Annotated in this window: 48 protein-coding genes and 1 pseudogene (1 of these 49 running past the window's edge); 15 read left to right on the top strand and 34 right to left on the bottom strand. The window is 64.6% G+C overall.

Features of this window, described 5'->3' with window-relative positions:
* The 8 genes from ASD80_RS08680 to ASD80_RS08645 all read right to left on the bottom strand — a co-directional run.
* Positions 1-964 carry the 5' portion of an ABC transporter ATP-binding protein gene (locus tag ASD80_RS08680; protein WP_056231516.1) on the bottom strand. Its footprint begins 8 nt before the window's first position, so only the first 964 of its 972 coding nucleotides appear in the window; the start codon lies at positions 962-964; the stop codon falls past the left edge of the window.
* Complete coding sequence (locus ASD80_RS08675) at positions 954-1,898, bottom strand: ABC transporter permease (protein ID WP_082555156.1); 945 nt, start codon at positions 1,896-1,898, stop codon at positions 954-956. Before ASD80_RS08675 ends, ASD80_RS08680 begins: the two co-directional genes overlap by 11 nt.
* A 108-nt stretch (positions 1,899-2,006) precedes the next feature.
* Positions 2,007-2,978 carry an ABC transporter permease gene (locus tag ASD80_RS08670; RefSeq protein WP_056231513.1) on the bottom strand — a complete coding sequence of 324 codons (972 nt, stop codon included), beginning with the start codon at positions 2,976-2,978 and terminating at the stop codon, positions 2,007-2,009.
* Positions 2,979-3,209: 231 nt separating this feature from the next.
* Entirely contained in the window at positions 3,210-4,886 is a 1,677-nt protein-coding gene (locus ASD80_RS08665; RefSeq protein WP_162247335.1) for an ABC transporter substrate-binding protein, read from the bottom strand.
* A 168-nt stretch (positions 4,887-5,054) separates the two neighbouring features.
* Entirely contained in the window at positions 5,055-6,062 is a 1,008-nt protein-coding gene (locus ASD80_RS08660; RefSeq protein WP_056231509.1) for a LacI family DNA-binding transcriptional regulator, read from the bottom strand.
* Between the two features lie 289 nt (positions 6,063-6,351).
* The gene (locus ASD80_RS08655; RefSeq protein WP_056231506.1) at positions 6,352-7,413 is read right to left on the bottom strand and encodes a D-TA family PLP-dependent enzyme; all 1,062 of its coding nucleotides are present in this window, start codon (positions 7,411-7,413) and stop codon (positions 6,352-6,354) included.
* A complete protein-coding gene (locus tag ASD80_RS08650; protein WP_056231503.1) occupies positions 7,410-8,192 on the bottom strand; it encodes an SDR family oxidoreductase in 783 nt (260 codons plus the stop codon). Before ASD80_RS08650 ends, ASD80_RS08655 begins: the two co-directional genes overlap by 4 nt.
* Before the next feature lie 149 nt (positions 8,193-8,341).
* Positions 8,342-8,725 (bottom strand): RidA family protein, encoded by a 384-nt coding sequence (locus ASD80_RS08645; RefSeq protein ID WP_056231500.1) that lies wholly within the window; start codon positions 8,723-8,725, stop codon positions 8,342-8,344.
* A 199-nt stretch (positions 8,726-8,924) separates the two neighbouring features.
* Here ASD80_RS08645 and ASD80_RS08640 point away from each other — a divergent pair, with 199 nt between their 5' ends.
* Positions 8,925-10,385 carry a M81 family metallopeptidase gene (locus ASD80_RS08640; RefSeq protein ID WP_056231497.1) on the top strand — a complete coding sequence of 487 codons (1,461 nt, stop codon included), beginning with the start codon at positions 8,925-8,927 and terminating at the stop codon, positions 10,383-10,385.
* Between the two features lie 58 nt (positions 10,386-10,443).
* On the opposite strand, the gene ASD80_RS08635 is transcribed toward ASD80_RS08640, so the two are convergent.
* From ASD80_RS08635 to ASD80_RS08600, 8 genes are all read right to left on the bottom strand, one after another.
* Positions 10,444-11,253, bottom strand: coding sequence for an SDR family NAD(P)-dependent oxidoreductase (locus tag ASD80_RS08635; protein ID WP_056231485.1), 810 nt, complete (start codon positions 11,251-11,253; stop codon positions 10,444-10,446).
* Between the two features lie 234 nt (positions 11,254-11,487).
* A complete protein-coding gene (locus tag ASD80_RS08630; RefSeq protein ID WP_056231483.1) occupies positions 11,488-13,500 on the bottom strand; it encodes a beta-N-acetylhexosaminidase in 2,013 nt (670 codons plus the stop codon).
* A 143-nt stretch (positions 13,501-13,643) separates the two neighbouring features.
* Positions 13,644-14,510 (bottom strand): MurR/RpiR family transcriptional regulator, encoded by an 867-nt coding sequence (locus tag ASD80_RS08625; protein WP_056231481.1) that lies wholly within the window; start codon positions 14,508-14,510, stop codon positions 13,644-13,646.
* Positions 14,511-14,538: 28 nt separating this feature from the next.
* Positions 14,539-15,615 carry an ABC transporter ATP-binding protein gene (locus tag ASD80_RS08620; RefSeq protein WP_056231478.1) on the bottom strand — a complete coding sequence of 359 codons (1,077 nt, stop codon included), beginning with the start codon at positions 15,613-15,615 and terminating at the stop codon, positions 14,539-14,541.
* Positions 15,616-15,705: 90 nt separating this feature from the next.
* Positions 15,706-16,920 (bottom strand): ABC transporter substrate-binding protein, encoded by a 1,215-nt coding sequence (locus ASD80_RS08615; RefSeq protein ID WP_056231475.1) that lies wholly within the window; start codon positions 16,918-16,920, stop codon positions 15,706-15,708.
* Between the two features lie 118 nt (positions 16,921-17,038).
* The gene (locus ASD80_RS08610) at positions 17,039-17,881 is read right to left on the bottom strand and encodes a carbohydrate ABC transporter permease (RefSeq protein WP_056231526.1); all 843 of its coding nucleotides are present in this window, start codon (positions 17,879-17,881) and stop codon (positions 17,039-17,041) included.
* Positions 17,882-17,991: 110 nt separating this feature from the next.
* A complete protein-coding gene (locus ASD80_RS08605) occupies positions 17,992-18,876 on the bottom strand; it encodes a carbohydrate ABC transporter permease (RefSeq protein ID WP_056231473.1) in 885 nt (294 codons plus the stop codon).
* A gap of 11 nt (positions 18,877-18,887) precedes the next feature.
* Positions 18,888-20,042, bottom strand: a complete 1,155-nt coding sequence (locus ASD80_RS08600) for a Gfo/Idh/MocA family protein (protein ID WP_056231470.1) — start codon at positions 20,040-20,042, stop codon at positions 18,888-18,890.
* A 371-nt stretch (positions 20,043-20,413) separates the two neighbouring features.
* Here ASD80_RS08600 and ASD80_RS08595 point away from each other — a divergent pair, with 371 nt between their 5' ends.
* From ASD80_RS08595 to ASD80_RS08585, 3 genes are all read left to right on the top strand, one after another.
* Positions 20,414-20,893, top strand: a complete 480-nt coding sequence (locus ASD80_RS08595; protein ID WP_056231467.1) for a hypothetical protein — start codon at positions 20,414-20,416, stop codon at positions 20,891-20,893.
* Positions 20,894-21,116: 223 nt separating this feature from the next.
* On the top strand, positions 21,117-22,298 hold the full coding sequence (locus ASD80_RS08590) for an MFS transporter (RefSeq protein WP_082555154.1): 1,182 nt from the start codon (positions 21,117-21,119) through the stop codon (positions 22,296-22,298).
* Complete coding sequence (locus ASD80_RS08585; protein WP_056231462.1) at positions 22,298-23,731, top strand: M81 family metallopeptidase; 1,434 nt, start codon at positions 22,298-22,300, stop codon at positions 23,729-23,731. The genes ASD80_RS08590 and ASD80_RS08585 overlap by 1 nt, the downstream gene beginning before the upstream one ends.
* Before the next feature lie 5 nt (positions 23,732-23,736).
* Here ASD80_RS08585 and ASD80_RS08580 read toward each other — a convergent pair whose 3' ends face one another.
* From ASD80_RS08580 to ASD80_RS08570, 3 genes are all read right to left on the bottom strand, one after another.
* Entirely contained in the window at positions 23,737-24,939 is a 1,203-nt protein-coding gene (locus ASD80_RS08580; RefSeq protein ID WP_056231460.1) for a mandelate racemase/muconate lactonizing enzyme family protein, read from the bottom strand.
* 145 nt (positions 24,940-25,084) lie between these two features.
* Complete coding sequence (locus ASD80_RS08575; protein ID WP_056231458.1) at positions 25,085-26,440, bottom strand: mandelate racemase/muconate lactonizing enzyme family protein; 1,356 nt, start codon at positions 26,438-26,440, stop codon at positions 25,085-25,087.
* A 149-nt stretch (positions 26,441-26,589) separates the two neighbouring features.
* The gene (locus tag ASD80_RS08570; RefSeq protein WP_056231454.1) at positions 26,590-27,294 is read right to left on the bottom strand and encodes a GntR family transcriptional regulator; all 705 of its coding nucleotides are present in this window, start codon (positions 27,292-27,294) and stop codon (positions 26,590-26,592) included.
* Between the two features lie 369 nt (positions 27,295-27,663).
* Here ASD80_RS08570 and ASD80_RS08565 point away from each other — a divergent pair, with 369 nt between their 5' ends.
* The 6 genes from ASD80_RS08565 (at position 27,664) to ASD80_RS08540 (ending at position 34,443) form a co-directional block, all read left to right on the top strand.
* Positions 27,664-29,067, top strand: a complete 1,404-nt coding sequence (locus ASD80_RS08565; protein WP_156460382.1) for an extracellular solute-binding protein — start codon at positions 27,664-27,666, stop codon at positions 29,065-29,067.
* A 71-nt stretch (positions 29,068-29,138) separates the two neighbouring features.
* Positions 29,139-30,104: a carbohydrate ABC transporter permease gene (locus ASD80_RS08560; RefSeq protein ID WP_056231449.1), complete on the top strand. Its 966-nt coding sequence runs from the start codon at positions 29,139-29,141 to the stop codon at positions 30,102-30,104.
* Positions 30,105-30,267: 163 nt separating this feature from the next.
* A complete protein-coding gene (locus tag ASD80_RS08555; RefSeq protein WP_056231446.1) occupies positions 30,268-31,152 on the top strand; it encodes a carbohydrate ABC transporter permease in 885 nt (294 codons plus the stop codon).
* Between the two features lie 11 nt (positions 31,153-31,163).
* The gene (locus ASD80_RS08550; RefSeq protein ID WP_056231444.1) at positions 31,164-32,249 is read left to right on the top strand and encodes an ABC transporter ATP-binding protein; all 1,086 of its coding nucleotides are present in this window, start codon (positions 31,164-31,166) and stop codon (positions 32,247-32,249) included.
* Between the two features lie 180 nt (positions 32,250-32,429).
* Entirely contained in the window at positions 32,430-33,584 is a 1,155-nt protein-coding gene (locus ASD80_RS08545) for a mandelate racemase/muconate lactonizing enzyme family protein (protein WP_056231437.1), read from the top strand.
* Positions 33,585-33,696: 112 nt separating this feature from the next.
* A complete protein-coding gene (locus ASD80_RS08540; protein WP_056231435.1) occupies positions 33,697-34,443 on the top strand; it encodes a ribonuclease activity regulator RraA in 747 nt (248 codons plus the stop codon).
* Between the two features lie 200 nt (positions 34,444-34,643).
* Here the strand turns inward: ASD80_RS08540 and ASD80_RS08535 are convergent, their stop codons facing one another.
* The 9 genes from ASD80_RS08535 to ASD80_RS08495 all read right to left on the bottom strand — a co-directional run bounded on the left by ASD80_RS08535 (position 34,644) and on the right by ASD80_RS08495 (position 48,220).
* Positions 34,644-39,026 (bottom strand): VWA domain-containing protein, encoded by a 4,383-nt coding sequence (locus ASD80_RS08535; protein WP_056231432.1) that lies wholly within the window; start codon positions 39,024-39,026, stop codon positions 34,644-34,646.
* Positions 39,027-39,243: 217 nt separating this feature from the next.
* Positions 39,244-40,548 carry a TRAP transporter large permease gene (locus tag ASD80_RS08530; RefSeq protein ID WP_056231430.1) on the bottom strand — a complete coding sequence of 435 codons (1,305 nt, stop codon included), beginning with the start codon at positions 40,546-40,548 and terminating at the stop codon, positions 39,244-39,246.
* Positions 40,545-41,042 carry a TRAP transporter small permease gene (locus ASD80_RS08525; RefSeq protein ID WP_056231427.1) on the bottom strand — a complete coding sequence of 166 codons (498 nt, stop codon included), beginning with the start codon at positions 41,040-41,042 and terminating at the stop codon, positions 40,545-40,547. Before ASD80_RS08525 ends, ASD80_RS08530 begins: the two co-directional genes overlap by 4 nt.
* Before the next feature lie 67 nt (positions 41,043-41,109).
* On the bottom strand, positions 41,110-42,231 hold the full coding sequence (locus tag ASD80_RS08520; RefSeq protein ID WP_056231425.1) for a C4-dicarboxylate TRAP transporter substrate-binding protein: 1,122 nt from the start codon (positions 42,229-42,231) through the stop codon (positions 41,110-41,112).
* Between the two features lie 80 nt (positions 42,232-42,311).
* Positions 42,312-43,178: an amidohydrolase family protein gene (locus ASD80_RS08515; RefSeq protein ID WP_082555153.1), complete on the bottom strand. Its 867-nt coding sequence runs from the start codon at positions 43,176-43,178 to the stop codon at positions 42,312-42,314.
* Between the two features lie 11 nt (positions 43,179-43,189).
* Complete coding sequence (locus tag ASD80_RS08510; RefSeq protein WP_056231423.1) at positions 43,190-43,678, bottom strand: MarR family winged helix-turn-helix transcriptional regulator; 489 nt, start codon at positions 43,676-43,678, stop codon at positions 43,190-43,192.
* A 320-nt stretch (positions 43,679-43,998) separates the two neighbouring features.
* On the bottom strand, positions 43,999-45,609 hold the full coding sequence (locus tag ASD80_RS08505; RefSeq protein WP_056231421.1) for an acyl-CoA dehydrogenase family protein: 1,611 nt from the start codon (positions 45,607-45,609) through the stop codon (positions 43,999-44,001).
* A complete protein-coding gene (locus ASD80_RS08500; RefSeq protein ID WP_056231418.1) occupies positions 45,606-46,367 on the bottom strand; it encodes an SDR family NAD(P)-dependent oxidoreductase in 762 nt (253 codons plus the stop codon). The genes ASD80_RS08505 and ASD80_RS08500 overlap by 4 nt, the downstream gene beginning before the upstream one ends.
* Positions 46,364-48,220 carry a feruloyl-CoA synthase gene (locus ASD80_RS08495; protein ID WP_056231417.1) on the bottom strand — a complete coding sequence of 619 codons (1,857 nt, stop codon included), beginning with the start codon at positions 48,218-48,220 and terminating at the stop codon, positions 46,364-46,366. The genes ASD80_RS08500 and ASD80_RS08495 overlap by 4 nt, the downstream gene beginning before the upstream one ends.
* A 124-nt stretch (positions 48,221-48,344) precedes the next feature.
* Between ASD80_RS08495 and ASD80_RS08490 the strand changes: the two genes are divergently transcribed.
* Positions 48,345-49,136 carry a crotonase/enoyl-CoA hydratase family protein gene (locus ASD80_RS08490; RefSeq protein WP_056231414.1) on the top strand — a complete coding sequence of 264 codons (792 nt, stop codon included), beginning with the start codon at positions 48,345-48,347 and terminating at the stop codon, positions 49,134-49,136.
* Between the two features lie 331 nt (positions 49,137-49,467).
* On the opposite strand, the gene ligM is transcribed toward ASD80_RS08490, so the two are convergent.
* Together ligM and ASD80_RS08480 are read right to left on the bottom strand one after the other, a co-directional pair.
* Positions 49,468-50,880, bottom strand: coding sequence for a vanillate/3-O-methylgallate O-demethylase (ligM, locus tag ASD80_RS08485; protein ID WP_056231412.1), 1,413 nt, complete (start codon positions 50,878-50,880; stop codon positions 49,468-49,470).
* 295 nt (positions 50,881-51,175) lie between these two features.
* On the bottom strand, positions 51,176-51,910 hold the full coding sequence (locus tag ASD80_RS08480) for a GntR family transcriptional regulator (protein WP_056231409.1): 735 nt from the start codon (positions 51,908-51,910) through the stop codon (positions 51,176-51,178).
* Between the two features lie 219 nt (positions 51,911-52,129).
* On the opposite strand from ASD80_RS08480, the gene ASD80_RS08475 reads away from it, so the two are divergent.
* Genes ASD80_RS08475 through ASD80_RS08460 form a run of 4 tightly spaced genes read left to right on the top strand, consistent with a single transcriptional unit; the run spans position 52,130 to position 54,332 of the window.
* A complete protein-coding gene (locus ASD80_RS08475; protein WP_056231406.1) occupies positions 52,130-52,834 on the top strand; it encodes an alpha/beta fold hydrolase in 705 nt (234 codons plus the stop codon).
* Positions 52,827-53,177 (top strand): extradiol ring-cleavage dioxygenase, encoded by a 351-nt coding sequence (locus tag ASD80_RS08470; protein WP_056231403.1) that lies wholly within the window; start codon positions 52,827-52,829, stop codon positions 53,175-53,177. Before ASD80_RS08475 ends, ASD80_RS08470 begins: the two co-directional genes overlap by 8 nt.
* On the top strand, positions 53,170-54,012 hold the full coding sequence (locus tag ASD80_RS08465; RefSeq protein WP_056231399.1) for a class III extradiol dioxygenase family protein: 843 nt from the start codon (positions 53,170-53,172) through the stop codon (positions 54,010-54,012). Before ASD80_RS08470 ends, ASD80_RS08465 begins: the two co-directional genes overlap by 8 nt.
* A complete protein-coding gene (locus tag ASD80_RS08460) occupies positions 54,012-54,332 on the top strand; it encodes a YciI family protein (protein ID WP_056231398.1) in 321 nt (106 codons plus the stop codon). Before ASD80_RS08465 ends, ASD80_RS08460 begins: the two co-directional genes overlap by 1 nt.
* A 123-nt stretch (positions 54,333-54,455) precedes the next feature.
* Here ASD80_RS08460 and ASD80_RS08455 read toward each other — a convergent pair whose 3' ends face one another.
* The 4 genes and pseudogenes from ASD80_RS08455 to ASD80_RS18730 form a co-directional block, all read right to left on the bottom strand.
* On the bottom strand, positions 54,456-55,307 hold the full coding sequence (locus ASD80_RS08455) for an NAD(P)-dependent oxidoreductase (RefSeq protein ID WP_056231395.1): 852 nt from the start codon (positions 55,305-55,307) through the stop codon (positions 54,456-54,458).
* 143 nt (positions 55,308-55,450) lie between these two features.
* Complete coding sequence (purU, locus tag ASD80_RS08450) at positions 55,451-56,299, bottom strand: formyltetrahydrofolate deformylase (RefSeq protein WP_056231392.1); 849 nt, start codon at positions 56,297-56,299, stop codon at positions 55,451-55,453.
* A gap of 13 nt (positions 56,300-56,312) precedes the next feature.
* Complete coding sequence (locus tag ASD80_RS08445) at positions 56,313-57,368, bottom strand: 4-oxalomesaconate tautomerase (protein WP_200950265.1); 1,056 nt, start codon at positions 57,366-57,368, stop codon at positions 56,313-56,315.
* 202 nt (positions 57,369-57,570) lie between these two features.
* Positions 57,571-57,671: pseudogene (locus ASD80_RS18730) on the bottom strand (4-carboxy-4-hydroxy-2-oxoadipate aldolase/oxaloacetate decarboxylase); the annotation flags it as partial.

Genomic DNA, 57,671 nt, shown 5'->3' with positions numbered 1-57,671 from the left:
GCAAGTGACATGCCGCCTCGCTTTCATGCTCGGGGTAGAAGCGCAGTTCGGGCGCGGTTTGGGTGCAGACGGCCATGGCGTGGGGGCAGCGCGGCGAGAAGCGGCAGCCTTGCGGCAAAGCCCGCAGATCGGGCGGGGAGCCGGCAATGCCTTCGAGCCGCTGGCGCGGGCCTGATAGCGGCGGGAAGCTGCTGCCCAGCGCGCGGGTATAGGGGTGCTGGGGGTTGGTGAGGATGGAACTTGCCGGGGCCACTTCCACCAGTTCGCCGGAATACATGACGCCGATGCGGTCGCAGAATTCGATCATCAGGCCCAGGTCATGGGTGATGAACAGCACCGAAAAGCCGAGCCGGGATTTCAGCTCGACAATCTGCTCGATAATGTCGCGCTGCACCACCACGTCGAGCGCGGTGGTCGGCTCGTCCATGATGATGAGGCGCGGATTGAGCGCCAGGGCGATGGCGATGCAGATGCGCTGGCGCATGCCGCCGGAGAATTGATGGGGGAAATCATCGAGCCGCTGCGGCGGAATGCCGACCAACTCGAACATTTCCACCGCGCGGGCGCGGGCACCCTTCTCGCCCAGTTCGGGATTGTGGGTTTCGATGACATCCATAATCTGCTCGGACACGGGAATGACCGGATTGAGCGCGTTCATGGCCGACTGGAAGACGAAGCTCACCTCGCGCCAGCGGTAGGCCTTGAGGCGGGCCTTTTCGAACTGCAGGACCTCTTCGCCGCCGAAGCGCACCGAGCCGCCCGAGACCAAGCCCGGCAGGCGGGTCAGCCGGGCCAGCGCGAAGGCGACGGTACTCTTGCCGCAGCCGCTTTCACCGGCCAGCCCGAAGGCTTCGCCCTCGCGGATATCGAAGTCGATGCCGTTGACGGCGCGGGCAATGGAATTGTCCCCCACATAGTCGACGGTGAGGTTGCGGACCTCCAGCAAAGCGCGATCAGAAGACATCGGCGCTCCTCCCGCGGCGGCTGAGGAAACGCTTGATCCTGCCGATCTTGCGGCTGGCCTTGAGCTGGGGATTGGTGATTTCGTCGACCGCGAAGTTGATCAGGACGAGGGCCGCGCCGGTCAGCATGATGGCGATGCAGGGCGGCCAGATTTCCCACCAGGCGCCGCTCTGCAGCGCGAGGTTCTTTTGTGCCCAATAGAGCATGGTGCCCCAGGTGACCGAATTGGGATCGCCCAGGCCGATGAATTCGAGCGCCGCTTCGGCCAGGATGGCAGCGATGGTGCCGAGCACGAAACCGCCCATGACGAAGCTGAGCATATTGGGGAAGATCTCGATGAGGATGATGCGCCACTTCTTCTCGCCCATCAGCTCGGCCGCCAGCACGAATTCGCGGGCGCGCAAAGCCAGCGTCTGCGTTCTGATGGTTCGGGCGGCCCAGCCCCATCCGGTCAGCGCCAGCACGAGGCCGATGACAGGTGGTCCGGCGGTTTCGACCATGGTGGCGATGACGATGATGAGGGGCAGGCCCGGCAGGACCAGCACCACATTGACGAAGAAGGTGATGATATCGTCGGTGCGGCCGCCGAAATAGCCGGCCGAAATGCCGAGCGCCAGGCCGATCATGGCCGCGGCAAGACCCGCACCGATGCCGACAGTGAGGCTGACGCGGCCGCCATAGACCAGTTGGGTGAAGGCGTCCTTGCCCATGCGGGTGGTGCCCAGCACATGCTCATAGCCCGGCTGGACATGGGGTTTGCCGGCGCGGCGGTTGGGATCGTAGCTGGTGAGCAGCGGCGCGAACAATGCGGTCAGGATCAGCGCCAGCAGGATGATGACGCCGACCATGCCCTTGCCATTGGTGACAAAGGCGGCAAGGCCCGGCGGCAGGCGGCTGGTCCAGCCGGGGCGCGACTTGAGACCGAGTTCGGCCATGAGTTCGGCCTGGCTGGGCGGGCGCAGGACCTCGGCGGCGTTTTCAGCGCGCAAGGGGCGGGACAGGCCGGGTGTTTGGACAATTTCGCTCATCTGTCGCACCTCTCCTCAGGTTCGCAGGCGTGGATCGAGGATGACATTGGCGATGTCGGAGAGCAGGTTGGCCACCAGCACCGAGGCGGTGAGCAGCAGCAACTGGCCCTGAATGAAGGAATAGTCCCTGGAGCCAATGGCGGTGAAGGTGAACTTGCCCAGGCCCGGATAGTTGAACACCTGCTCGGTCACCAGCGCGCCACCGAGCAGGAAGCCGATGGAGAGGGCCAAGGCGGTGATCTGCGGCAGGATGGCGTTGCGGGCGACATAGCGGTAGCGCACGCGCCGGTCGGACAATCCCTTGGCCTTGGCGAGGATGACGAAATCCTCGTTGAGCAGGTTGATCATGACGTTGCGCATGCCCAGGTGCCAGCCGCCGAAACTGACAAGGAAGATGGACAGCACCGGCAAGGTGGCGTGGTAGAGCACGTTGCCGATGAACTCGAAGCTGAAGCTGGGCATGATCGAGGTGCTATGCGCCCGCCCCAGTGGAAACCACTGCAATTGCAGCGAGAAGGCATAAAATAGCAGCAAGGCCACGATGGCCGGGGTGAAGGCGTTGAGCATCACGTTGATGGGCGTGAAGAAGCTGTCGAAAAAGCCGCCGCGATGCCAGGCGGCGTGGATGCCCATGAAGCTGCCGATGGTGAAGGCGAAGAAGATGGCCAGGCCGACCAGGACCAGCGTCCAGGTGGCCGCATAGAACAGCAGCGAGGCGGTCGGCTCGGGAAACTGCACGGTCGAGATGCCGAAATCGAGCCGCATGATCGAGCCGACATAGGTGACGTATTGCTCCCAGAGCGAGCCGGTAAAGCCATACGACTTGCGGATCGCCTCGACCTGGGACTCGTTGAGCCGGCCCTGGAAGGAGGCGATGATGCGCGCCGACGGATCGCCGGGCATCAGCCGCGGGATGAAGAAATTGAAGGTGACCGCCAGGAAGAAGGCACCGATGTAGAAGGCGAGACGGCGGAGCAGGAATATCATCTGGTCTCCTTTTCCTTGGGCAGCATTTCCCAGTCGACACCCTCCCCCTTGCGGGGAGGGATCAAGGGTGGGGGGCGGTTGGCCACGATACATCGTGGCTCCCAAGACCCCCTCCCCAACCTCCCCCGTCAAGGGGGAGGTGCCGTCCGGCGGACGTGGCGAGAACTCGCCACGATCAGAGAAGCAGTGCCGGCGGGCCGAGTGGCCCGGTCCGCCGGTCTTCGCGGGAGGTTACTCGACTGGCTGCAGGCTCAGGGCGTGCAGCACGCGCTCGCGGGTGCCGTCATGCACCTGCGGGCGATAGCGCGGATCGTCCTCGGTCACCCAGCCGGTGAAGTGGCGGGTGGAATATTCGTACCAGGTCGGGTTGGCGAACAGCGAGATGACGGGCACGTTCTCGGCCACCAGCTTGTGGACTTCGCCGATATCGGCGAGCTGCGCGTCACGATCGGAGGTGCTGCGGAACTTGTCCAATGCCTCCTCGATCCCAGGGATCACCAACTGGTGCATGGCCTGGAAGTCGATCTGGCCGGGCACCATCAGGCGCGGGTTGAACATGGGCTGGTACTGGCTGAACGGGGTGGCGCCGCCATTGGTCCACATCACATAGACGTCGAAATTGCCCTGTGGCACGCCATCGAACCAGGCACCTTCATCCATGGTCTTGAGGCTGGCATTGATGCCGACATCCTGCAGGTTTTCCGCGACGGTCTGGCCGGTATTGACCCAGTCAGTCCAGCCCGAAGGCATTGAGATGCCGAAGGAGATCGGCGAGCCGTCAAGATTGTCGCGCCAGCCGTCGCCATCCTTGTCGACGAAGCCGGCGGCATCGAGCAGCTCGATGGCCTTTTCCGGCGTATACTGCATCAGCCATTCATAGGGCTGGAGCGCGGCTTCGTCATACCAGGTGTTGAACATCTCGCCGGTGCCGATGGGGAAGCGCGTATGCGTGGTCAGCCCGAAGGTGGAGATATCCACCAGCGTATCGCGGTCGATGGCGACCGACATGGCCTTGCGGAATTCGAGATTGTCGAATGGCGCCTTGGTGGTGTTGAGCTGCAGGTTCACGTCCGAACCGGCCGGCAGCCAGTAATTGTTGAATTCGGACTGCGGCAGGAAGGTGATGTCGGGATCGGTGAGGCCGTCACCCAGCCAGTCCAGGTCGCCGGCCGAGAGCGCCGCGACGGTCTGCTCGTTGCCGTTCATCTGCGGGAAGCTCAGGCAGTCGATCTTGTTGTCGGCATTGTAGTGGCTCAGCTCGTTGCGGCAGACCTCGTAGCCGCTGCGCGAGAAGTTGCGCACTTCGGTCCACGGGCCGGTGGCGACGGGCGTGGTGTTGGCGAAGTTCTTGGGATCGTCGACGCTGCTCCAGATATGCTCGGGCAGCGGGTAAATCTGGCCCTGGCCGTAGCGCGCCAGCGAGTCCGGCTCATGCAGGTTGAAACGCACCGTCAGGTCATCGATTTTTTCGGCGCTGACCACATTGCCGGTGCCGGTTTCCTCGCTATAGACGTCGATGCCCATCGGATAGTCGGGATGCGCCTTGGCGTAGTCGAAGGTGAAAACCACGTCGTCGGCGTTGAAATCCTCGCCGTCGCTCCACTTGGTGTCGGGGCGCAACTTCCAGGTGACGCTCTTGAGATCCTCGGCAATCTCATAGGACATTGCCAGGCCCGGTACGTCCGCATCGGGATTCCAGACATTTTCGATCCACAGCGGCTCATAAGTGAAGTCGCGCGTGCGCTGCTGCGGGCCGGTGGGATTGTTGGGGTTGAAATTCTCCACCATGGCATCGGTGTGATAGGGCAAGAGGCGCAAGATCACCTCTTCCTGCCCGACGGCCGGCACGATGGCGCTGGTAGTCAGCAAGGCGCCGGCCAGCACGGTCAATAATCCGATCTTATGCAAGGTCTTCTCCTCCTTTGGCGGGTCGCCCACACTCCCATGTGAGATCGATCCCATAATGTCCCTGTATGGCCTCGGCGGCGCCGTTGCCAAGCTGATCGCGTCGCGTCCTCATGCCGGCGTCTCCTTCACCGACCAGCGCGCGATGTCCCTCCTGCCTGCCTCCTTTCGCTAATGGCTTGCCGGACCGACGCTGTCGCGCACGACAAGCGAAGTCCCGATCGTGTTCTGCAGCATGGCCGAGCCGGGCTCGCCCAGGAGCTTGAGCAGCAGGTTTGCCGCCGTCTCGCCGATTTCGTCGACCGGCTGCCTGATGGTGGTGAGCGGCGGCCATAGGTGGCGCGCGTGAAAGGCGTCGTCGAAGCCGATGACCGATACGTCCTGTGGCACCGACTTGCCGGCATGGCGCAAGGCTAGCAGCACGCCCGCCGCCATGTCGTCATCACCGGCAAAGATGGCGGTGAAGTCATGCCCCTCGTCGAGCAGAGCCATGGTGGCCGAATAGCCGAATTCCTGGCTGAACTCGCCGTTGACGACCTTGATATCGGCCATGTCCATGCCGTGGGCGGCCAGCGCGGCGCCAATGCCCTCCAGGCGGGCGGCGGTATCGCCGAAATCGGCCTGGCCGGACAGATGAACGATGCGGCGATGGCCCTGTTCGAGCAGGAAGCCGACCGCGTCGCGAGCGCCGCCGAAATTGTCGAGCTGCACCGAGCCGCGTGCCACCTCGCAGCCCATGCGGCCGATCATTACCACCGGGATATGCGCGGCGCGGATGATCTCGACCACGTCGGCGCGCAGGGGACGTTCCAGATAGAGCAGGATGCCGTCGCAGGAGCGGTCGACCAGCTCGATAATGGCGCGGGCTTCCTCGTCCTGGTCGGCATAGCCGGAGGAGACCATCAGCGCCTTGCCGGCCTTGCGGGTGGCGCGCTGCAGGCCATAGACCATGTTGGCGAAATAGGGTGTGCCCACATCGACGACCACCGCGCCGATCATGTTGGAGCGGTTGGAACGCAGGGCCTGGGCCAGGGTATTGGGGCGGTAGCCGAGCTCGGCTATGGCCTTCTGGATGGCGCGGCGTTTTTCGTCCGAGACATAGCCATTGTCGGCCACGACCCGGGACACGGTCGACCGGGATACGCCCGCTCGTTTCGACACATCATCGATGGTCGCCATGCCGTCCTCAACTCCCCTGCGGTCTCTTGTGGGACCGATCCCACATGGTGAAATCGTTTGCGGGAGAGAGTCAAGAAGACCACTTGCAGCCAGCGCGAATTTTGATGGGCTGTGTGAAAGTGGCGCTGGACGCGACTTCGGCGGCGGCTAAGTGGCTTTGGCAAAAGCGGTTTTAGGCTACGACGAAAGTATGAGATTGGTCGCGATAGGTATTATAAATGGAGCAAGTGGTTATAAAGTGGTATTGGATTCGACCACGGCGCGCGCCTCACCCACCGGGCGTCACCCCTCAGTCCACCCTGCCCCGCGCCGCCACGTCCACCGTCTCGACCACCCTGCCCCGCGAAATCAGCGTCACCCGGTCGAACAGGTTGGACACCACGCAGGCGTGGTTGGGGATGATGCGGAGCTTGTCGCCGATCCGTGGCTTGTCGGCACAGGCGGAGAGGTCGATGGTGCCATGCTCCTCGCTGAGGCCGGTGATAACCGCCTCGGGATAGGCCTCGATCAGCCCGAAGCCGGTCATGCCCAGCGTGTCGCTGGTCAGGGCCTTGGAGCCGGCATCGATGATGGCGCGGGTCTCGGTGGGTCGGCTGACGACGGTTGCCAGCACGGTGAGGGCGCAGTCGTCGAACGTGCCGACGCCTTTGGCGACTTGGAAACGGTCCATATAGATATAGGTGCCCGGCCGGTGCTCGGTGGCCGATGTGACCTCGTGGGCACGCCACAGGTCGGGTGTGCCACCATTGGACACCACCGGTGGTGGCAGGCCGGCGGTGGTCAGCAGCAGCCTGGCGGCGGCGAGCCAGGCGGCATTGGCTTCCACTTGGCCGGCGGCGGGATAGGTCATCAAGCCGCCGAAGCGCAGGCCGGGGGAATTGGCGATCTTCTCGGCCAAAGCCAGCGCGGCGGTCGGCGTCTGCACGCCGCAGCGGCCCATGCCGGTGTCACATTCGACCAGCACCGTGAGCGGCGTGGCGGAACCGGCAAAGGTGCGCGACAGGCCATCGACGGTTTCGGGGCTGTCCGCGGTGACCGTGATGTGGACGCGGGCCGCCAGCGCCTTGAGGCGCGCCAGCTTGGCGGGGCCGATGATATTATAGGGCAGGAAAATCTCGCTGATGCCGGCATCGGCGAAGACTTCCGCCTCGCCCAGCTTCTGCACGGTAATGCCCACCGCACCCAGTTCCATGGCGCGGCGGGCAAAGCGCGGCAGCTTGTGGGTCTTGATATGCGGGCGCAGTTTCAGGCCGTGGGTATCGGCATAACCCTGCGCACGGCCGAGATTGGCCTCGACGCGGTCGAGATCGATCAGCACGGCGGGGGTGTCGAGTTCGAAAATGTCGGTCATTTGCCTCGCAATACCTCATCGACGAAACGCAGGTTACCGGCGGTGAGGCCGGCATCGACCGGCAGCACCGTGCCGGTAATCCCAGAAGCCGCGTCGGAACAGTAGAATACCGCCGCATTCGCGACCTCTGATGGCAATACCATACGCCCCAAAGGGTAATGGGGGAGAACATTGTCGAGCAGGGTCGGATCGGCCGCGAGGCGATGGTCCCAGGCCGGGGTGCGCACCGAGCCGGGGCAGATGACATTGGCCCGCACGCCCGCGGCGCCGCGCTCCACGGCTATGGCCTTGGCATAGGCGATGAGCCCAGCCTTGGCGGCGGAATAGGCCGGATTGCCGAAATGGGCCAGGGCATTGACCGAGGAGATGAAGACCAGGCTCCCCCTGCCCCGCGCGGCCATGGCAGCGACGATCGGGTCGGTCATGGCGTAGGCGCCGTTGAGGTTGATTGATAGTTCTGAGGCCCAGACATCGTCATCGACCTGGCCGAAATGTTCGGCGCGGGTGAAGCCGGCATTGGAGACGACGGCATCGGGGGCGCCGTGGGTGGCAAGCCAGGCCGTGATGGCTGCGCGGGTGGCTTTGGGGTCGGCCTGATCGAAGAGGACGGTGCCGGCGAGATCGAGACCATCCAGCATGGCGGCTTCGCGGTCGGCACCGATGACGCTGGCCCCGGCCTCGCGGAAGGTCTTGACCAGCGACTGGCCGATGCCGCCGCCGGCGCCGGAGATGAGGACGGTCTTGCCGTCGAGGCGGAAGGGGGAGTTTGGCTCGGTCATTTCGTAATCCTCCGGCTTCCCTACCCCCACCCTCACTCCCTCCCACAAGGGGAGGGAAGCCTGATCGAGCCTCGCTGAACCGTCAGTCGACTCCCTCCCCTGGATGGGGAAGGATCAAGGGTGGGGTGGGGCCACGTACACTATGCCTGTTACGGCCCCTTATACGCCACGCAGTCGATCTCGACCTTGCAGTCGACCATCATGTGGCTCTGCACCGCGGCGCGGGCCGGCGGGTGCTCGCCGAAATAGCTTTTATAAACAGCGTTGAAGCTCCAGAAATCGCGGGGATCGTCGAGCCAGACGCCGCAGCGCACCACATGTTCGAGGCCGTAGCCAGCCTCTTCGAGGATGGCGATGACGTTGCGGATCGTCAGGTGGGTCTGCTCGATGATGCCGGCGCCAACGATCTCGCCATCCTTCATCGCCACCTGGCCGGAGACGAAGAGCCAGCCGCCGGCTTCGACGGCGCGGGCGAAGGGCAGGTTCTGGCCGCCGGCGCCGGATTTTTCCGCTCCGTAACGCTTGATGGGCATGGCAGCACTCCTTGGTCTATTCTGAAAGCCAATTTCGTAATTCTGCATTCTATCGGGAGAAACCGGCGATTTCTCCCGCAATTTGTGGCCAACAATGTAAATTTCTTACGTGATTGCCCGGCATGGCCTATGCTAGCGTGCCTGGCGGCAGCGTCCAGCATGCCGGTCCGTTTCCTGCTGTTTTCCTGCGAGTTGCACCGTGCGCGTCTTCACCGCCGCCCTGGCCACCGAAACCAACACGTTTTCGCCCATCGCGATCGACAAACGTGCCTTCGAAGCCTCGCTCCATGCGAAGCCCGGCGAGCACCCGGCGACCCCAACCCTGTGTACCGCGCCTATCACCGTGGGGCGTGAGGTCTGCGCCCGCGAGGGGTGGGAGCTGATCGAGGGTAGCGCCAGCTGGGCGGACCCGGCGGGGCTGGTGGCGCAGGCGACCTATGAGGCATTGCGCGATGAAATTCTTGAGCAATTACAGACCGCCATGCCGGTGGATGGCGTGGTGCTGGGGCTGCATGGCGCCATGGTGGCACAGGGCTATGACGACCCCGAAGGGGATCTGCTGAGCCGGATGCGGGACATTGTCGGGCCCGATGTGCTGATCTGCGCCGAACTCGACCCGCATAGCCATCTGACGGCGAAACGGGTCGCGGCCGCGAATTTCTTCGTTGTTTTCAAGGAGTTTCCCCATATCGACTTTGTCGATCGGGCGCGGGACCTGTGGGCCATCGCGGTGCGGGCGCTGAAGGGGGAGATCACCCCGGTCATGAGCGTGTTCGATTGCCGGATGATCGACGTGTTTCCCACCAGCAAGCAGCCGATGCGCGGCTTCGTGGACAAGCTGTATAGACTCGAAAAATCCGAGCCGGGGCTGCTGAGCCTGTCGGTCATTCACGGCTTCATGGCGGGGGATGTGCCGGAAATGGGCACCAGGGTCATTGCGGTGACCGACGGGGATAAGTTGGCGGGCGACGCTTTGGCGGAAAAACTGGGGCGGGAACTCTTTGCCATGCGCGGCACCTTCATGGTGAGCCAGGTGGACGAGACGGTCGCGGTGGACGCCGCCGTGGCGGCGCCGCGCGGGCCGGTGGTGATCGCCGATGTATGGGACAATCCCGGCGGCGGTACGGCGGGCGATGCCACGGTCATTCTGGCAGAGCTGATGGCGCGGGGGATAAAGGACGTGGCGGTGGGCACGATCTGGGATCCGATCGCCGTACAGATTTGTTTCGCGGCCGGAGAAGGGGCGGAAATTCCGCTGCGCTTCGGGGCCAAATCGGCGCCCAATACGGGCAGTCCGATCGACCGGCGCGTGACGGTCAAACGCCTGGTGCGCAATGCGGAAATGCGGTTCGGTGAGAGCTTTGCGCCCTTCGGCGATGCGGCCTGGATCAGCTTTGACGGGATCGACGTGATCCTCAATTCGACGCGGGCGCAGAGTTTTGATCCGAGCCTGTTTGCGGTGATGGGGATAGAGCCGACAGCGCGGAAAATCCTGCTGATCAAATCGACCAACCACTTCTATGACTCGTTCTCCAAAATCGCCTCGGAGATCGTCTATTGTTCGGCCGGGAAGCCCTATCCGAACACGCCCGCGACCACGCCCTATCGCAAGGCGCGGCGGGATATCTGGCCGATGGTGGACGACCCGTGGGCGCGTTAGCAGGTGCCCGAATACGCTAACAGACTGTTGGCATCGACGTTTTGAACGCGTGAATCCGTCAGGCGCTTTCGGGCGCGCGGCGGATGGCGCGGAAGGCCCTGACCTGGCGATCGGCGAAGCGGTCGAACAGGGGCGGCATGAAGCGGTGCAGGAAGGCCAGCACGCCCACATAACCGGGGAAGGCGATGATGCGCTTCTTGCGCGCCACGCCGGCCAGCACGATGTCGACGGCCTTGTCGACCGGCACCAGTTTCGGCAATTGCGCCCGCATGGCGGCGGCATCGGCATTGACCGGCTGGGATGAGGCGACCATGGGCGTGTCGATATAGCCGGGACAGATGATGCTGACGTCGACGCCGAATTGCCTAGCCTCGGCGGCCAGCGCATGAGACAGGCCGAAAATGCCGAACTTGGCCGCGACATAGGGTGAATTGAGCGGGCCGGGCGCCATGCCGAAGCCGGAGGCGGTGTTGACGATATGGCCGAAGCCCTGGCGGATCATGACGGGATAGACGGCGTGAATGCCGTGAATTTCCCCGAACAGGTTCACCTCGATGACGCCCCGCCATTGCGCCAGCGTGAGGTCGCGGATTTCGCCGATGACCGCCGTGCCGGCATTGTTGAAGAAATAGTCGATGCGGCCGAAGCGGGTCAGCGCGGCCTCGACCAGGGCGGCGACGGCGGCGGGATCGGTGACATCGACGCGCATGGTCTCGATCGTGCCGGAGGCCGCGTCGGCGAGGGCCGCTTCATCGATATCGGCCAGGAGGACCGTGGCGCCGGCTACGGCGAGGCGGGTGCCGAGGGCGCGGCCCAGGCCGGAGGCGCCGCCGGTGATGATGCAGACCTTGCCGCTGTAGCCGGTCATGTGTTCCCCCAAACACGTTGATTTGGGGGAGAGTACAGTATGGGGGAGGGTTGGGGAATGTCGCACCGGTCGTCGAGGCGTGATGGCACCCAACCCGCCAGCCGTCATCGTCGGGCGAATACCCGAGGGCACTATACTTGCAGCGCCGTCGGCAAGTGCAGGGCCCTCGGGTCTTCGCCCGAGGGTGACGCGCGGTGAGTGTAGCGATCGGCGGTGGGCGCGGGTGGCTGAGTGTCAGTCCACCGCCCAATGCCCGTACATGATGGGCATGGTCCCCACCAAGGCCTTGAACCGCGGCCAGCTCTTGCGTTCGGGGAGGGTCCAGGCGGATTCGGCGATGGCGGAGAGGCGGGGGAAGACCAGGCGGTCGAAGATGGCGCGGTCGGTCATGCTCTCGCTCCAGATGCAGGCCTGGATGCCGAGCAGGTGCTGGAGGCCCTTGTCGGACATGCCAGCGCGGCTTTCGAATTCGTAGGTTTCCTGCGGGCCGGACCAGCCGGCCCAGCCGGCGCCGGGCTCGGCCCAGGCGACGCCATTGGCCATGTCGAGATAATAGCGCTGGCCGGGGGAAACGACGATGTCGTAGCCGCGCTCGGCCAGTTCGGCGTTGATCTCGACATTGCGCCAGCCGATGACGAAGGCCTTGTCCTTGTCGACGGCATCGCCATGGGCGGCTTCTTCCCAGCCGCCGGTGATGGCGCCCTTCTTCTTGATGATCTCGTGCACGCGGCGGATGAAGGCAGCCTGGATCAGCGCGGTGGGCGAGCCCTCGATCTCGTCGGCGCCGCCATGGTTGCCGAGCTGGTTGAACTGCTTTTCGTGCTTGCGGCGCATGTCGGGGCCGCCGAGCTTTTCGATCATGTCGAGGGCGAGCGGGGAGCCCGACCAGGCGGCCAGCGGCACTTCGTCGGCGCCGAGGTGGAAAACGCCAGCGGGGAACAGCTCGAGCATTTCGTCGATGACGGTTTCGACGAATTGGTAGACCGGCTCATGGGCCGGGTTGAGGCTATTATTGGGGAAACCCTGCACCGACTGGTACTCGCCCGTCTCGGCGGGATCGCGCAATTCGGGCAATGCCTGCAAAGCCGCGTAGAAATGCCCCGGCATGTCGATTTCGGGGATGACGGCCACCGCGAGGCTATCGGCCAGGGCGACGATCTCGCGGATCACCGGCTTGGAATAGTAGCCGCCGGTGGGATGCGGGCCGGAGCCGAGCAGCGGCGGAAGGGCCTTGCCATGGCCGCGCCAGGCGCCGATTTCGGTGAGCGCCGGATAGGCATCGATTTCGACGCGCCAGGCCTCGTCTTCGGAGAGGTGCCAGTGGAACTTGTTCAGCTTGTTCCAGGCCATCAGCTTGATGAGGCGAGCGACTTCGGCGCCGGAATAGAACTGGCGGGCCACGTCGAGATGGCAGCCGCGATAGGTAAAGCCGGGCTCGTCGGTGATGGCGCCGCCGGTGGGGAAGAGGAAGGTCTGCGGATATTGCTTGGCCCCGCGCAGGATCTGCCCGAGGGTGACGAGCCCGTAAAACATGCCCTGGCGGGTGCTGGCTTCCACGGTCACGGCATCGCCGGCAAAGAGGACTTCATAGGCTTCGGCGCCGAGACCGGCGCGATGGCGGACAATGACCGGCAGGCCGGCTTCGGAGGCCGGGCGAACGATGCCTTCGACCGGGAAGAGATCGGCCACGAGGCCGGCAAAGGCGGCGGCGGCCTTGCCGGCGTCATCACCGACCGGCTGCAGGTCGAGGCCCGGAGGGGCGGTGCGGGCGCCAGTGGTGGCCACCGATTTCGGCCATGGGATGATGGAGACCGGCACCGGCGCCTTGGCCGGCACGGGGAATTTGGCCGCGCCCTTGAGCAAAGGTGAATTGTGGCCCTTGGCCTGGGTGGGCGCGGTGGCCAGGGTAACGATGGTGCCGTCGGCCAGCGCGACATAGCCGGTATTGGCGCCGTCGCTCCAGTGGCGCAGGCCATAGGACAGGCCGCGAGCGGTGGATTTCCAGGTCTGGCCGGGTTCAAGCACGAAGCCGTCGGGCGGGGCGATCAGCGTGTGGTTGGAGAGGCGCTTGAGCAGCTTGCCGTTTTCCAGCGTGGCATGGGGATCGATGCGGGCCGGGCCGGAAAAACCGAGCTGGAAATTGCTGACGGCGGTATCGCCGGTATTGGTCAGCTCGATGCCGTAGCCGAGCGGCTCGCCATTTTTGGCGGGAGTCCAGGTGGTGACGAGGGAAAAGGATGTGGTCATGGGGAAACTCTTGCTGGATGTTGGGCTCCCCTCCCCCTTGAGGGGAGGGGCGGGGGTGGGGGGCGTTTGATGGCCCATTGACGGACCCCTCCCTCGATCCCTCCCCTCAAGGGGGAGGGATCGATGACTGAAACCGCGGTGAGCTAATCCCCCAGGGGCTGGGCGTCGTCGCCGTCGCGGTTGACGACGAGCTGGTGCTTGATGCGGCGCATGCTGGCGACGGCGGGGGAGCCGAGGCGCGTGGCGACGGTCTGGGCCAGGATGTCCACCGCCGCGAGCAAGGCGTAGCGGCCGGGCGTGGGGCGCAATATGTCGGGATTGTCGCGCCGGTCGATGGGCAGCAGGATATCGGCCTGCTCGGCCATGGGGGAATTGGAGCGGGTGATGACGACGCGGGTATGGCCATATTCGCCGGCCACCCCCATGGCCTTGACCAGCGGCAGATTGTTGCCCGAGAGCGAGAAGGCGACGATGGCGGTGCCCGGCGGCGAGGCGGCGGCGCGCATCATCTGCACCTGATGATCGGTGGAGGAGGCGATCTTGAGGCCGAGGCGGAACAGGCGCATTTCGGTTTCGGTGGCGACCATGGAGGAGGAGCCGCCCGAGCCGAAGGACAACACAAAGCTGGCCTTGACGATGGTTTCGGCGGCACGCTCGACAGCGTCGAAATCGAGATGGTCGAAGGTTTCGTAGATGGTCGACTGGATGCCGTTGACCACGCCCTGGGCGATTTCGCGTACGCTGGAGGGGCCGGCAGCCGGGGCGAAATAGCGCTGGCCGACAAAGCGCGACTGGGCCAGCCGCACCTTGAAATCGGCGTAGCTGTCGCAGCCCAGGCGCCGGCAGAAGCGGGTCACCGTGGGCGGCGACACTTCGGCCTGGGCGGCCAGATCGACGATACTCATCTTGAGCACGCTATCGACATCGGCGAGGACGATTTCGGTCAGGGCGCGTTCGGAGCGGGTAAACTCGTTCTTCTCGGTCTGCAGCAGGCCGACAATGTCCAGCATGGTTTCCCCTCCCCGGCGGCGATGCTGGTCAGTAAACTGCCAGACCCGCCTGGTCAAAGAGGTGGACCTGATCCAGCGCGAAGCTGACATCGAGCGCCTTGCCCTCGGGCACATCCGGGTCGCCTTCGAACAGGCCGACGAAATTCTCACCGCCGGGCAGCGTCGAATAGGTGACGGTGTGGATGCCGAGTTCTTCGACGATATTGGGCGTCACCGTGAAGGTGACCTCGCCCTCGCCCAGATGCAGATGCTCGGGGCGGATGCCCACGGTGACCGACTGGCCGGCGATAGCGCGCGACTGGCGCGGCAGGCTGATGCTGCCGAGCGCGCCCATGTCGATGGTGGCGGTGGTGCCGTCGGCCGTGGTCACGGTGCCGTTGATGAAATTCATCTTGGGCGAGCCGATGAAGCCGGCGACGAAGATATTGTCGGGCTTGTGGTACAGTTCGAGCGGGGAACCCACCTGGGAGATGACGCCCGCGTCGAGCACCACGATCTTGTCCGCCATGGTCATGGCTTCGACCTGGTCGTGGGTAACATAGATCATGGTGGAGCCAAGGCGCTTGTGCAGTTCCATCAGTTCGATCCGCATTTCGGAGCGGAGCGCGGCATCGAGGTTGGACAGGGGCTCGTCGAACAGGAAAATCTTGGGCTGGCGCACGATGGCGCGGCCGATGGCGACGCGCTGGCGCTGGCCGCCGCTGAGGGTGCCGGGGCGCTGCTGCAGGCGGGATTCGAGCTGCAGCACCTTGGCGGCAGCGCCGACGCGCTGGTCGACCTCGGCCTGGGGCAGGCGCTCGACGCGCAGCGGGAAGGCGATGTTTTCGTAGACCGTCATATGCGGATAAAGCGCGTAGCTCTGGAACACCATGGCGATGCCGCGTTGTACGGGCGGCAGGTCGTTGACGACCTTGCCTGATATCTCGATCTCGCCCGAGCTGACCTCTTCGAGGCCGGCAATCATGCGCAGCAGCGTGGACTTGCCGCAGCCGGAGGGGCCGACGAAGACCACGAACTCGCCCTCGGAAACCTCGAGATCGATGCCCTTGATGATATGGGCTTCGTTGAAGGATTTTTCCACGCGCTTGAGGCTGAGCTGGGACATTTGGCAGGCTCCGGTCGGCGGGGCTGATCCCGCGGGCAGGCAATGGGGATGCCGCCGCCATCCCGAAGGACGGCGGCGGCAGGAGGACTTCTACTTATACTGCTCGAGATCGGCAGCGGCCTTGGTGAGGGCAGCGGCCGGCTCGGCCTGGCCGGTCACGACGGACTGGACCAGCTCGATCATCACGTTCTGCAGGCCGAGATAGTCGGTCAGCAGCGGCTCGGGACCACCGAAGGCGATACCGTCGAAGAAGGGCTGCCAGTTCGGATCGGCGGCGATGATGGCATCGACGGCCGGGCCCGGACGGAGCGGGGTCAGGCCCTGTTCGGCTTCATAGGCCGACTGGTTTTCCGGGTTGGTGAGGAACTTGGCCAGGTCGACGGCCTTGTCCTCATAGCCGGTGCCCTTGAACACGGCCATCGAGTCGGTGATCAGCAGCGTGCCGGGACCCTTGGCGGACGGGCCGACCGGCAGCTGGGCGACGCCCCACTTGAACGGCGAGTCGGCCAGCAGGTTCAGCGTGCCGGAAGCGGCATGGATCATGCCGAGCTTGCCATCGAGGAAGATGGCGCGCACTTCGTTCTGCTCGTAGGCGGTCGGGCCTTCTTCGGCATAGGCGGTGATGTCGCGCAGGGCCGTGATGGCTTCGAGGTTCTGCGGGCTGTCGAGCACGATGTTGTTGTCGGCGTCGATTACCAGGCCGTCATTGGTGTAAACCCAATGGAGGAACTGGTGCATGGTGTTGTCGAAGGTCTTGGCGACAACGCCGAAGCCGTCGGCATCGGTGTTTTCCTCGATGGCCTTGGCGGCGGCGATCTCGTCAGCCCAGGTGGCGGGCGGAACTTCGGGATCGAGGCCGGCAGCGGCGAACAGGTCCTTGTTCCAGTAGAGGGCCTTGGTCGAGAACGCGACCGGGCGGCCCCACTGGGTGCCGTCGAAGGTTACGGTATCGGCGACGTAGGGATAGTAAGCGGCCTTTTCCTCATCGGTCATCGGCATGTCGACGATGAGATCGTTGGAGGCGAGCTGCTTGAGGGCGCGCGAACCGATATAGGCCAGGCCCACGGGGGTACCGGCGACGGCGAGCGTGGTCACCTTGTCCTGGCACTGGCCCCAGCCCACGACTTCGACCTGAACGTCGAAACCGGGATTGGCGGCTTCCCAGGCCTCGATGGTGGAGACGTGGACGGGGCTGGGCGTATCGCCGCATTCGACGAACGAGATCACCTGGTCCTGCGCGGCGGCATAGGCCGTCGAAGCCAGCAGCGCGACAACCGCACCACCCAGAATCCTGCTTTTAGTCATTTTTGTTACCTTCCCTTGCTTACTGCCCCGAGGGGCGAGTGGCTTTCCCGCCCTTGCGGGCAAGAATCTCGGACCACGTTGTTTTCCGGAAACCTAAGTCCCTGTTTCCGGCCGCGGCCTAAGTCTTGACGGCGCCGGCCGTGAGGCCCGCAACCAGATATCGTTGTAGAAAGACGATCAGCACGAGCACTGGCGCGATGCCGACGAAGCTGGCGGCCATGAGCTCGTTCCACACCACTTCCTGGCGGCCGAAATAGGCGAAGAGGCCGATGGGCAGGGGCATGAACTCGGTCTTGGAGTTGAAGGTCAGCGCAAAGATGAACTGCTGCGCATAGGCTCCAATGAAGGTGGTGATGGCGACAACCGCGATGCCGGGCATGGCGATCGGCAGGATGACGCGACGCAAGGTATAGAGGCGGCTGGCGCCATCGACCCAGGCGGCCTCGTCCAGTTCGCGCGGGATGCGCATCATATAGGTGCGCAGCAGCCAGATGGCCGAGGGGATGAGGAAAGCCGCGCCGGGCACGATCATGGCCCAGTAGGTATTGAGCAGCCCAAGCTGGCGCATCAGGCGGAATAGCGGGATCAGCAGCACGGCGCCCGAGAACATGTTGACCGCCAGGAACGCCGCCAGCAGCGGGCCACGGCCGGGGAACGGGAAGCGGGCGAAGGCATAGGCGGCCGGCACCACCATGATCAGCACGATGACGGTGGCGGCGGTGGAGATGAACAGCGAGTTGACGATGTAGCGCCAGAAGCCGGGCACTGATTCCCACATGGTGAAATAGGCGGTGAGCGAACCCTCGGAAGGCCAGAAGCTGTAGGGCGAGGAGAACAGGCGCGACAGCGGCTTCAGCGAGACCATGAAGCCTTCGATGAAGGGCGCCAGCACGAAGAACAGGAACAGCGCGATGCCGGCATAGATGGCGGCGTATTCGTACCATTTATAGCGGTCGATCATCGGACGAACGGCCTTGGCGGCCCTGGCCTTTTTGGTGGCGACGGGAGCGCGGGCGGCATCGTCGTCCGGATGGGCGGTCTTTTCGGTGGCGATATCGAGGGGCTGCACGGTCATGCGCGTTCTCCCGTGTTGATCTTGCCGACGACGCGGAAGTAGGCGAGGCAGAACACCGACAGGAACAGGCAGATCATCACCGCGCGGGCGGCGCCTTCGCCGTATTTGTAGGAGCCGATGGCGGTCTTGTAGGTGTCGATGATCATGGTCGTGGTCGAGCCGGAGGGGCCGCCGCGGGTGAGAATCCAGATGATGTCGAAGGAATTGAAGGTGGCGATCAGGCTCAGCATGGACATGGTGACCATGGCTGGCACGATCATCGGCAGGGTTATGCGGCGGAAGCGGTAGAAGCGGCCGGCGCCATCGGTCCAGGCGGCCTCGTAGAGATCGCGCGGAATCGATTGCATGGCGGCCAGCAGGTAGATGGTGACCAGCGGCACTCCGATCCAGACGTCGGTGACGATGGTGGCCCAGAAGGCGGTATTGCCATAGGCGAGCCAGGCGACCGGCTTGTCGACGATGCCGAAATTCTGCAAGAGGCCCGAAATCATGCCGAACTGGCCATTATACATCCAGCCCCACATGAAGATGCCGATGGCCATGGGGACGATCCAGGGCGGCATGGTGAGGATGCGGAACAGCGCGCGGCCGGGCACGGCGGCATTGAGCAGCACGGCGCCGCAGGTGCCGATGATCATCTTTATGGAGACCGAGAAGAAGGTCCAGATCACGGTGCGGATAATGACTTCGGAGAAATTGGCCTTGAAAATCTTGTCGTAATTGGCCCAGCCGACCCAGTCATAGGTGGGGCGCAGGGCCGCATTGGTGAAGCTGAGATTGATGGTATCGACCAGCGGATAGGCGACGATGCCGATGATGTAGAGCAGAGCCGGAGCCAGCAGGGCGAAAGCGAAGATCGAAGCGCTACGGGTGCCGGTCATGGTCGGTCTCCTCAGTTCGCTCGCCCGAGGGCAGCATCGAATTGCTGCCAGATCGGGGTCATGTCGATAACGGAGCGGGTTCGCATCGCCTGGTCCATGCAGAGGGCCAGCAGGCCCGCTTCAAGCGCATCGGTCACCGATACGGGGAGCGGGGCGCCTTCGATCATGTGCTTGAGGATATCCTCGGCCATCTGCTCGTCGGCACCGTAATGCTGACTGAGGCCGGAGGTCTTGTAGGTGGCGTCGACCAGACGGTCGGAGGTGCGGCTGTCGGTGACGCGCAGGAAATTGCGGATGAAGTCGCCTTCGGCCATGCCCTTGGCGCCCATGACGGCGAAGCGGCGGAAATCGTCGGGGACGTTGAGATTGGTGTGGAAGCTCAGCGCGGCGCCGTTTTCGTACTGCACCATGGCAGTCTGGTAATCGATGATGTCGCCGTCGCTGTCGAAGACCTTGTCGCTGCCCATCCAGCCGCTGGGCTTGCGATGGTAGACTTCCATGTCGTTGATGCCGACATTGGCCGGCGCATTGGCCGGAACGAAGGTGCGACGGCCGCCGAAGCTGGAGACATATTGCGGGCGGCAGCCCATGACCCCGTTATAGAGATCGAGGTCGTGGCAGCACTTTTCCAGCATGAAGCTGCCCGAATAGCGCTCGTAGCGGCGCCAGTCGCGCATGAAGAAGGCGCCGTGATAGGGCGGGATATGCTCGGAAGCCTCAATGGAGGTGATGTCACCCAAGAGGCCATCGGCCTGGGCCTTGCGCAGGTCGACATAGAGCGGGGCATAGCGCAGCACCAGGCCGACCATCAGGTTGTCGGAGCCGTATTGCGCGATGAGCCTGGCCAGTTCCATGGTCTCCTCGACCGTGGTCACCACCGGCTTCTCGGTGAAAATCTTCATGCCGCGATCGAGGCCGATGCGGATGTGCTCGAGATGGAGATGATTGGGCGAGCCGACCATCAGCAGGTCGAGCTTTTCGCTGTCGAGCATGGCTTCGAGCGAGTCATACTGCTTGCCGACGGAAATGCCGTGTTCGGCGGCATAGGGCAGGCCCGCCGGAGCGGGATCGACATAGCCGGCAACGGAAAAGTCCGGGCGGGCAGCGGAGAAGATCCGCGCCAGATAGCCCAAACGATATCCGAGGCCGATAATGCCTACCCGCATGCTGTCCGTCCCTGTTATCAGACCGCCAATCTCTTCCGGATTGGTGTGGTATTCTGTAAACGATTTTCAAGATTAGGATCGTTCTGAAACCAATGTCAACACGAATCCGTCACACTTTCAATACCAATTTAAGCCACCCCGAAAATTTGCTCAAAGCCAAAGCATTTTGCCGCTTTTCTGGGCGTTTATATCGAGTTCGGTGATTTTTCCGGTGTGGACAAGCGCCGTGGAAACGGGCAGCATGTCCAAATTGGTATTCATCTGGGCCCCCATGGCGGCTTTCAGGGTGATGACACCAATGAAAATTTAGAACACAAATAGGTCAGGGCCGGCCGACCGGATTGCCGCCCGAGCGAACCCGCGAGAGCTTCATGAGCAGCACCAACCCTTTCCCCGACGATCCCGACCGGAGCGCCATCTGGACCATGCTGGTGGAGCGCGACATCGCCGCCTTCGTCGCCGCCGACTGGAGCATGGTGGATGGCGACTTCATCAGGGAGGGCTTCCTGGGCATCAATGGCCAGAAATCGGGCAATCCCGACGACTGGCGCATCAGCTTCCCGACACTGGAAGCCTATCGCGACGACTGGATCCGCCAGGCGCAGGAGAGCCGGAAGCTCGATTATGCCGAGGACGTGCTGGAGGGCATCCACCGCGCCACCAGCCTGACCGAAATCGAGATCAACGGCGACATCGCCATCGCGCACAAGAAGTTCGATGGCGAGATCCGGCTGAGCGATGGCGGCAGGGACGTGCTGAACTGGCAGACGCTGTATTTCTGCCGCAAGGTGGGCGGGGTGTGGAAGCTGACCGGGTTTGCGGGATATCTGCCCTATCCAATGGGGCAGTAGGGTTTGGCGCCGATGGGCCCGCTACCACAGTGTCACCCCGGCCTTGAGCCGGGGCCCATCCTGAGGTCTGGCCACAGCCGCAAGGTGGTCATGAACCTTGCGGCAGGACACGCATCTCAGGATGGATCCCGGCTCAAGGCCGGGATGACACCGTGTATGAGGAGCGGACAGTGGCAAAGGCAGGCCGCTGCCGACGAAAACCTACAGTGAACGAGAACGACATATGCTTTCCCCGCAACGCCTGACCATGCTGGTGTTCTTCCTGCAGCCGATTGCCTTCGGGTCGTGGCTGCCGCGGATTCCGGATGTGCAGCAGGCGCTGGGGCTGGGGCCGCAGGGGCTGGCGATTGCGCTGCTCGGCCTGCCCTGCGGCACGCTGCTGACGCTGCCTTTTGCCGGGCCGCTGGTGGGTCGGATCGGGCCGCGTATGGCGATCATCTTCGGCTTCGTGCTCTATTCCATCGCCGCCAGCCTGCCGGCCTTCGCGATGAATCCGGCGATGCTGTTCGTGGCGCTGATGCTGGCGGGATCGACCATTTCCTTTGTCGAGCTGGGGCTCAACGTGCAGGCCGATGCGGTGGAGAAGGCCACGGGGTCGGTCATCATGACTACCTCGCACGGCTTCTGGTCGGTCGGCATCATGGTGGGCAGCCTGATCGGCTCGGGGCTGGCCGCGCTGGGGCTGGAGGCGAAATGGGCTATTGTGCTGGTGGCCATCGTCGTCCTGCCGGTGGCGCTGGTCGTGTCCAACGCCCTGCCCGGATTCGCGCCGGAAGCGCCCCGGCAGGAGAACCAGCGTTCGGTCTGGGCGCTGCCGAGCTGGGCGTTGCTGGGCATCTGCTTTTTCGTCTTCGGCATCACCATGACCGAGGGGGCCATGGCCGACTGGTCGGCGATTTTCCTGCGCGACGCGCTGGGGGCCGAAAGCGGCATTGTCGGGCTGGGCTATTCGGTGTTCGCCATGATGGTGGCGGCGGGCCGGTTCGGCGGCGACAGCCTCAAGAAGCGCTTCGGCGCGGTCAATACGGCGCGCATCTGCGGCACGCTGGCCGTAGCCGGAGCGGCCATCCTGTTCATCTCGCCCAATACGCCGGTGGCGCTGTTCGGCTTTGCCATTATCGGGCTTGGGGTATCGGTGGGTTTCCCGCTGGCGGTGACGGCGGCGGCAAGCCTGACCGACCGCACGGCTTCGGCCAATGTGGCGATCCTGAGCTTCGTCGCGCTGCTGGGCTTTCTGGTGGGGCCGCCGGTGATCGGCTTCGTGGCCGAACATTTCGACATGCGGCTGGGCATTGCCTGCCTGGTGCCAGTGCTGCTGGTCAGCCTGCTGCTGACCGGAAGGCTGGCGACGAAACAGCCTGCTCGCGCCGCCAATCCCGAAGCCGAAATTCCCGGAGTGCTCTGATGCGTATTGCCGTTGCCGGGCTGCATACCGAATGCAGCACCTATAATCCCGTGCTGGCCCGCGAGGCCGATTTCCGCGTGCTGCGCGGGCCGTCGATGCTCAAGGATGGCTATTTCGATTTCCTGACGCATTTTCCGGCCGAGTTCATCACCATTCTGCATGCCCGCGCCATTGCCGGCGGGCCGGTGGAGCGGGGCATTTATGCGCGCTGGAAGGCGGAAATCCTTGATGGGATCAGGGCGGCCCTGCCGCTCGACGGGGTCTACCTGGCGCTGCATGGGGCGATGTTCGTCGAAGGCCTGTTCGATGCCGAAGGCGACTTCATCGCCGCCGTGCGGGACGTGGTGGGGCCGGAGGTGCTGATCGCGGCGAGCTATGACCTGCATGGCAATATCAGCCAGAGGATCGTGGACAATCTCGATATCTTTTCGACCTACCGCACGGCGCCGCATATCGACGTGCCGGATACCATGCGGCGGGCGGTGACCATGCTGGTGCGGGCGCTGCGGACCGGGCAGCGTCCGGTGCTGGCCTGGGCGCCGGTGCCGGTGCTGTTGCCGGGGGAGCGGACCTCGACGCAGGACGAACCGGCGCGGAGTTTTTATGCGCAGCTGCATGATGCGGAGGACCCTGGTGGTATCTGGGATGCCTCGTTCCAGGTGGGCTATGTGTGGGCCGACGAGCCGCGCGCCACGGCCTGCGCCGTCATCACCGGCACCAACAAGGCGGCGATGGCGGAGGCGGCGCGGCGGCTGGCACAGGATTATTGGGATATCCGCGAAGGGTTTGTTTTCGGCACCAAGGTCGGGAGCATCGAGGATTGCGTTGGCTGGGCGATGGCGGCGGGGATTGGGCCGGTGGTGCTGGCAGAATCTGGGGATAATCCGACCGGTGGCGGCGTGGGCGACCGGGCCGAAGTGCTGGCCGAACTGATCGCGCGGAAGGCGCAGGGCGTGGTGTTTGCCGGGATCGCCGACCGGGCGGCGACCGAGGCGGCCTATGCCGCAGGGGTGGGCCAGGTGGTTTCGCTCAGCATCGGGGCGAGCCTTGATCCGTCGAGCAAGCCGGTGCGGGCGGACGCCGAGGTGGTGTTCCTGCTCGAAACCGACAATGGCCTGCTGCGCGAGGCGGTGGTGCGGATCGGCGGCGTGGACCTGGTGCTGACGGCGCGGCGGCGGCCGTTTCACAATATGGCGGACTTCACGCGGCTGGGGCTCGATCCGCGGACGGCCGATATCGTGGTGGTCAAGTCAGGCTATCTGTCGCCCGATCTCGGACCCATCGCCAATCCCAGCCTGATGGCTTTGTCGCCGGGCGTGGTGGACCAGTTCGTGGAGCGGCTGGAGCGCAAGCACAAATCCAAGCCACAATATCCGTTCGACACCGATTTTGCCTTCACGCCAGACGTGCGGTGGTCGAAGCGCGCAAAGTAAGGCGCCTACGGCTCGAAGAACCCCGCATCCTCTTCCAGCAGGTATTTCTTCGCCCCCACCGGATCGATATCGAGCCCCAGCCCCGGCGCCGGCAGCAAATCCACATGGCTGTCCGTCACGATCTGCTCGGGCAGGCCGATGACGATGTCCTCCCACCAGGGGTCGGAGGCGCTGGGATATTCGAAGGCGATGTAATTGGCCGGCAGGGTGGCGCAGACATTGATGAGCGCGCCGAGGCCGAGCAGGCCATTGGCGGTGCCGTGCGGGGCCATCATGATCGAGTGCATATAGGCGTGCTCGGCCACCCATTTCAGCTCGGCAATGCCGCCGATATCGGCGGGGTCGGGGCCGACGACGCGGACGGCCTGGGTCTCGATCAGTTCCTTGAAATTGTGCCGCAGGTAGATTTGCTCGCCGGTATGGATCGGCGTCGAGGTGGAGGTGGTGAGCTCGCGATAGGCCTGCGGATTGACCCAGGGAACGTAGTCGCCGGTCAGCATGTCTTCGAGCCACATCAGGTCGTATTTCTCGACGGCCCGGGCGAAGCGGATGGCATCATTGAGGAACCAGCCGGGGCCGCAATCGAGGGCGAGGGAGACCTTGTCGCCCAGCACTTCCTTCATGGCGGCGACGCAATCGAGCATGTGGTTGAAGCCGCGCTCGGAAATCTGCCCCTGGTCCATGGCGCCGTGATAGCCGGCCTTTTTCTGGCGGACGCCATAGTGGAAGTCTTCCACATTGTCCTTCATGTTGGAGTGAAAGGAGATGCCCTGCTTGACCATGAAGAAGTTCTGAGGCTGCTCCATCATCCAGCGCACGTCATCGGCATAGTCCTCCGGCCGGTCGCCGGTCCGCTTCCTGCGGATGGAGCCGTTATAGACGCGCACCTTGTCGCGCACCTTGCCCCCGAGCAGCTTGTAGGCCGGCACATTGGCGGCCTTGCCGGCAATGTCCCACAAAGCATGCTCGATGGCCGAGACGGCGGCGCCATAGGGCTTGAAGCTGCCGCGCTGGCGGATTTTCAGCATGCAGCGCTCGACATCGGTGGGGTCCTCGCCGATCAGCGCGTCGCGGAAATGCAGGACCCAGGGCTTGAGGTAGGTCTTGGTGAATTCCACCTCGCCGAGCCCGTAAAGCCCCTCGTCGGTGACGATGCGGACGATGGGGTGGCGGCCGATGACGGCGCAGCGCAGGTCGGTGATTTTCATCCTTTTTGCCTTTCTTCGCCTCTCCTTTGGGGGAGAGGTCGGCGCGCTAGCGCCGGGTGAGGGGGCCTTTACGGGGTCGGTGCGTGGGGAAGGCCCCCTCACCCGACCCGAAGACGGGTCGACCTCTCCCCCGAAGGGAGAGGTGTCAGCTCCAGGTGCGATCCCAGGAATATTCCTGGTCCCAATGGTCGGTGGGTTGCCAGATGCCGGTGACGCCGGGTTGCAGGTGCTGGCTGATGACCTCGTCGACCACGTCGTCTATGCCCAGGCCCGGCTTGTCGGGCACGGTGATGAAGCCGTCCTTGACCAGGGGCTTGGGCAGGCCGGTGACGATATCGTCCCACCAGTCGACCTCGACGCTGTGATATTCGAGCGCCATGAAGTTTTCCGTGGCGATGGCGACATGGGCGGCGGCCATGGCGGCGATGGGGCTTTCGGCCATGTGAATGGCCATGGCCACGCCATGGTCCTGGGCAGCGTCGCCGAGCTTCTTGGTTTCGAGGATGCCGCCCGAGGTCAGCAGGTCCGGATGGATGACCGAGATGCCCGACTTCAGCAGCGGCTCGAAGCCTTCCTTGAGGTAGATGTCCTCGCCGGTGCAGATGGGCACCGTGGTCGCTTCCTGGAGCTGGCGATACTGGTCGGTATATTGCCAGGGGATGACGTCCTCGAGCCAGGCGGGCACGTATTTCTCGATGCGCCGCGCCAGCCTTATGCCGTTCTGCAGCGAGATGTGGCCGACATGGTCGATGGCCAGCGGCACTTCGTAGCCGATGACCTCGCGGACCTCGTGGATATATTGCTCGAGCAGGTCGAGGCCCTTGTCGGTAAAATGCAACCCGCTGAACGGGTGGCGGACATTGTGCGTGTCATAGACCGCGTTGCGGGCGCGGCGGTCTTCCATGGACTTGACCGGGCCGCGGCCGGGATGGATGCGATAGCCTTCCAGCGAGCCGGCCGGGGCGACGACGGCGCCGGGCACATCGGCGATCTGCATCAGGCCGAGATCCATCTTGAGGAAGGTGAAGCCGAGCTCCATGCGCGCTTTCAGCCGCTTGCCGGTCTCGGTTCCGCTGGGCTTTTCGGCGTCGGTATCGCAATAGACGCGCACCTTGTCGCGGAACTTGCCGCCCAACATCTGGTAGATGGGCACGCCATAGGCCTTGCCAGCCAGGTCCCATAGCGCGATCTCAATGGCCGAGACGCCGCCGCCCTGCCTGCCGTGGCCGCCGAACTGCTTGATGCGGCGGAACAGGCGGTCGATATCACAGGGATTTTCGCCCAGCAGCCGGCTCTTGAGCATCAGCGCATAGGTGGCGCTGGCGCCGTCGCGCACCTCGCCCAGCCCGACAATGCCCTGGTTGGTGTAAATCTTGAGCAAAGCCGAGGTGAAGGGCGCGCCGACGATCTCGGCGACGCGGATATCGGTGATGCGCAACTCGCTCGGGCGCGAGCTCATGCGGACATTGTTCTCGATAGTCTCGGCAAATTCCTTCGTCATGAAAATCTCCCCTCAATTGTCTGTCCCCTCCGTCGACCTTCCCTCCCCCTTGAGGGGGATCGAGGGAGGAGTTCTTCGGTGATCACCAAACCACCCCCTCCCCGGCCCTCCCCTCAAGGGGGAGGGAGGCCGACTGAGAATTCCGAACGCTACCCGCCGCTCCTCCGGGCCCCGTTGCGTTTGGCCACGCCCATCTGCTCGATGATGTGGCGGCCCGAGCCCTCGACATGGCGCGCCACCACTGACGCGGCGCGGTCGGCGTCCTGGGCGCGGATGGCCTCGATCAGTTCGCGATGCTCGCGCAACACGGCCTGGCGGCGACTGAGCGAGGTGGGAAAGCGGCGGCTGATGGCGCGCAGGATCTCGCGATGCTTCCACCACAGCTCGGCGGCATGGCGGTTGTAGTGGCGGTCATAGATGAGTTGGTGAAAGCGGGTATCGAGTTCGCCATGCTGGCGCGGATCGGCGAAATTGAGCGCCTCGATCTCGGCCTGGGACGCTTCCAGATCGGCGATGTCGGTATCGGCGGCGATGGTGACGAACCACCGCGTCAGCGCCGGCTCGATCAGCATCTCGATCTCGATGATGTCGCGGACGAAATCCTCGTCGATGGCGACGACGCGGGCCCCGCGATTGGGCTCCATCACCACGAAGCCTTCGCCGCGCAATTGCTGGAGGGCCTCGCGCACCGGATTGGTGGAGGTGCCGTAGGCGGTGGCGAGGTCGGCGACCTTGAGCCGGGCATTGGGTTGCAGCCGGGCCGAAATGATGTCCTCGCGGATCATTTCATACACGGATGCCTGTGGATCATTTGCGCTTTCGGGTAGCGCTACCGGCACGTCAGTTTCGCTCATAGCCCCTGTTTTAGGCGGCTTTGCGGGACAAGCCAAGCCAGTTGGCACGCTAAAATTACAAAATAATGTATGATCCATTCGTTATTGACAGATAAGTTTTGGTCTGGGAGTGTTCGGTCCGCGGGAAACAAGGGGCAACAAGCCGGACCCGCCAGTAGGTTGTTAGCGCTACCGCGACAGTCTGCATATCGAGGAGGCGCAGCAGGTGCTGCGAGGAAGCCCAGGTTCGGCCGAGGGGGCTGGACGGTCTTCCGAACGCGAGGAGGACTATCGATGACGAATTTGCAAGGCCGCGACATGCGGTCGGGCGCGCCGATCCGTCGGCAGGTCGTTGCCTATGCCATTGCGGCACTGACGACCACGTCCCTGATGTCGACGACCGCTTACGCCCAGTCGGTCGATCTCAGCCAATGGTCGCCGGACTATATCAAATCCATCGCCGGCACCGAGACCTTCGACACCGCAGGCCATTGCGCCGACGTGGTGCCGCTCGATTATACCGGCCGGCTGACCTATTGGTGGACCGGGCCGACCGAGGCATCGCCACAGATCGAACACCAGATCAACGACGAATTCTGGGCCGCCTGGGCCAAGACCTATCCCAATATCGAAACCGACGCGCAGAATATCGACTACAACCAATTGCTCGACCGGCTGCGTACCACCCTGCTCGGCAATGCCGGGCCGATGGTGGTGCGCCTGCAAATCCTGGGTGGCGTGGAATTCGCCTCCAAGGGCTATTTCCAGGAATTGGCGCCGGAAGATATCGGCTATCCCACCGCCGACTTCTGGCCCGGCGCCATGAAATCGGTGACCTGGGACGGCGTGACCTATGGCGTGCCGACCAATAACGAAACCATGGCCATGATCTGGAATGCCGATATCTTCGAGCGGGCCGGCCTCGACCCGGAAAGCCCGCCGGCAACCTGGGACGACGTGGTCACCTATTCCAAGACCATCCACGACAAGCTGGGCATTTCCGGCTATGGCCTGGTCGCCCGGCAGAATGCCGGCAATACGCCGTTCCGCTTCATGCCCCAGCTCTGGGCCTATGGCGGCGGCGCGCTGGACGAAGCCGAGGCCAGCCCCAGCTACCAGGATTCCTATCTCGACAATGACGGCGCCAAGGCGGCCTTGCAGGCGGCGTACGACATGTATGTCCGCGACAAATCGGTGCCGACCTCGGCCCTGACCAATACGCAGAACGAAAACCAGTCGCCCTTCATCGCCGGCCAGTTGGCCATGATGATCGCCCACCCGTCCGAATATGCCAAGATGGTGGACCTGGCGGGCCAGGCGACGGGCGCCGACAAGGAGGTCGCCGATACCGTGGTGGCCAATATGCGCTACGGCCTGATCCCGGAAGGTCCGGCACGTCGCGCCGTGGTGTTCGGCGGCTCCAACATGCACTTCATCAATGAGGAGTATGTCGAGGGCGGATTCGACGAGATGGCGGCCAAGGCCTTCGCCTGCTTCTGGAACAGCCCGGAATGGTCGACCAAGCTGGCCTGGACCGGGTCCAATCCAGGCAATCTCGCCGGCTTCAAGACCGAATGGATGAAGGAACGCCTCGACACCATCAAGTTCCTCGACGTCACCACATCCATGCTGCCCAGCGGCATCCCCTTCCCGGTCATTCCCGAGGCGACCGAGATCATGAACATCATCGTTCCCGACATGCTGCAGAACGCCTTGACCGAACGCATGACGGTGGATGAAGCGGCGGCCGACGCGGCGGCCAAGGTCGACGCCCTGCTCGGCGGCGGGCTCTAAGGTTCCTCCCTGCCCATGCCGGCGGCGCCCAGGTGCCGCCGGTGCTTTCGACATCGAAGAAAGGACGGCGCGTGAGCACGATAACAGGGCAAGCCGCAGGGCCATCGGCCGCCAGGGCGGTGCAGAAAAAACCCAATATCGTCAGCCGCATCATCAAGCATCGCGCTGACTATCTCTACGTGCTGCCGGCGCTGATCGTCATGCTCGTGGTGATCGCCTTTCCGATCTACTACACGATCGAGCTGAGCTTTTTCCGCACGCCGCCCAACCTGCAGATGAAGGACAAGATCTGGACCGGGCTGAGCAATTATTCGCTGGTGCTCAACTCGTCGGTGTTCCACGAGGTGACCATCCAGACCATCATCTGGACCCTGGCCTCGACGGTGTTTTCATTCCTGCTGGGCCTCGGCGCTGCCTTGTCGCTGCACCGCGAATTCGTCGGCCGCGGCGTGCTGCGGGCGCTGCTGCTGATCCCCTATGTGATCAGCGCCGTGGCGGCATCCTATGTGTGGAAATGGCTCTACCACTCCGATTTCGGGGTGATCGGGGCGATTTCGGTGGCTTTGGGCTTTACCGACGAGCCGATCAATTTCCTCGATAACCGGCAGACCGTTCTCGCCTCGCTGATCGTGGTCAATATCTGGAAGGAATTCTCCTTCGCCATGGTGATGCTGATGGCCGGGCTGCAGACGGTGCCGGACCAGTTGCACCGCGCCGCCATGGTGGATGGCGCCAATACCTGGGACCGCTTCTGGCACGTCACCTTCCCCCATCTCAAGGGCGTGTCGATGGTGACGATCCTGCTGCTAATGGTGGCCAATTTCAACTCGTTCATCATTCCCTTCGTGATGACCGGCGGCGGGCCGGCCGACGCCTCCCATATCTGGATCACCCATATCTACCAGCTCGCCTTCGGGCGCCAGCAATGGGGCGCGGCCTCGGCCTATGCGGTGATCCTGTTCGTGGTGATGATGACGCTGGGCTACTTCTACGTGAAGGCGCTGACCCGCGGCGACGAAACGAGGCAAGGCGCATGAGTGAGTCGGCAGCCAGACTGATGGACCCCCACCCCCAACCCCTCCCCTCAAGGGGGAGGGGAGGCCTGACTGCGGGCTTCGGTTCCATTGCACCCCTCCCCCTTGAGGGGAGGGGCCGGGGGTGGGGGTCGTTGGGCGCTTGCGCGGAATCGGGAGCGCAGCCATGACTGACACAACCGCGACCCGCATCCGTCCGGTGGTGAAGAAACCCGTCGACTGGTGGCGCTGGGCGGGGCGGGTGTTCCTGACCTTCCTGCTGCTGTTCACCGTGCTGCCGATGGCCTGGATGATCCTGACCTCGGTCAAGTCGCAGTTCGCGGCCATGCAATATCCACCGCAATGGTGGCCGGCCGAGCCGACGCTGAACAACTATTTCAAGCTGCTCGACCCCACCCAGCGCATCGGGCAGGATTTCCTGCGCTACTTCTGGAACAGCTTCTATGTATCGCTGCTGACCACGATCCTGGGCGTGGTGGTGGCGGTGCCGGCGGCCTATGCCTTCTCGCGCTTCCGCTTTCCGGGCCGCAACTTCATGTTCTTCGCCGTGCTGGTGCGCAACATGTTCCCGGCCGTGGTGTTCCTGATGCCGCTGTTCCTGCTGATGCGGTGGATGGGGCTGGTCAATACGCATGGATCGCTGATCCTGACCTATCTGACCTTCGGACTGCCGCTGTCGATCTGGCTGCTCAAGGGGTTTTACGACAACATCCCCATCCAGCTCGAACAGGCGGCGCGGATCGACGGGGCGACGCGGCTGCAGGCGTTCCTGCTGATCGTCATGCCGCTATCGACGCCGGGCATCATCGCCACGTCCATCTTCTCGTTCATCGGGGCGTGGAACGAATATGTCTACGCCTACACCTTCCTGTCGCGCGACGACCAGATGACCCTGCCGGTCGGCATCCAGCGGTTCTTCACCGAATTCGCCACCGACTGGCCGGGGCTGATGGCCGCCACTTTCCTCATGAGCGTGCCCGTCGTGGTGATGTTCCTGGTCCTGCAGAAATACTTCGTGCGTGCCCTCACCGAAGGCGCCGTCAAACATTAGGAGATGAGCCGATGGCCGAGGTGGTCCTCCAGAACGTCATAAAGACTTACGGCAATCTCTATGCCGTCAACGACGTCTCGCTCACCGTCAACGACGGCGAATTCATCGCGTTGGTCGGCCCGTCGGGCTGCGGCAAGACGACGACGCTCAACCTGATCGCCGGGCTGTTGCCGATGAGCGGCGGCGATATCAGCATCGGCAACCGCATCGTCAACGATCTCGACCCCAAGGACCGGGACATCGCCATGGTGTTCCAGAACTATGCGCTCTATCCCAACAAGACTGTCTACAAAAATCTCGCCTTCCCGCTGCAGATGCGCAAGCTCCCCAAGGAGGAGATCGACCGCAAGGTGCAGGATGCGGCCAGGCTGCTCGACATCACCCACCTGCTCGATCGCAAGCCGCGCGAACTGTCGGGCGGACAGCAGCAGCGCGTGGCTTTGGGGCGGGCGCTGGTGCGCGACCCGGCCGTGTTCCTGATGGACGAGCCGCTGTCCAATCTCGATGCCAAGCTGCGCGTGCAGATGCGCAGCGAGATCAAGCGCTTCCACCACAACCTCAACGCCACCGTGGTCTATGTGACGCATGACCAGCTCGAAGCGGTGACCATGGCCGACAAGATGGCGGTGATGAGCGGCGGATTGCTGCAGCAATATGATACGCCGGCCAATGTGTTCGCCAACCCGGTCAATACATTCGTGGCCAGCTTTGTCGGCAGCCCGGCGATGAGCCTGATCCCGCTCGAAGCCGTGGGCAACGCGCTCAGGAGCCCCGAGGGTTGGGAGCTGCCGCTGTCGCAACTCAATGCGCGCAAGGCGGCCAATTCGACCACCAACAAAATCGTGCTCGGCGCCCGCCATTCGACGCTCAAACTGCACAAGGCGGCCACGCCCGGGGCGGTGCCGGGCAAGGTCTATACGGTGGAGCCGACCGGCGATGTGACCTTCGCGCAGGTGTTCATCAATGGCGCGGTGGTCAATATCAGCCTCGAACCGACCGCCAGGATCGAACCCGACGAGATGGTTTGGGTCGAGTTCGACCAGGAGCGGATGCATCTGTTCGATGCGGAGACGACGATGGCGCTGAAGGCGATTTGAGGGCGGTATGGCGGTGTCACGGTCGTTTCAGTCGTCTCCCTCCCCCTTGCGGGGAGGGATCAAGGGTGGGGGGCGTTTGGCCCCGATATCCGGGCCAACCGCCACCCCCTCCCAACCTCCCCCGTCAAGGGGGAGGTGCCGCCCGGTGTTTGCGGAAAGATCGAAACATGAGTTTCTTCCATGAAAATCACCGCCATCATCCCCTACCCGGTCTGGGTCGGCACGCGGAACCAGCTCATCGTCAAGGTGGAGACCGACGAGGGCATCCATGGCTGGGGCGAGAGCGGGCTCAGCGGGCGTGAGCTGGCGGTGGCCGGGGCCATCGAGCATTATCGCGAATTCCTGATCGGGCGCGATGCGATGGCAACAGGCGCGCTGTGGCAGGAAATGTATCGCAGCCAGTATTTCGAGGGCGGGCGGGTGCTGACCGCCGCGATCTCGGCGATCGACATCGCGCTACACGACATCAAGGGCAAGGCGCTTGGCGTGCCGGTCTATCAATTGCTGGGCGGCAAGCAGCGCGACCGCATCCCGACCTTTGCCACCACCAGGGGGCCGTGCGGCCCGGAGATGATCGAGCAGGCGCGCGAGCTCATGGCGATGGGCTGGGATTGCATTCGCCTGTTCCCGCATGGCCATGGCAACTCGCAGGTTTACGAGCCGCGCCAGAGCATCGGCGAGACGGCGAAATGGTGCGTCAAGGCGCGCGAGGCGCTGGGCGACGACGTGGTGCTGGGGGTGGATTACCACCATCGGCTGTCGGTGGCGGAAGCCGCCAGCTATTGCCAGAAGATGCCGTCCGGCACGCTGGATTTCCTCGAGGAGCCGATCCGCGACGAGACACCGGAGGCCTATGAGGCCCTGCGCAGGATGACCGACGTGCCCTTCGCCATCGGCGAGGAATTCGCCAGCAAATGGCAGTTCCTGCCATTCATCGAGCGCGACATCCACCAGTTCAACCGCATCGATGTGTGCAATGTCGGCGGGCTGACCGAGGCGATGAAGGTGGCCGGCTGGAGCGAGGCGCATTATGTCGACATGATGCCGCACAATCCGCTGGGGCCGATCTGCACGGCGGCGACGATCCACTTCGCGGCCTCCGTGGCCAATTTCGCCTGGCTCGAAACCCGGGCGTCGCCGGGCGAGCTCTATCATGGCTTCGACAATGCCGAGATTTTCATCACCCAGCCGCGCCTCAACGGCGCCGTCTACGAGGTAGGCGACGCGCCGGGCCTTGGCGTCGAGGTGGATGAGGCGCTGGTGAAAAAGCAGAGCTTCAAATTCTGGGAAGCGCCGCATCTGCGGCGCCAGGACGGTTCCGTGACCAACTGGTAGCGATCCACCGCATCATTCCCGCGCAGGCGGGAATCCACTCCGTGGATGGCCCGGCAAGAATGGATTCCCGCCTGCGCGGGAATGATGTGGTGGAATAGAAGGAGATTTTCCCGTGACGCATACACCCGGCATCAACCGCCCGCCCAAGGACATTATCGACGCGCTCAAGGATATTGGCTCGGCCACGGTGGCCGGGACGCTGGGCCATATGGGCATCCGCAATCCGCATATCCAGGGGCCGGTGAGCTGGAACAAGGGCAAGTCGATCGTCGGGCCGGCGCTGACGCTGCAATTCATGCCCAAGCGCGAGGACCTTTACGGCGAGGGCGAATATTCGGACCCGGAAAAGCAGCTCCACCGGCATGTGCTCTATCATGTCGAGGAGGGCGATATCGTTGTGGTCGATGCCCGCGGCGACATGACGGCGGGCGTGTTCGGCGACATGATGAGCACCTATTTCAAGGGCCGCGGCGGCGCCGGCATGATCATCGACGGCGTGCTGCGCGACTATCCCAACCTCAAGAAGCTCGATCTTGCCTTGTGGGTGCGCGGCTGGACGCCGAACTTCCATACCCAGACCGGGCTCATGCCCTTTGCCGTCAATGTGCCGATCGCCTGTGGCGGGGTGACGGTCATTCCCGGCGATATCATCGTGGCCGATGACGATGGCGCGGTGGTACTGCCGGTGGCCCTGGCCGGTGATGTCATCGCCAAGTCGCGGGAGCATCATGAATGGGAGGATTTCTCCCGCATGAAGCTGATGGAAGGCGCACCGCTGCAGCGCTATTACCCGCTGCATGCCGATGCGCGCGAAGAATACGACGCCTGGCGCAAGCTCAATCCGATCAAGCACGGATAGGGGACACCACCTCTCCCACTGGGGCGCGCAAATATCTCAGTCGACTCCCTCCCCCCTTGCGGGGAGGGGTCAAGGGTGGGGGATGTTTTGCCCCCATCTATCGTGGCTCCCCACACCCCTCCCAACCTCCCCCGTCGAGGGGGGGAGCCGCGCGGTGGGTGGGCGAGGTCGTGCCAGCCCATATGCGATAGTCCCTCTCCTCAGCCGCCGAACAGGCCGCCGGGGAGCTTGGGGAAGATCAGGATCGGAGCCGGTTTGGGGGCCGGGGCGGCCGGTTCATGGCGCGGTTCGCGCCGGGGTTCCGGCTCGGCCTTGGGCAGCAGGATATCGGGCAGTTCGGGGGTGATGCAGCGCGTACCGAGCGGAATGGTGCCCTGCGGGCAGACGCAGGCGGTGCCCGCCGCGTTGGGCACGGCAGGCGGATTGCACTGGATCGGCGCAGGCCGGACCGGGGGCTGATCGATCGCGACGCATTGGCTGCCCTGCGCCCTTGTACCGCGCGGGCAGATGCAGACCGTACCATCGGCGCTGGGCTGGGCCGGCGCGTTGCAGGAGATGGTGCGCTTGTCATCGGGCTGGGGCGGGCGCGGAATCGGCAGCGGCGGGCCGGCGACGCTGAACGGCGCGCAATTGCCCCACACCCCGCCCGTGGGCGCGGTAGTCGGGTTCACATCCGCGAGCGCGCCCGCATAATCGGCTGGCAGCACCGGCTTGCCGTCGGCGACGAAGCAGTTGCGATAGCCGCTGCCGGCGGGAATTGGTTCATCCAGCGTCACCGAGAAAGTGATGGACTGGTTGACCGGCAGGCTGAGATTGGCCAGGCACTCCGATGGCGTCGACGTGCCGCTCCAGTCGGCTGGCCAGGCGCAGATAGTGGGCACGGCCGTATTGCTGATGGCTGAAATGGGCGCGGCGACCCCGGTCCCGGCATTGGAAACGCCGTCGCCGAACAGCACCGGGCCGTTGAAATCCTTGCACTGGGCCCGCACGGTGATGGTGAAGCTGCAGGCGGGGCTGCCGCCGGGGACGCAGACTTCGGGGAAGTCGGTCTTCTTGGTCACCCACAGGTAGGACGCGCCGCAATCGGGCGGGGTCACCGGTTCCTTGTCGCGGACGCAGAGGCTGGCCGAGGCCTCGTCATGCTCATGCACCGGACCGAGCAGGGCGCTCGCCATGTTGCCGGGGACCGAATTCAGCGCGCTGTCGGATGCGGTCACCTGCGCGTAATTGGCGAGGCACCGCCAATTGGGCGTCGGCGCCGGATTGGGCACCAAAGTCGTCTGGAAACTCAGCGTCGCGGTGGCGCCGGCGGCGATGGAGGGAATGGTCCAGCTCACCGTGCTGCCGCTGACCGTGGCCGGCTGGCTGAAAGCGGCGGGATTGGTCAGGTCGACCGGCAGTTCGTCCTCGACCGTAACATTGGTCAGCGCCGAGGCCGACGTGTTGGTGACAGCCAGCGTCACCGTGGCGATGACGTCGCCGGAGATATAGTGGAAGTCGACATAGCCGGGATTGATGGTCTTGGTGAGGTAGAGATCGGCGCAGGCATTGCGGGCCAGCGTGGTCAGATCGGCATCGAGCGCGCCGTAGCTGCTTGAGAGGGAGCTGGTGCCCAGCAGCGCATCGAGATGGGTCGAGACACTGCCGATGCCGATGCCGACGATGGGCGTGCCCTGGCCGTAGATCAGGTTGACCGCCGCGATGGCTTCATTGGTCGCTAGTACCGAATTGGTGGTGTAGGCGACATTGCCGCTGCCATCGAGATAGGCAGTGGGGGTGCCGTCGGTGATGAAGACGATGATGGTATTGGGGCTGGGCAGCAGCGAATTGGCGGCGAGCAAAGCCGCTTCCCAATTGGTGCCGCCACCGGCGGCGGGATTGTAGCCATTGGTCACCAGCGGGAAAGTGCCGGACCCCATCGGGTAGCTGACCACCGCATTGTCCGAGAAGCGGATGACCGCCGCCTGGGCGCCATTGCTGTTGAAGATGCTGGCGGCATTGGTCAGGGCATTATTGACATAGTAGGTGGCGTTGGCATCGGCGATGGAGCGGGATTCGTCGACCACGAAGATGACATTGGTGCCGCAGGACGGGTCATATTCGGGCTCGTCGTCGGGAATATCGAAATCGTCGTCATCCTCGACCACGGTGACGCAGCCCTCGTCATTGAGGCCATAGCTGTCGGCCAGCCCGGATTCGGGCAGCACGGCGACGGTGGCGCAATTCTCGAAGATGCCGGCTTCGTCCAGGGTGGCATCCAGCCGGATTTCCGAGGTCGCGCCGCTGGCCATGCTGCCGGTGCCGGTGAACTGGCAGGTGATGCTGGCCGGGCCGGTGGCCGGGATGGGCGCGCAGGTCCAGTCGGTGTCGCTGGCGGTGGTGACGGTGATGCCGGCGGGGATGGTGTCGGTGACGCTGAGCGCCGCGGTGGCGTCGAAGGCGTCCCCGACATTGCCCACGGTGAGCACGAAGGTTCCCGCCCCGGCCACGGCGCCGGGCTCCCAGGTCTTGTCGAGCCGCATGTCGATGTCCTGGAGGTCCTCATTGACCAGGTCGGTGCAGGAATAGCCAACCTCGTCATCACCCAGCGTCAGCAGCGCGCAATTGGTGGCGTCGACCGCGGCGCCCTGGTCGGGCAGTTCGATTTCGACGGCGATGGATGAGCTGTTGCCCAGCGCGGACAGGGTCTGCCAGTCGATCTTGCATTGCGCCGGATCGGCGGGGGCGAAGGGCGGCTGGGTACAGGTCCAGGGATCGGCGGAGCCGAGCGAAATGACGGTCTGGCTGGCCGGATTGCTGCCGAACATCATCTGCTCGTCCACCACCAGGTCGCCGGTAAAGGGCACGCCGTTGGAGGTGACGGTGATAAGGCATTGGCAACGCGGCAGGCCGGTTTCAGGATTGATCGCGCAAGCCTGGCAGGTCTTGAGAATATCGAATTCGGGGAGCGCACAGGCTTCGCCAATGCAGGTCGGGTCCTCGGGATTATCCGGTTCGTCGGGCGTGTCGGGGTTATCCGGGTCTTCGGGGTAGCTGACATAGGGCGGGTCCGTTTCGTAGCCGGCGCCGCCATAGGTGCCGATGTAAGGCGGGGCGCCGCAGCCGCGGCGGTAGACCGCGACATCGCCCTCATGCCCACCGACTTCGGTAGTGCCGGGGAGCGGAGCGAGGTCGAGCATATAGCTGAACCAGGGCGGGGTGTTTTCGGGCCTGACCGGGCCGGCCGGCGCGATCTGCAGGCCATCTATGGCCAGCGGGCCGCCCGGCAGTAGTTGATCGGCCAGGTCGTCATCCTGCCGCAGGTCGTCGGCGGTGCTGAGCAGCGAGGCTTCGCAATAGGTCAGGTCGAGCAGGCCGTTGCTGTCATAGCCATAGCCGATATCGACGCCCCCCTCGGTGCGCCGGTTATCGCCGCCGAAGCCGATGGCATATTCCTCCGGCTCCTCGATCCAGCGGCTGGGGGTCGCCGGGTCGTCGGGGTTTTCCAGCCAATAGCGATAGGTGCGGGCCGCGTCGGTTTCGGCGAAGCCAGTATAGTCATAGGTGGCGGTGATGTCGCCGCGCTGCGCCAGGATCATGGCGCCCAGTTCGGTGAAGACGATGTCGCTGACGGGGAGCTTCGAGGGCCGCTTGGGCACGTCGAGTTCCCAACGCGGATCGGCGGCGAAGGCGCCGGTCTCGATATCGATACCCACCGACCATACCTGGCTGTCGTCGAGCACCGCGTAATAGAGCCGGCCGTCATGCACGGCGAGGCCCCAGACCTGGCGGTCGGCATCGGCATAGCCCCAGCTATCGGGGTCCTCGGTATCGAAATCGCCTCTGGAAATATCGAGCGCGGCGGCAGGATCGTAGGGCACCGGCGGCAGGCCGGCAGCGCTGCGGCCTGCCACGCCGTGATCGAACCGCTCCAGATCGACCCCATCGAGGCCGAAGCGATGGATCATGCCGGTGGCGCGGTCGGAAACGAAGAGCTGCGCATGGGCGGCGTCATAGGCGATATTGCCCAGCGCGGCGCCGGGATTGGCCGCGCCATCGAGGGTTACATCGGCAAAAAGCGTGACTTCTCCGGTGACGCCATCGACCTTCCAGATGCTGCCGGGGCCACCACTCGGTCCCCAGAGGCCATCCATGAAGCGGGCGCCGGCCTCGCCTTCGAGCAGGCGCTCGGGGCGGCCGTCATCATCGGCGTCATCGGCGACGATGGGCAGGCCATAGGCCGAGGTCGCGGTGAGATAGATATTGGGATATTCGGCATCGTCGAGCGTGACGCCGAAGATCTGGCCGACCTCGCGCGCCAGCACCAGGCGCAGCTCGGGCGCGACCGAGGCGCGCGCATCCCAGACATAGCCGGGCCCGCCCAGGCCGATGATGCGGGCGGCAATGCCGTCGAGATCGATCAGCGTCTCGTCGATGAGGTCGACACCATCTGGCAGGGTCAGCGGATCGGGCGCGACGGTGCCGGAAAAGCCGGTCACCACCGCATCGCCGAGATCGATGATGCCGGTAGGCAAGGGCTGCGCGCCGGCAAGGGCGGCTCCCACCAGGACAAGCGGCATGGCAAGCAAGAGCGATCTGAGCATGGCGTCCCCCGTCCGTCCGGGGTCGCCTCGACCATGCCTATCGGCACGGCTCGGCGTCGTTACAACAACGACACCGGCCAAGCAGATGACAGTCCAGCTCCCGCGACTACGGCGCCCACTCAACGCCCGATCAAATATTCAATCAAGTATTATTGCGGACAAAACTTCCTATCTCTGAAATAATACTGTCGCGACAGAATGTTGGCTCCCTAATCGCCTAACGCATCATTTCGGGCAGGAACAGGACGATATCGGGGAAGGCCACGATTGCGGTGACGACGACCAGGTCGGCCAGCAGGAACAGGGTGACGCCCTTAAACACGTCGGTCAGCGACGCATGCTCGCCGGCAACGTTGCGGATGACGAAGACGTTCATGCCCAATGGCGGCGTGATCATGCCGATTTCGAGCAGCTTGACCAGGAACACGCCGAACCAGACCATGTTGATGTTCTGCGCATCGAGCACCGGCATCAGCACCGGCAGGGTGACCAGCATGGCGCCGAACGGCTCCATGAACATGCCCAGGATCAGGTAGATCACCACGATGACGAACATCAGTTGGAAGTAGTTGAGGTCGTAACTCTGCACCGCGCCGCTGATCAGCCCGGCGGCGCCGCTGAGGCCGAGGAAGCGGGTGAACATCACCGCGCCGACGCCGATGATGAACAGCGAAGCGCAAGTGCCCAGCGTTTCGAGGATCGACTGGCGCAGCACCGACCATTTGAGCCGCCCGGTGATGGCGACCAGCCCGATAGCGCCCGCGGCGCCGATGGCGCCGGCCTCGGTGGCGGTGAACAGGCCCGAGAACAGCCCACCGAAGACCAGCAGGATCAGCGCCAGGATCGGCCAGACATCGAGCAGCACCTTGCGGCCATCGAGGTCATCGACGCCCACCGCCTTGGCGGGGATGATGTCCTTGCGCAGCCAGGCGGTCAGCATGATAACGACGACGTAGCTCGCCGCCGTCAGCAGGCCCACCGAAACGCCACCCATGAAGACCGAGGTGACCGAGGTTTCCGAGAATACGCCATAGATGATCATCAGGATGGAGGGCGGGATCAGCGCGCCGATGGTACCGCCGGCGGCCAGGGCGCCAGTGGCGAAGCTGGGCTTGTAGCCGGCGCGGACCATTTCGGGGATGGCGATGCGGCCCAGCGAGGCGGCGGTGGCCAGGCTCGATCCGCAGACCGAGGCAAAGCCGGAGCAGGCGACGATGGCGGCGATGCCCAGTCCGCCGGGCACCTTGCGCAGCCCCAGCTTGGCGGCGTCGAACAGGCCCGATGTGAGCCCGCCATGATAGGCTATGAAGCCCATCAGCAGGAACATGGGCACGGCCGACAGCGTCCAGCTGGCGATGAATTCATAGGGCGTGTTGGCGAGGATGCCGATAGCGGGCGCCAGTCCCAGCATGGCCCACACGCCGACAAAGGCGATGGCCATCATGGCAATGGCGATCGGCACCTGCAGCGCCAGCAGCACGAACAGGAAGGCGAGGCCGGCAAGGCCCAGAGTCAGGTTCATGTCGCTGGTCCTTGCTTGGGCATCAGGCCCCGGTAGAGGGTGACCAGTGCTGCCAGGCAGAAACCGACGGGCAGCACGAAGTAGCCGGGCCACACCGGGATAACGACACTGAGGGAAATGACGAAGCTGCGGGCGGAGAATTCGCGCATGGCCACCAGCCAGGTCGTGTAGGTCAGCACGGCATAGACGCCCGAGGTCACCAGGGCGACGAAGATTTCGTTGATGCGGCCGACGCGGCCCTTCATCAGTGGGGCGAAAATTTCGATGGAAATCATCTCGCCGCGCCGCTCGGCCCAGGCCAGGGGCAGGAAGGCGATGAGGATCATGTAGTAGTAGGACACGATCTCCACCGTCGCCGGAACCGGCGAGTGGGTGAACTGCCGCGTGATGACATAGGCGGTAATATGGACCAGCATGGCCACCACGCCGACGGCGGCCAGCAGCGCCAGGCCGTCGGATATCCGGACGACGAGCCGGTCGAGACTCTCGCGCATCGCTTCACTCCAGGCAGTCGGATTGGAAGGCGGCCCGTGGGAAGATCACCCCCCACGGGCCCGTGACTCAAAGGCCGTAGGTGGACCAGTCCACCTTGTCCCAGACTTCGGTCTGCACGGCTGCTGCGATGGCATCGACATCGCCATTGGCGGCGTCGGTGATGGCGGTCCACTTCTCGACCAGCGCCTGGAAGCGGGCGATCTTGTCGGCCGCATTGGTCACGCCGAGCTGGCTTTCGGCAACCTCGACGGCCGAGGCAACGTCGGTGAAGCGGAACTCATTTGTGGCGTCGAGCAGATCCTGGCTGGCCGGGATGATCTCCATGCCGGCATCGAGCGCGGCCTGGCGGGCGGCGGCGGCGCGGTCATAGCCCCAGCTCTGGGTGAAGAGCGCGCTGGAGCGGTTGGCGGCCCGCGTCAGGCCGGCCCGCAATTCGGGCGTCAGTTCGGCCCAGGTGCCGCTGGCGACGGTGAAGTTGGACGTGGTGTGATAGGTGCCGAGCGGCACGTCGATGATATATTTGGCCACGTCCACCAGGCGATAGGAGATCAGGTCGGACACCGAAGCCATGGTGCCGTCGAGCACGCCCTGCGACATGGATTCGAACGTGTCGCTGACCGGCACCTGGGCCGGCGCGGCGCCGAGCGCTTCGGCCCAGCGGGCATAGGGTGCGCCACCCGAACGCAGGCGCAGGCCCTGCAGGTCGGCCAGCGAATTGACCGGCTTGGTGGTCAGCAGCACATAGATGTCGGACGAGCCGGCGCCGAGGAAGACGCCGCCCATGGCCTTGAACTCGGCCTGGCATTCTTCGCAGGTAACGACATATTCGGTCACGGCCGCGCCCATTGCATGGGGCGTGGTGGCCAGGAACGCCAGGTCGGCCGTGAGAACCGTGTTGGGCAGGTCGCCAGCGGCGAACAGCGGCAGCACGTTGCCCACTTCAGCCAGCGAGGATTGCAGCGCCTGCTTGACGGCAACGATGCCGACCACTTCGGGGCCGATCATCAGGCCCGTCAGTTCGCCATTGGTCTCCTCGGGCAGGAATTCCATGAAGCTGTTATACATCGGGTCGGTCGCCGGGTGGGCCGGCGGCGCACCCGAGGCGAGACGCAGTTCACGCGCATCGGCGGTGCCGGCGGCAATAGCGGCCAGCGACGCAATGGCGAGCAGTTTTGCAAGCTTATTCATTCTGTCCTCCCGCGGCCGGAGGATCCGACCGCATTCTCTCTTGGTTTCTAGTCTCCAGCCGCATTCTTGCGGTCTTGTGGTTAGATTCCGAGCAGGCGGCGTGCGTTCTCCTTGAGGATCAGCGGACGAACCTCCGGCTTGATATCCAGTTTCTCGAAGTCGGCGAGCCAGCGATCCGGCAGGATGGCGGGCCAGTCCGAACCGAACAGCATCCGCTCCTTGAGCAGGCTGTTGGCATATTTGACGAGGATCGGCGGAAAGTATTTCGGCGACCAGCCCGAGAGGTCGATATAGACGTTGGGCTTGTGGGTCGCGACGGCCAGGGCCTCCTCCTGCCAGGGGAAGGAGGGGTGGGCCATGATGATCTTGAGATCGGGAAAATCGGCGGCCACGTCGTCGATATACATCGGGTTGGAATATTTGAGCCGCAGGCCGTAGCCGCCCCGCATGCCCGCCCCCACCCCGGTCTGGCCGGTATGGAACAGAGCCGGCAAACCAGCCTCCTGGATCACTTCGTAGAGCGGATAGGCCGCGCGATCATTGGGATAGAAAGCCTGGTAGGTCGGGTGGAACTTGAAGCCGCGCACGCCGTAGTGGTCGATCAGCCGGCGCGCCTCGCGCACGCCCATCTTGCCCTTGGCCGGGTCGATGGAGGCAAAGGGAATGAGCACGTCGGAATGCTCGGCCGCCAGGGTGGCGATCTCTTCGTTATTGTAGCGGCGATGGCCGGTGGCGGCTTCCGCATCGACATGGAAGATCACCGCGGCGATACGGCGCTGGCGATAGTATTCGGCGGTTTCGGGAATGGTCGGCGGCGCCTTGAAGGGCGAATGGAAATAGTCCGCCATTGCCTGCTGCAGGTCATCGTAGCCGTCATCGGTATGCATGCCGCAGGCTTCTTCCGCATGGGTGTGGAAGTCGATGGCCACGACGTCGTCCAGGTTCATCGGCCCAGCCATCACTTGATCTCCGGCCAGCCGGCGATCTTGCGCGACAGCCTGATCAACTGGGCATGCTCCTCGTCATCGAGCATGGACAGGGCCTCGCGATCGGAGCGGTACATCTTGTCGGCGGACGCCTCGATCTGCTTGCGGCCGGCTTCGGTGACGCTGAGCACGACCGAGCGGCGATCGTCATGCGGGATGTGGCGGGCGATGAGGCCCCGCTCTTCGAGAGCCCGCACCAGCTTGGTCATGTTGGACCACTTGATCTTGAGCACGTCGGCCAGCACGCCCTGGCGGATGCCCGGATTTTCGGACAGAGCCAGCAGCACGGTGAATTCGGAAATGCGGATCTCACTCTCGCCGAAGACGGTGAAGAAGCGCTCGAAGGCGGAAAGCTGGGCGATGCGCAGCACGAAGCCGCCCGAGATTTCGAGCTCGCCAAGCGAGACATCGGCCTTGCCGGCCACGCCATCCACTTCCTCGTCGAGCTTACGGACCGCCATCAATTGTGTTCTCCAGGTTCCAGATCAGTGCGCCATACGGCTGGCGCGGGGCTCGACTGCTACGACGAGAGGGCGGCCAAGCCAGCCGACCGATCGCCGCGCCGCGGGCATCAGGGGTCGCGCGCCAAGCCATGGCGCTAGCGGCCCGACGGGCCGCGCAAACCGCGATGCTGCGGAAATCTATCCCCGTCGGTCGCGTGCGGTGTCCCCCAACCCCGTCTGTTCGTGCAACCCGACATTGTTCACTTTCAAACTATTCGGGAATAAACGATCTGCCGTCAAGTGCTAATGCGTGGTTTCCGCCCGAAATGACATCGCTATCATCGGGCGCAGCGCGCGTTGTGCAGGGCGTGGCGCGCCGCCAGGATGGCGATGGCCTCGTCTGTCCCGAGGCGAAAGGCCATCCAGGCCGAGACGGCGGCCCAGCCGGCCCGCATATAACTGTCGGCACGATAGAGGGCGGCGTCGGCATCGGCCTGCATGGCCGTCATCGAAGCGCTCAAGGTCTCGAAGCTGTCGAGCACGGCGCCGACGCTGCGCGCCTGGTCCGGACGCGCGGCGGAACCGGCGGTGATCTCGTCGCGCGCCTGCCGCAGGAAAACCGCCAGCCCTCGCCCCTCGTCACGCCACAGGCGGCGGGTGAGGAAATCGAGGGCCTGCATGCCGGTCGTGCCCTCATACACCGCCATGACGCGGGCATCGCGCAGGTATTGCTCCAACGGATAGTCGCTTGTGTAGCCGGCCCCGCCCAGCACCTGGATGGCGGCATGGGCGGCATCGAAGCCGGTTTCGGCGCCGAAGGTCTTGATCAGCGGCAGCATCCAGGCGGCGAGGTCGGCGCGCCCGGTATCGGCGTCGAACCGCGCCAGGTCCATTGCTGTCGCCAGCTCCAGCACGGCGGCGCGCAGGATTTCGGTGGCGGAACGGATATCGTGCAATTGCCTGATCACATCGGGATGGCTGGCAATGGTGGGCGGCGCCATGTCCGGGCGTCCACCCTGCCGGCGCTGGGCGGCATAGTCCTCGGCAATATCGGCCGCGGCCGAGGCCAGGCCGAGCCCCTGGCAGCCGGTATGGAGCCGCATCGGCTCGATCATGGCGAAAAGCTGGGACAGGCCCCTGCCCTCCTCGCCCAGCAGGATGGCATGGGCGTCGCGGAAGCGCATGGCGCAGGTGGGCGAGGCGTGCAGGCCCAGCTTTTCCTCGATCCGTTCCAGGGTGACGCCATTGGGTGCGCCCTCGATATGGTCGGGCACCAGGAACAGGCTGAGGCCGCGCGTGCCCGGCTGGTCATTGGTGCGGGCGAGCAGGCAATGACCGATGCGGCCGGCCAGGTCATGATCGCCAAAGGAAATCCAGATCTTCTGGCCGCTGACCAGCCAGCGGCCATCGCGCAATTCAGCTTTGGTGCGGATGCGGCCGATATCGGAGCCCGCTTCGGGCTCGGAAATGCAGATGGTGGCGGCCCAGTCGCCGGAAACGAGTTTGGGCACCCATTCCGCCGCCACGGCCGCCTCGGCCCTTTGTGCCAGCAGGTGGATGGCGCCGCGCGTGGCGCCAGCGGCCATCATCAGCGCCATGCAGCCGCGATCGAACAAGGGTCCGCAGGCGGCTTGCAGCGTCAGCGGTACGTCCTGCCCACCCAGGGCGGCGGGTGCGTCGATGCCCAGCCAGCCGGCCTCGGCATATTGGCGGAAGCCATCGACAAAGCCCGGCGGCAGCACCACGCGGCCATCGACCACCTGCGCGCCGATCCTGTCACCCACCGGATTGAGCGGCGCCAGCACCGTTTCGGCAAAGCCCGCCGCCGCGTCGAGCATAGTGGCGACGATGACCGTGTCGCAATCGGGGCGCAGCGCCTGCAGCCGGCTCCAGCCCGGCGTCAGCGCCAGCGTGGCAAGGGTGCGGTCGGCCTGGTCGGCAAAGCTCATTTGGGCTGCATGCGGATGGCGCCGTCGAGCCGGATGACTTCGCCGTTGAGATACTGGTTTTCGATGGCGAAGCGGACGGCGTCGGCGAATTCGGCCGGATCACCGAGGCGCGACGGATAGGGGATGGCGGCAGCCAGGCTCTGCTGGGCCTCCTCGGGCAGGTTGTGCAGCAAGGGCGTCAGGAAGATGCCGGGGGCCACCGTGTTGACGCGGATGCCGAAGCGGGCGAATTCGCGCGCCGCCGGCAAAGCCATCGAGACGATGCCGCCCTTGGAGGCGGCATAGGCGGCCTGGCCGATCTGGCCCTCGAAGGCGGCGACCGAGGCGGTATTGACGATGACGCCGCGCGCCTTGTCGGCACGCTCGGGCAGCGCAGCCATGCGCTCGGCACCCAGGCGCATCATGTTGAAGGTGCCGATGAGATTGACCCGGATGACGGCTTCGAAATCGGCCAGCGGCATCGGCCCGGCCTTGCCCAGAATGCGCCCCGCCACGCCGATGCCGGCGCAATTGACCAGGATGCGCAGGCCGTCGCCCGCCTTGGTGGCGGTATCGAGGGCGGCGGTGACATCCGCCTCGCTGGTCACGTCGCCATAAAGGGCCACGCCGCCGATTTCGCCGGCAACGGCTTCAGCCGCGTCGCGGTTGCGATCGAACACATGCACCTCGGCGCCGCACTGCGCCAGCAGCCGCGCCGTGGCGGCGCCGAGGCCCGAGCCGCCCCCGGTGACCACGGCGCTGGAACCCTCGATCTTCATGCGACGGCCTCCCTTTCTACCTGGATGGTGCCGGGCGCATCGGCATAAAGCGCCTCGACCAGGGCGCCACGTTGCGCCAGCACGGCGCGTTGGTTGATGGAACCCTTGTCGGTGACTTCGCCCTTGTCGAAACGCAGCGGCTCGCTCATGGGCAGGATGCGCTTGATCCGCGTGGCCGAGCCGCTGGCCTGGCGCTGGTGGGCGGCCAGCCGTTCGGCCAGGGCGGCGCGCACCTTGGGATGGGCCAGCATGGCGGCGTCAGAGAGGCCGGGTTCGCCCGCCAGCAATTCGCGCAGGGCGGGCAGGAAGGGCACGACCAGCGCCCCCAATTCGGGACGATTCTCGCCGGTGATGACCGCATCGCGGATCAGCCCGCCGAACTGATTGACCAGTTGCGCCCGCAGCACGCCGACCGCGACCCAGGTGCCGGTATCGAGCTTGAAATTCTCCGCCGTACGGCCATCGAAATAGAAGCCGCCGCGCGGGTCTCCCGGCTTCGCGAATTTCACGACGTCGCCGATGCGGTAATAGCCCTCTTCGTCGAAGGCCTCCGCCGTCAGTTTCGGGTTTTTCCAGTAGCCCGGCGTGACATTGGGCCCCTTGAGGCGCAGCTCGTATTTGTCGCCCACCGGCACCAGCTTGACGGTAACACCCTGAGAGGGAATGCCGATATTGCCCGGGCCATCCTGCGGCTCGGTGCAGTAGAGCGCAAAGGGACCGGTTTCGGTGGAGCCCAGCCCCGTGGTCATCGGCACGCGCTCGCCCAGGGTCTGTTCGGAAAGCTCGACCAGCGCGTCCCAGCTATGCTGGGCCAGGCCCGCGCCGGCATACATCAGCAGGTTGAGGCGCGAGAAGAAGTTGCGGCGGAGTTCCGCATCCTCGCGCATGGCGCCGATCAGCATTTCAAACCCCGCCGGTACATTGAAATACCAGGTCGGGGCGATTTCGCGCAGATTGGCGATGGTCTGGCCGATCAGCGCGGGGCTGGGCTTGCCGCGGTCGATATAATAGCTGCCGCCATTGTAGATGGTGAGATTGAACACCTTGTTGCCGCTGGCCGTATGGTTCCACGGCGCCCAGTCCACCACCACGGGCGGCTCGTCGCGCATGAAGGCGTAGCAATCGGCAACCATTTCCTGGTTGGAACACAGCATGCGCTGGGTCTGGATCACGGCCTTTGGCGAGCCAGTGGTGCCCGAGGTGAAGAGGAACTTGGCCACGGTATCGGGCCCGGTCGCGGCAAAGGCCGCATTGACTGCCGCGGTCGGCTCGGTGGCGACAATGGCGTCGAACAGGCGGGCATTGGCGCGGCCCGAAGGCAGGTCGCGCGTTGCCACCAGCGGCATGGCCGGACCGAAGACGGCATCGACCGCCGGGGCGAAATCGGCGCCATTATCGGCAAAGATCATGCCTGGTGCGATCTGTACGGCAATCTCGGCCAGCTTGGCGAAACCGGAGGAAGCGCTGGCATAGGCCGGCGCGATGGCGGCCGAGGGTACGCCCACATGCTGGGCGCCCAGCGCCATCAGCGCATGCTCGATGGAATTTTCCGAGAGGATGACCAGCGGCCGTTCGGCCGACAGGCCGGCCGAAAGCAGGAACTGGCCGATGCGGCGCACCCGGTCGAGCGCCTCGGCATAAGTCACTTGGCGCCAGGGGCCGGTATCCGCGCGATCGGCCATCCACACCCGGTCGGGCGCGACCTCGGCCCAATGGATCAGCCGCTCGTTGAGCCTGGCCGGATAGGGGCCGAGCGGATCGTCGCGCCAGATGATGAATTCACCATTCGCCCGTTCCTCCCAGGCGACTTGCGGAGACCACAGCTTGACGCTGCGCTGAGCCTTTGCGGCCATGACCTTCCCCTCCCGGTCAGTCTTTTCCAAATTTGTTTACAAGGAAACTATCTACCTGTAAACGATCAAACGAGGCCGAAGCCACGTTCCGGGGGCTTCGGATGGGTCGAGGGGGACGCCGCCGATGGCTGCAGAGACGAGTACATTCGTGACCTACGAGCTGACCGGCAAGGTGGCCCATATCGGGCTCAACCGGCCGGAAAAGCGCAATGCCATGAATGACCGGTTCGTCGAGATGCTGGCCGATGCCATTGCCCGCGCCGAAAGCGAGGCCAAGGCGGTGGTGCTGTTCGGCCATGGCGAGCATTTCTGCGCCGGGCTGGACCTGGCCGAGCACGTGGAAAAGACCCCGTTCGAAGGCGTCCGCGGCTCGCGCCGCTGGCACGCGGTCACCGCCGGCATGCAGCATGGCACCATCCCCTGGGTGTCGGCTTTGCATGGCGGCATCATCGGCGGCGGCATGGAGCTGGCGGCCGCGACCCATATCCGCGTGGCGGATCGCTCCGCCTTTTTCGCGCTGCCCGAAGGCCAGCGCGGCATTTTCGTCGGCGGCGGCGGCTCGGTCCGCATCGCGCGGCTGCTCGGCGTGGCGCGGATGAGCGACATGATGCTGACCGGCCGCGTCATCTCCCCCGACGATGCCGAGCGCTGGAACCTCGTGCAATATGTCGTGGAGACCGGTACGGCGCGCGATCACGCGCACAAGCTGGCCGAGACCATGGCCACCAATGCCGAGATTTCCAACTACGCCATCATCAACGCCCTGCCCCGCATCCAGGACATGGCCAAGGAAGACGGGCTGTTCGTCGAATCCTTCATCGCCTCGTTCACGGCGACGAGCCCCGAGGCCGAGGAGAGGTTGCGGGCGTTCCTCGATAAGCGCGTGGCCCGGATCAAGGCGCCGGACGCGGAGTAGTTCTCGCTGGCCGGGTCGGGGGCACCATCCCGTCCAACCACAGTCGCCTCCCGCGGACTTGATCCGCGGGTCTCTCCCAACACGGCACGAATGGCAAAAGACCCCCGGATCAAGTCCGGGGGAGGCGCCGGTGGGTGGGCATGGTCTTCGATCCAATCGGTCGCCTAGCCCCGATACCGGGGCCAAACATCCCCCACCCTTGATCCCTCCCCGCAAGGGGGAGGGAGTCGACTGAAAGGTCGCAGACAAATCAGCCCGAAGAACAGGCGAGGATGCGACCATGGGAGACCATCGCATCCCCGACCTCCCCGCAGGGAGGATGTCTTGAGACTCAGCTTTTCTTGCTGCGCCAGCTATCCGCATAGTTTTCGCGGGCTTCGGCCGCATAGGGCGTCGGGGAGACGCGGACGCGGATTTCGGCCTGCTTGTGGCGTTCGGTCGAGGTCTTCCTGGTGCCGCCATCGGGCTCGCCCCAGACCAGGGTCAGCACGTCGCCGACCTGCACGTCGTCATTGACCACGCCGAGCGAGAGCATGCAGCGCTCGTTGTAGGAATAGCCGTTGAACATCGACATGCCGACCATTTTGTCATCGCGCATCACCATGTCGGCGCTGGTCGAGGCATAGTTGGGCTGCGGGAAGTCGATCCACTTGTAATGGTCCTCGCCCGGACGGAAGGCCGAGGCGATGACATCGACGACGTCCTCGGCGTTCCACTCGAAGGTCACCTTCTTGCGATGGGTCTGGCCCTTCATCTTCTCAAGGGCCGCCTTGCCGACGAAATCGTCCTTCTTCCAGCCGATATAGAAGTCGTAGCCCAGCTCGAACGGGGTGACGTAATAGTCCTCGATATTGTCCGAGACATAGGAGCCGCCGATGGCGCCGATGGATTCGTAGCTGTCGGCCGCGAGCCAGTCACGATAGTCCGCCAGCATGCCGTCGCCGGTATAGATGCCGGGCAGCGGCGAGGGAATCCAGCCCGATTCCAGGGTATTGGTGGAATAGGCGCGGCTGCCGCAGCGCACCAGGTCCACATTGGCCGCGCGGGCCGCTTCGAGGATGCAGTTGAGGATGTAGCTCTTGTCCTCGTAGGGGCCCCAGATTTCCAGCCCCGGCGCGCCGGACATGCCATGGCGCAGGGCCCGCACCTTCTTGGAGCCGATATTGATGAAATCGGTGTGGAAGAACTTGATGTCGGGAACCGGCCCGCCATGCATCTTCTCGAATATCTTCGTCGCTTCCGGACCCTGGATCTGGTAGCGGTAGTGGGTGCGCAGCACCCGCTCGCCCTCGGGCCGCGAGGTGGAACGCGGATCGTGCTTGACGCGGATGTTCCACTTGCCGTTGGCGGCGCAGAACATCAGCCAGTTGCTGGTCGGCGCGCGGCCCACCAGCACGAACTTGTCCTGCCGTTCGCGGAAGATGATGTGGTCGCCGATGACGTGGCCATTGGGCGTCACGGGCACGAAATGCTTGGCGCGATTCAGGTCGAAATTAGCGAAATTGTTGATGCCGTGATGGGAGAGGAACTTCTCCGCATCCGGCCCTTCGACGGTCAGTTCATCCATGTGATGGGACTGGTCGAACAGCACGGCGGAGTGCCGCCACGCGGCCTGCTCGGTCCGCCAGTTGCTGAATTCCGGCGTGACCACCGGGTATACATACATCCCGATCTGGGAATTGCGGAGCCGGCCCACTACGTCCGGATTTTCTCTCAAAATGTCGCCAAGACTGGATTGCGCCATTGCAATTTCCTCCCATGTTCTTGTTGTGATGTATACATATGTGCCGAAGCGGCGCGGGATTGCAAGCCGTTTCACGGCGCAGGGCGGGAAGATGGGGGATTTTTGGGATATGATCGAGGACACCGATGTCCGTGTTCATCGCCTCCCTCCCCCTTGAGGGGAGGGACCGAGGGTGGGGGTCCTTCAGTGATCCTCAAGGCCACCCCCTCCCCAGCTCCGCTACGCCCTTCGGGCCGAGCGACGCTACCCTCCCCTCAAGGGGGAGGTGAGCTGGAACCGGCGGTGCAGGGCGCCCTCAGTGCCGGATCAGCGCCAGGCCGGGGATCTTCTGCAACAGCTCCAGATCCTGGCTGAAGATGTATTCCAGGTTCCCCCGCGCGGTGCGGGCATGTTCGCGGGCGATGAATTCGGCGCGGGCGCCTTCGCGGGCGGCGATGGCGTTGAGCATGGCGTGATGCTGCTCCTGGGCGGAGCGCAGGGAGCGGCGGAAGGCGGCGATTTCCATCTTGTTGGGCAGGAAGGCCGAGGGCGAGGCAAAGGGCAGCGCCGTAGCGCGCTCGACCTCGCGCCGCACGATCTCGCTGCCCGACAGCCCGGCCAGCTCGAAATGGAAGGCGGCATTGAGATCGGAATAGGCGTCGAAATCGACGTCTTCCTCGTTGGGGCCGAAGCAGGAATCGAGTTGGGTGACGATGGCCTGGATGCGCGCCAGCGCCTCGGGCGCCACGCCGCGCTCGGCCGCCAGCCGCGCCGCCGTGCCCTCCAGCACGCCGCGCAATTCGATGGAATCGACCACGTCGGCATAGCCGAAGCGGCGCACCACGAAGCCGCCGCTGGGCAGGCGATCGAGCAACCCTTCCTCGGCGAGGCGGGACAGGGCCTCGCGCACCGGCGTTCGCGAGATTTGCAAGGCCTCCGCCAGTGGCACCTCGAACAGGCGCATGCCGCCGGGCAGCTCGCCATTAATAATCTTCTCGCGCAGCTCGATAACGGCGCGGCGGCCGTGGGTAGCGACTTCACTGCTCTTCATGGGACGATTCCTGTTCCGCCGCATCCTATAGCACCACCCCGCCGCCACGCGAAGGCCCGCCGCATCCGGCACTGCGCCATGCCCGCATGTTGTATACATACACGCGCCCTTATGGCCAGTTTTATCGCCGTCTGCTGCTATTCAGCCGCTTTGTGCATACATTTCGATTGACACCGCTGTATACATAATGTCTCTCTCCGCGGCGAAGGAACCACCATATTGACCACGCTCGTCCTCATTCCCGGCCTCGCCTCGGATGCCGTCGTCTGGCGGGAGCTGGCCGACGCCGCGCCCCTGCCGAGCCATGCTGCCGACCTGACGCGGGACGCATCCATCGCCGGCATGGCGCAGCGCCTGCTGGCCGAGACCGAGGGCAGGCTGGTCGCCATTGGCCATTCGATGGGCGGTCGCGTGGCCATGGAGATGGCGCATCAGGCGCCCCAGCGGCTGGCCGGCCTGGTGCTGGCCAATACCGGCCACCAGCCCCGGCGCGAGGGCGAGCAGGCCAGGCGCCAACGGCTGATCGACCTGGCCCATGCCGATATCGAGCAGTTTGCCGATGCCTGGCTGCCCCCCATGCTCGACCCGGCCCGGATTGGCGATGCCGTGCTCATGGCTGCGTTGCGCGCCATGGTACGGCGCGCCGGCGCTGCCGTGCATGAGCGCCAGATCGGCGCCCTGCTCGGGCGGCCCGACGCCATGGCCTATATCCCTGCCATCGCCTGCCCGATCCTGCTGATCGCGGCGCAACAGGATGGCTGGAGCCCCATTGCCCAGCACCGGGAGATCGCCGCCGCGGCGCCCGATGCCGAACTCGCCATCATCGAGAATGCCGGCCATTTCGCCCCGCTGGAACGGCCGGAAGAGGTCACGTCAGCCATTATGGGCTGGCTGGACCGCAGATTTGGAGCCGAACATGCCTGACACGCGCGCCATACCCGACACCCCGCTCTTCGACCGCGAAGGATCGATCAGGGGCTACAGGATCAACAAAATGGCGATGGCGCTCGGCCAGCCTGCCAATCGCGACGCCTTCCGCGCTGGCGAGGAAGCCTATCTCGACCGCTTTGGCCTCAGTGCCGAGGAAAAGCGGGCGGTGATGGCGCGCGACTGGCACGACATGGTGCGGCTGGGCGGCAACCTGTTTTTCATCCTCAAGATTTCGGCCGTCGATCCGACGCCGATCACCCAGATCGGGGCGGCGCAGGCCGGGATGACGCATGACGACTTTCTCTCCGAACGACTTGGAAAGCAGCGCAATGGCTAAGATCATCGGCGGCGTGGGCACCAGCCACGTTCCCTCCATCGGCGTGGCGCTGGATCGCGGTCTGCGCGACAGTGCGGACTGGAAGCCGTTCTTCGACGGCTACGAGGCCGGCAAGCAGTGGATGGCCGAGGCCCGGCCCGATATCGCCGTCGTCATCTTCAACGATCACGGCAATACCTTCTTCCTCGACAAGGTGCCGACCTTCGCGGTGGGCGTGGCCGAGAGCTACCAGCCGATCGACGAGGGCTGGGGCAAGCGCGCCATTCCGCCCTTTGCCGGCGCGGTCGATTTCTCCTGGCATTTCGTCGACAAGCTGGTCGAGGGCCATTTCGACCCGATGGTGTGCCGCGAAATCGAGGTGGATCACGGGCTGCAGGTGCCGATGGAGCTGTTCTTCGGCCGGCCGGAAAACTGGCCGGTCAAGATCGTGCCCATCTGGGTCAATACCATTCAATATCCCATTCCGACGCCGCAGCGCTGCTGGGACATGGGCACCGTGCTGCGCCAGGCCATCGAATCCTGGCCGGGCGACGAGCGCGTGGTCATCTTGGGGACGGGCGGGCTGTCGCATCAATTGCAGGGGTCGCGCGCCGGCTTCATCAACCAGGCGGCCGACCGGGCCTGGCTCGACGGCATCGCCGCCAATCCCGAGCCCTATCGCGCCATGAGCCGCGAGGACTATGTCGAACAGTTCGGCTCGGAAGGGGCGGAACTGATCATGTGGCTGGTGATGCGCGCGGCGATGAACCGGGACGTCAGTCTGATCCACAAGCATTACCATGCCCCCGCCTCGATGACCGGGGCCGGCATGATCGTGGTCGAGAACGCCGCCTGATGTTCGTGCTGATGGTTTGCCTGCATCATCCGGACCAGGATGCCGCCCGCGACACCCACCGCCCGGCCCATCGCGACTGGGTGCGGTCGGGCGGGGATGACCTGGCCGTGGTGATGATCGGTTCGGCGCTGCTGGACGAGGCCGGCCGCGCGATCGGCAATTTCGGGATTCTTGAAACAGCCAACCTGGACCAGGCCCGCGCCTTTGCCGAGGGCGATCCCTTCCACCGCGCCGGCATCGTCGCCAGCATCGCGCTGACACCCCTGCCCGACACCTTCCAGGCCCATCGGATCAGCGAACCGATGACGGTGCGGGGCTAGCTTCAACGACAATGCGGGAACATCGTCATTGCCCGGCTTGTCCGGGCAATCCATCTTTCGGCATGCGTTGAGCCATGGATCACCCGGACAAGCCGGGTGATGACGGTGGGGAGAGGTCAGCGATCAGCCGGGCTTCCCCACCCGCGTATCCAGCACAGCCTGCACCGTCGCGGCCAGCGGCGCGTCGGGGGTGACGCCCACATCCCCCATCGCATCCTGCACGGCGGCAATCTCGCGGGCCAATGCGCCATGCAGGCCCAGCGCATCGAGCGTCGCGCCGCTTTCGCGCATTTCGGCGGCGCGGCGATGGCCGTGGCGGGTGGTGCGCTCGAACTGGTAATCGGCAAAGCGCGACCAGTCGAGGCCAGGAAACGACCCAGAAAGCGAGGCGTAAATCTCGTCGAAGCAGCCGGAGGCGCGGGCCGCCAGCAGGGCTTCGACAGTGATGGCCTCGAGCCCCTTCACGAACAGCGAGCGCACCATCTTGATGGCGGTGGCCGCGCCGGGCTCGGGACCGGCAAGACTGGCGGAAAAGCCCAGGGCCTGCAATTGCGGCAGCAGCGTTTCGGCCGGTTCGCCCGCCAGCAGCACCGGCGTCGCATGCTTCTTGGGATGGACCGGCGCCATCACCGCCATGTCGAGATACTGCGCGCCAGCGGCCGCGACGGCGGCGGCGGTATCGCGCTTGCGGCCGGGCGACACCGAGTTGATGTCGATCAGCACCTGCCCCTGCCGCAGATGGGGCAATAGCGGTTCCACGGCGAGCAGGCTCTGATCGGCAGTGACGGCGCTGAACACCCAGTCGGCTTCGGCCAGGCCCGCAATCGCCACCGGGCTGGCGCCACGCAGCTTCATCGCCTCGCGCATGGCGCCATCGTCGGCATCGAGCAGGATGTCATGGGCCAGCACGGCCCGGCTCAGCCCATCGTGAAAGGCCCGCGCCGCCTCGCCATAGCCGAGAAATCCGATTTTCAACGCTGTCCTCCCTGCTTCACGCTTAACCCCTGCCTTTCCACGCCGTCATCACCCAGCCTGTCCGGGTGATCCATGGTCCCACGCCCACGAAGATATGGATTGCCCGGACAAGCCGGGCAATGACGGTGGAAGGGCGTTCACTCCTAGTGCTGGAACACCACCGTCTTGTGCTTGTTGATCAGCACGCGGTCTTCCAGGTGCCAGGTAACGGCGCGCGCCAGCACGCGGCGTTCGATGTCGCGGCCCTTGCGCACCAGGTCCTCGGGCGTATCGGCATGGCTCACCTCCTCCACATCCTGGCAGATGATCGGGCCTTCATCGAGATCGGCGGTGACGTAATGCGCCGTGGCGCCGATCATCTTGACGCCGCGCTCATGGGCCTGGTGATAGGGCTTGGCACCCTTGAAGCCGGGCAGGAAGGAGTGGTGGATATTGATGCAGCGCCCTTCGAGGTAGGCGGAGAAATCGTCGGAAAGGATCTGCATGTAGCGGGCCAGCACGACCAGTTCGGCGCCGGTCTTCTCGATGATGGTCTTGACCCAGGCTTCGTGCTCGGCCTTGGTGTCCTTGCTGACCGGCCGGTGGTGATAGGGAATGCCCTCCATCAGCGTCAGGTTCAGCGCCTCGCGCGGGTGGTTGCTGACAATGCCTACCGCCTCGATATTGAGCTCGCCGATGCGCATGCGATAGAGCAGGTCGCCCAGGCAGTGGTCGAATTTGGAGACGAGGAACAGCACCTTGCGCTTCTGCCCGGCCGGGCGCAGCGAGAGTTCGAGTTTGAGGCTCGCCACTTCCACGGCGATGCCGGCGCGGAAATCCTCTTCCGGGGCGTCCATGGAAAAGCCGACCCGCATGAAGAACATGCCGGTGGCCGGATCGTCGAATTGGTGCGCCTCGAAGATATCGCCGCCATGGCGGGCGATGCGCGCGGCCACGGCCGCCACGATGCCGCTGCGATTGCTGCAGCGCAGGGTGAGAATGTAGTCGGTCACTGCTGGTCTCGCCTCATGCAAAGATTTGTCCGTCGAACAGCTTGCGCGCCGTGCGCAGCACCGCCGCATTGGTCACCGCGCCATCCCTGACGGTGACGATGACGCTCATTTCGCCGGTGGGATGTTCCACCGAAATCAGCTTCTCGCCGCCCTCGGGCACCCGAGCCAGTTCGGCAGTCGGCCCGTGGGGCAGCAGGCACGCCGTGGCGACGCTGACCGCACCCAACACACCGATGGCATCGTGGCAGCGATGTGGAATAAAGGTGCGCGTGGCAATGGCGCCGCCGGCCAGAGGCGCCGAGACCATGGTCAGCTTGGGCACCGAGCTTTTGCTCACGTCACCCAGATTCATCAGCGGCCCGGCCTTGAGGCGGATGGCTTCGAGTTTTTCGCGCAGGGCGGTATTGGCCTCCAGCGTCTCGGGGCTTTCCGTGCCGGCAATGCCCAGATCGGCGGCCCGCATGACCACGCAGGGCATGCCATTGTCGATCAGCGTGCAATCGACACCCTCGATGACATCGACCGCATTGCCTGTCGGCAGCAGCGCCCCGCAGCTTGAGCCGGCGGTATCGGCAAAGGTGATGGGAATGGGCGCGGACGTGCCCGGCACGCCATCGATGCGGGCGTCGCCCTTGTAGGTCACGACCCCGCCGGGCGTTTCCACCCGCGCCTCGGCCACCTGGCCGGTATTTTCCATGAAGATGCGGACGTTCGTGGTGCCGTCCTGCGCCGCGACCAGCCCGCGCTCGATGGCGAAGGGGCCGACCCCGGCAAGGATATTGCCGCAATTCTGCTGGTCGGTGACCGTGGGCTGGTCAACGAAGACCTGCAGGAACAGGTAGTCGACATCGATGTTTTCGCGGGTCGAACGTTTCACCACCGCCACCTTGGAGGTCAGCGGATTGGCCCCGCCCATGCCGTCGATCTGGCGCGGATCGGGCGAGCCCATGACGGCGAGGAGGAAGGCGTCGCGGTCAACAGGCAGATCATCGGCGAGGAAATACCCCCCCTTGGAGGTGCCGCCGCGCATCCACATGCAGGGGATGCCTGCGCTGGTGTCGGTCGACATTCAGGCTGCCCTCAACGATGGAGAGCCCCGATCTGCCTCCCTCCCCCTTGAGGGGAGGGATTGAGGGTGGGGGTGTCGGAGGTTCCACAAGTGCCGAGTTCGCGGAAGCCGCGACACCCCCACCCTAGCCCTCCCCTCAAGGGGGAGGGGACTGCATCGTGGCTTTCCGGATTCGGTGACGAGAGCTGAAGGCCGGCTGGTCCTAGACATATTTCAGGCCCTTTTCCGCGAGCTTTTCGCGCATCTGGTAAATGTCGAGACCCAGTTCCCCGGCAGCCAGCCGCTGGCGCTTGCCTTCCTCGG

The organism is Devosia sp. Root635, assembly GCF_001427605.1.
Taxonomy (GTDB): domain Bacteria; phylum Pseudomonadota; class Alphaproteobacteria; order Rhizobiales; family Devosiaceae; genus Devosia.
Note: the sequence above shows the minus strand (reverse complement) of the source record. Positions and strands in the feature narration are given on the sequence as shown.

Excerpts from the sequence above, each read along its gene's own strand:
- ASD80_RS08675 (WP_082555156.1), bottom strand. The coding sequence starts at position 1,898 with ATGGCCGAACTCGGTCTCAAGTCGCGCCCCGGCTGGACCAGCCGCCTG.
- ASD80_RS08670 (WP_056231513.1), bottom strand. The coding sequence starts at position 2,978 with ATGATATTCCTGCTCCGCCGTCTCGCCTTCTACATCGGTGCCTTCTTC.
- ASD80_RS08660 (WP_056231509.1), bottom strand. The coding sequence starts at position 6,062 with ATGGCGACCATCGATGATGTGTCGAAACGAGCGGGCGTATCCCGGTCG.
- ASD80_RS08655 (WP_056231506.1), bottom strand. The coding sequence starts at position 7,413 with ATGACCGACATTTTCGAACTCGACACCCCCGCCGTGCTGATCGATCTC.
- ASD80_RS08650 (WP_056231503.1), bottom strand. The coding sequence starts at position 8,192 with ATGACCGAGCCAAACTCCCCCTTCCGCCTCGACGGCAAGACCGTCCTC.
- ASD80_RS08645 (WP_056231500.1), bottom strand. The coding sequence starts at position 8,725 with ATGCCCATCAAGCGTTACGGAGCGGAAAAATCCGGCGCCGGCGGCCAG.
- ASD80_RS08635 (WP_056231485.1), bottom strand. The coding sequence starts at position 11,253 with ATGACCGGCTACAGCGGCAAGGTCTGCATCATCACCGGCGGCGCCTCC.
- ASD80_RS08630 (WP_056231483.1), bottom strand. The coding sequence starts at position 13,500 with ATGACCACATCCTTTTCCCTCGTCACCACCTGGACTCCCGCCAAAAAT.
- ASD80_RS08625 (WP_056231481.1), bottom strand. The coding sequence starts at position 14,510 with ATGCTGGACATTGTCGGCCTGCTGCAGACCGAGAAGAACGAGTTTACC.
- ASD80_RS08620 (WP_056231478.1), bottom strand. The coding sequence starts at position 15,615 with ATGTCCCAGCTCAGCCTCAAGCGCGTGGAAAAATCCTTCAACGAAGCC.
- ASD80_RS08615 (WP_056231475.1), bottom strand. The coding sequence starts at position 16,920 with ATGACTAAAAGCAGGATTCTGGGTGGTGCGGTTGTCGCGCTGCTGGCT.
- ASD80_RS08610 (WP_056231526.1), bottom strand. The coding sequence starts at position 17,881 with ATGATCGACCGCTATAAATGGTACGAATACGCCGCCATCTATGCCGGC.
- ASD80_RS08605 (WP_056231473.1), bottom strand. The coding sequence starts at position 18,876 with ATGACCGGCACCCGTAGCGCTTCGATCTTCGCTTTCGCCCTGCTGGCT.
- ASD80_RS08600 (WP_056231470.1), bottom strand. The coding sequence starts at position 20,042 with ATGCGGGTAGGCATTATCGGCCTCGGATATCGTTTGGGCTATCTGGCG.
- ASD80_RS08595 (WP_056231467.1), top strand. The coding sequence starts at position 20,414 with ATGAGCAGCACCAACCCTTTCCCCGACGATCCCGACCGGAGCGCCATC.
- ASD80_RS08590 (WP_082555154.1), top strand. The coding sequence starts at position 21,117 with ATGCTTTCCCCGCAACGCCTGACCATGCTGGTGTTCTTCCTGCAGCCG.
- ASD80_RS08585 (WP_056231462.1), top strand. The coding sequence starts at position 22,298 with ATGCGTATTGCCGTTGCCGGGCTGCATACCGAATGCAGCACCTATAAT.
- ASD80_RS08580 (WP_056231460.1), bottom strand. The coding sequence starts at position 24,939 with ATGAAAATCACCGACCTGCGCTGCGCCGTCATCGGCCGCCACCCCATC.
- ASD80_RS08575 (WP_056231458.1), bottom strand. The coding sequence starts at position 26,440 with ATGACGAAGGAATTTGCCGAGACTATCGAGAACAATGTCCGCATGAGC.
- ASD80_RS08570 (WP_056231454.1), bottom strand. The coding sequence starts at position 27,294 with ATGAGCGAAACTGACGTGCCGGTAGCGCTACCCGAAAGCGCAAATGAT.
- ASD80_RS08565 (WP_156460382.1), top strand. The coding sequence starts at position 27,664 with ATGTCGACGACCGCTTACGCCCAGTCGGTCGATCTCAGCCAATGGTCG.
- ASD80_RS08555 (WP_056231446.1), top strand. The coding sequence starts at position 30,268 with ATGACTGACACAACCGCGACCCGCATCCGTCCGGTGGTGAAGAAACCC.
- ASD80_RS08550 (WP_056231444.1), top strand. The coding sequence starts at position 31,164 with ATGGCCGAGGTGGTCCTCCAGAACGTCATAAAGACTTACGGCAATCTC.
- ASD80_RS08545 (WP_056231437.1), top strand. The coding sequence starts at position 32,430 with ATGAAAATCACCGCCATCATCCCCTACCCGGTCTGGGTCGGCACGCGG.
- ASD80_RS08535 (WP_056231432.1), bottom strand. The coding sequence starts at position 39,026 with ATGCTCAGATCGCTCTTGCTTGCCATGCCGCTTGTCCTGGTGGGAGCC.
- ASD80_RS08530 (WP_056231430.1), bottom strand. The coding sequence starts at position 40,548 with ATGAACCTGACTCTGGGCCTTGCCGGCCTCGCCTTCCTGTTCGTGCTG.
- ASD80_RS08525 (WP_056231427.1), bottom strand. The coding sequence starts at position 41,042 with ATGCGCGAGAGTCTCGACCGGCTCGTCGTCCGGATATCCGACGGCCTG.
- ASD80_RS08520 (WP_056231425.1), bottom strand. The coding sequence starts at position 42,231 with ATGAATAAGCTTGCAAAACTGCTCGCCATTGCGTCGCTGGCCGCTATT.
- ASD80_RS08515 (WP_082555153.1), bottom strand. The coding sequence starts at position 43,178 with ATGAACCTGGACGACGTCGTGGCCATCGACTTCCACACCCATGCGGAA.
- ASD80_RS08510 (WP_056231423.1), bottom strand. The coding sequence starts at position 43,678 with ATGGCGGTCCGTAAGCTCGACGAGGAAGTGGATGGCGTGGCCGGCAAG.
- ASD80_RS08505 (WP_056231421.1), bottom strand. The coding sequence starts at position 45,609 with ATGAGCTTTGCCGACCAGGCCGACCGCACCCTTGCCACGCTGGCGCTG.
- ASD80_RS08500 (WP_056231418.1), bottom strand. The coding sequence starts at position 46,367 with ATGAAGATCGAGGGTTCCAGCGCCGTGGTCACCGGGGGCGGCTCGGGC.
- ASD80_RS08495 (WP_056231417.1), bottom strand. The coding sequence starts at position 48,220 with ATGGCCGCAAAGGCTCAGCGCAGCGTCAAGCTGTGGTCTCCGCAAGTC.
- ASD80_RS08490 (WP_056231414.1), top strand. The coding sequence starts at position 48,345 with ATGGCTGCAGAGACGAGTACATTCGTGACCTACGAGCTGACCGGCAAG.
- ligM (WP_056231412.1), bottom strand. The coding sequence starts at position 50,880 with ATGGCGCAATCCAGTCTTGGCGACATTTTGAGAGAAAATCCGGACGTA.
- ASD80_RS08480 (WP_056231409.1), bottom strand. The coding sequence starts at position 51,910 with ATGAAGAGCAGTGAAGTCGCTACCCACGGCCGCCGCGCCGTTATCGAG.
- ASD80_RS08470 (WP_056231403.1), top strand. The coding sequence starts at position 52,827 with ATGCCTGACACGCGCGCCATACCCGACACCCCGCTCTTCGACCGCGAA.
- ASD80_RS08465 (WP_056231399.1), top strand. The coding sequence starts at position 53,170 with ATGGCTAAGATCATCGGCGGCGTGGGCACCAGCCACGTTCCCTCCATC.
- ASD80_RS08460 (WP_056231398.1), top strand. The coding sequence starts at position 54,012 with ATGTTCGTGCTGATGGTTTGCCTGCATCATCCGGACCAGGATGCCGCC.
- ASD80_RS08445 (WP_200950265.1), bottom strand. The coding sequence starts at position 57,368 with ATGTCGACCGACACCAGCGCAGGCATCCCCTGCATGTGGATGCGCGGC.